Source organism: Xanthomonas translucens pv. cerealis, assembly GCF_006838285.1.
Taxonomy (GTDB): Bacteria; Pseudomonadota; Gammaproteobacteria; order Xanthomonadales; family Xanthomonadaceae; genus Xanthomonas_A; species Xanthomonas_A cerealis.
This window is the reverse complement of sequence record NZ_CP038228.1, coordinates 3,941,195-3,998,865: the sequence shown is the minus strand read 5'-3', so window position 1 is coordinate 3,998,865 and position 57,671 is coordinate 3,941,195. Positions and strand designations below refer to the sequence as shown.

Genomic DNA, 57,671 nt, shown 5'->3' with positions numbered 1-57,671 from the left:
CGAATGCACTACGGTTGGACGTAAGCACACCATTTGCCATCAGTTCGGCCGTTTCACACTGTGCTTGGCCGATCCCTTCACTGATGCAGAAGGACGCCACCCATGTCTCGTTCACCATCTTGCCTGGGCGCGCTGCGCCTGGCATTGCTGCTTTGCCTGCTCGCCATGCTGCCTCAGCTGCACGCACAAACCGTGCTGAAATTCGCCGGGGTCAATCTGTCCGGCGCGGAAATCAGCTCCAGCAAAAAGCCCGGCGTGCTCAACGTCGACTACTTCTATCCGAGCGATGCCGACTACGCCTATTTCGCCGGCAAGGGCATGAACATCGTGCGCCTGCCGGTGTTGTGGGAACGCCTGCAGCCCAAGCCGCAGGGCCGGCTGGACAGCGTGCAGTTGGCGTTGATCAAGGCGGCGGCCTTGCAGGCAAGGGCGCATCACATGCGCCTGATCCTGGATATCCACAACTACGCCAGCTACTACGACCGCAAGATCGGCAGCGCGGCCGTGCCGATTAAGACCTTCAGCGACCTGTGGCAACGTCTGGCCTGGGAGTTCAAGGACGACGACAACGTGGTCTTCGGACTGATGAACGAGCCCCACGACATCTCGCCCGGACTGTGGGCTGCAGCCGCGCAGTCCGCAGTGGACACGATCCGCGCCGCCGGTGCGCGCAATCTGATCATGGTGCCGGGTGCACTGTGGAGCGGCGCGCACAGCTGGTACTCGACCGTCGACGGCGAATCCAATGCCACCGCGCTGGCCTCGCTGTACGACCCGCTCCAGCGCACCGCCATCGAAGTGCATCAGTATCTGGACCCCGATTCCAGCGGGACCAGCGTCGCCTGCGTGAGTCCCAGCGCCGCGACAAAACGCCTGGTCGGCTTCACCAACTGGTTGCTCAAGACCAGGCACATCGGCTTCCTAGGCGAATTCGGCGCTAGCCACAATTCTGTTTGCCAGCAAGCGCTGGACGACATGATCGGCTACATCGAACAGCACAGCAGGCTGTGGTGGGGTTGGACCGCCTGGGCCGGCGGCGCCTGGTGGAACCCGCACTATGCGTTCAACCTGCAGCCCGATGCGGATGGGCGCGACAAGCCGCAGTTGTCGATCCTGTCGGCCAGGGCGAAGCGCATCACGCGCTGACGCCGCCTTCGCTGCACGCGCGCCGCCGATCGTGGCGCGCACCATGGCGCGCCGCAGCGTCTGTCCACACAGCTGCGCCATACACGTACCACCTCGGGAGAGGAGCGGCGGCCGCACTGGCATGCCGATTGCAACTGATCAGGAGGACCGCCGCCACACATTGCGGCGGCCACGTCCGTTCGTTCTTCTCCATGAGGCAATCCCATGCGACGCATTTCCTCTTCCATTGCATCCCCGCGCTGGCTGCTGCGCGGGGCGCTGTGCATAGCGCTGGCCGCCTGCGCATCCACCGCCATCGCGCAGGATCCAGTGCGCTACGCCGGCGTCAACCTGGCCGGCGCGGAATTCAATTCGGCCAGGAAGCCGGGCGTGGTCTTCAAGGACTATCTGTATCCCAGCGACAGCGACTACGCCCAAGTCGCCGCGCAGGGCATGAACATCGTGCGCCTGCCGTTCCTGTGGGAACGCCTGCAACCCACCGCCAACGGCGTGCTGGACGCCGCCCAGCTCGGCTATCTGCGCACCGCGGTGAGCCGCGCCAAAAGCCACAACCTGCGCGTGATCCTGGACCTGCACAACTACGCCAAGTACAAGGGCACGCGGATCGGCAGCGACGGCATGCCAGCCAGCGTGCTGGCCGACCTGTGGCGGCGCTTGGCGATCGAGTTCGGCAACGACGACACGGTGATCTTCGGGCTGATGAACGAACCCAACGGCATTTCCTCCGGCGACTGGGCCGCCGCGGCGCAACGGGCGATCGATGCGATCCGCAGCGCCGGCGCCTATAACCTGATCATGGTGCCGGGTACCGCATTCACCGGCGCGCATAGCTGGAACAGCAGCTGGTACGGCGTGCCCAACGCGCAATCGATGATGTCGATCGAGGATCCGGTCGAAAACCTGGTGTTCGAAGTCCACCAGTACTTGGACCAGGACTACAGCGGCACCAGCGCCAATTGCGTCAGCGCCAGCATCGGCTCGGAAAAGCTGCGCGGCTTCACCAAGTGGCTGCGCGAGAACGGCCACCAGGGCTTCCTCGGCGAATTCGGTGCCAGCAGCAATGCCACCTGCATGGCCGCGCTGGACGACATGCTCGGCTATGTGCAAGACAACGCCGACGTGTGGATGGGCTGGACCGCGTGGGCGGCCGGCGCCTGGTGGAAGATCGACTACGCGTTCGGCCTTCGACCCAACCCGGACGGCACCGACAAGCCGCAGATGCGCGTGCTGTCGACGCGGGCGAAACAGATGCTCGATTAGCCGCGATTGGAGATTGGAAGAACATGTTGCGATGGGTGGCTGCTCCCTTCTGGCCTGGGGCGATAGCGATAGCCGACGATTGAGCCCGTACCGCGATCCGGCGCAGACTGTCGTTCCTTCTCCGCACGGATCGACGTATGCGCCTGGGCTTGGCCGCCAACCGACTGCACCACCAGGGCAAGGACGCCGCCCTGTTCCGCTGGCTGCGCGCCTGCGAGGCCGGCATCCGCGAACTGCGGCTCGGCCTGCACGCGGTCGGCCGCACCCATGAAGCGATCGCGCGCGCCGGCTGGCTGTCGGGCTACACGGAACTCAAGCACTATCCGTTCGGTCGCGAAGGCGGGCTGATGAAGCTGGTCGCCGAAGTGGTGGGCCTGGAAGGCGCCGAGCGCAGCCTCGACGGGGCGATCTACTTCATCGATCCGGTCGATCCCTCGTCGATCTTTCCCGAGGCGATCGCGCTCAAGCGCCAATGTGTGATCCATGGCAAGCCCTTCATCTCCACCGTGGCCAGCGCCCGCGACTGGATTGAGATGGAGCGCGTGCACGCAGGGCTGGCGGCCGACGCCGGCGCCGACGATCTGCACGCGCTGGAGCAGCACACCCTGGCGCTGATCGCGCACGATGCGATGAAGCCGCAGATGTTGGCCTTCGCCAGCGAGCATTTCGACCTGCTGTCGCGCTTCGACCAGCGCATGGCGACCGGCACCACCGGCCTGCGTCTCAACGAACTGGCCTGGAGCCGCGGCTGGCCGCAGGGCCAGGACTGGGTGCACCGTTACCAGAGCGGGCCGATGGGCGGCGACGCGCAGATCGCCGACCGCGTGCTGGAACGGCGCTGCCAACGCGCGATCTTCTTCGAGGATCCGCATGTGGCGCGCCAGCACGAGGCGGACATCCAGCTGCTGGAGCGCGCGGTGACCACGGTCACCGACAGTGCGGTCTGCATCACCTCGCCGCTGATCGCCGCACGCTGGGCGCAGGCGGCGGCGAAGCGGGCGCTGCCGCCGGCCTGAACGATGCGGCGAGCGGTTTCTCTGCGCCATTCGCACCGTGCGGGACCTCAGTCGCGACGCGCATTAACGAGAATGCCCGTGCATCTTTGGCACGACGCCATCCGCAGTGGCTTCCACTGGTGTCGTCTTCAAATCGAAATGCTCCCGACGGCGTTCGGACGTCGCCAGGCTCCGGGTCGGGCACCCGGCTACAGGAAGGGACCATCTGTGCCGCGCTGGGTTCTGCCGTTCGCATTGACCTAATCCCAGTGCTTTTTTTATCACACTGACTTGGACGCTTCTTCGAGCCGCCTCGCTTCGCTCTCGAACACACGCGATAGCAGCAGGCTGCGCGAACTCGATGACACCTCTGCATATCCCCGTGACTCGCTAGGCCACCGCAGCCAGTAGCGTCAGTCCTGACCGCGAAAAGATACGCACGCGCGATCGCCACACTTCATATGCCCCGCACACATCGCGTGACCGCGCTCACAGTCACTGCCATGTCACGCCTGTCGCCAACACTGCCGCCTGTCAAGATCCTGGGGGGATCCGATGTCGCGTTTCATCTTGCACCTGCTGTTGCTGGGTGCCGCAGTGCTGTGCTCCATCCCACCCGCCGCCGCGCAGCAGCCCGAACGCCTGCGCGTGCATGGCTCCAACAGCGTCGGCGCACAGCTGATGCCGGCACTGGTCGAATCCTGGTTGCACAGCATCGGCTATCGGCAGATCCAGCGCCGCCGTGTCGATGCGGCGACGCTGGAAATCTCCGCGCTGCGCGACGACGCACCACTGGTGGTGGAAATCGGCAACGCCGGTTCGGCCGCCGGCTTCGCCGATCTGGTTCGCGGCGATGCCGAACTGGCAATGCTGGCGCGGGTCCCCGACGCGCGCGAACACGATGCCGCCTGGCAGCTTGGCGACCTGTCCTCGCCGGACCAGAACTTCGTCCTCGCCCTGGACGGTGCGCGCGTGCTGGTCGCCGCCGACAATCCGCTGGCCTCGCTCAGCGTCGCGCAACTGCACGACATCCTCAGCGGGCGGCTGACTCGCTGGTCGCAACTCGGCGGTGCCGACCTGCCGATCGAAGTGCAGCGCAACGCCGAGCGCAGCGGATTAGGCGATTTTCTGCGCGAACGCCTGTCGCTGCCCGCCAGCGCACAACCCGCCGCGCAACGCCTGCATGCCAACCTGGTCGAGACGGCGCAGGCCGCGGCCGGGCACCCGGCTGCGCTGGCGATCGTCGCGCTGACCACGCCGCTCCCGGCAGGCACCCGTGCGCTCGCCATCACCGACGGCGGCATCGCCGTGTTGCCCAGGCCGGCCAGCATCCGTGGCGAGGACTATCCCCTGGTGCAGCGCTACAGCCTGTATGGAGGGCAGATGATGTCGGCACTCGGCCGCAGCCTGGCCCTGTATTCGGTCGGCGCGCAGGCGCAGCAGGTCGTGCGCCGGATCGGGCTGATCCCGATGAGCATCGCACCCGATCCGACGCAGCCGCCGCGCGCGCGCGGCGACGCGCGCAAGGCAGATGCGTACTTGCAGACCGGCGCCGGCGCGCAACGTCTGACCACCACCTTGCGTTTCAACCTGCAGTCGCTGAACTCGATGTTCGAGGCGCGCAGCGCGCAGGATCTGGACCGGTTGATCGCCTTCATGCAGCAGCAGGCAATGCGCGGCCGTGCCTTGGCGGTCATCGGCTTCGCCACACCGGATACGGCCAACCGCCTGTATCCGACCATCGCCAGCAACGACCGCGCCGACGTGGTCGCCGCCTATCTGTCCCAGCGCGGCATCGTGGTCAAGCGCGCGCGTGGACTGGGCGCGGCGCGCCCTCTGCTGGGTGGCGAAGATATGCCGGCCAAGGTGCGCAACGAGCGCGTCGAGATCTGGCTGCTGGACGCCGGGCACTGAACCCTGCGGCAAAAGCTGAATTTGAAGCTGACGCGAGTGTATCCACTCCTTGCAAAACCCTGCGTCGGGAGCATAGCCATTCTGCTCAAACGGAGAGCGCCATGAACGACCTCAGCACGATCCGGTCCAGGCCGCTGCTGGCGGTATCGCTCGCGCTCGCGCTGGCCTTCTTGGTAGCGCCTACGCGCAATCGCCTGCTCCAGCTGCGCCACTGACCCAGGCACAGGTGAAGGCGCTACTGAGCGAGCAGGGTTACAGCAAGCTGGACAAGCTGAAGTTCGAAGATGGGCTATCGAAGACCGAAGCTACGAGCGGCGACGGCAAGCGCGGCGATGTGCGGGTCGGGCCGCGCGGTGGCCGTATCTAACGGTGGGGACGCCGTCCAAGCTGAGCGAAGCGCAAGTGCGTGCGTCGCTGCTGGCATCGAGCTACTCGCATTAGCACGATCTGGCAGAGGAGGGTGTTTTTTGGATTTATCGCGCAAAAAAAATCCCCGTCCTTTTGGGATGGGGATTAGGGGTAAAGGCCCTGGCGATGACCTACTCTCGCATGGCTTGAGCCACACTACCATCGGCGCAGCTGCGTTTCACTTCCGAGTTCGGGATGGGATCGGGTGGTTCCACAGCGCTAATTTCACCAGGGAGACGGTTGGAGTGTCGCCTGGTTGTGTCTTCTGACAAGGCACGGAAGTGCGGATTGTCTGGAAGACGGCAACTGGCGCCAGCCTCTCATAGGGTGTGACGTAGCGAGCGTTTGGATAGCTATCGACGTGTGTCGTGCTAAGGGATGCTTGGAAGCACCTTGAGGTTATATGGTCAAGCCGCACGGATCATTAGTATCAGTTAGCTCAATGCATTGCTGCACTTACACACCTGACCTATCAACCACGTAGTCTACATGGTTCCTTAAGGGGGCTTGTGCCCCGGGAAGTCTCATCTTGAGGCGCGCTTCCCGCTTAGATGCTTTCAGCGGTTATCGCTTCCGAACATAGCTACCCGGCAATGCCACTGGCGTGACAACCGGAACACCAGAGGTTCGTCCACTCCGGTCCTCTCGTACTAGGAGCAGCCCCTCTCAAACTTCCAACGCCCATGGCAGATAGGGACCGAACTGTCTCACGACGTTCTGAACCCAGCTCGCGTACCACTTTAAATGGCGAACAGCCATACCCTTGGGACCGACTACAGCCCCAGGATGTGATGAGCCGACATCGAGGTGCCAAACACCGCCGTCGATATGAACTCTTGGGCGGTATCAGCCTGTTATCCCCGGAGTACCTTTTATCCGTTGAGCGATGGCCCTTCCATACAGAACCACCGGATCACTAAGACCTACTTTCGTACCTGCTTGATCCGTCGATCTTGCAGTCAAGCACGCTTATGCCTTTGCACACAGTGCGCGATGTCCGACCGCGCTGAGCGTACCTTCGTGCTCCTCCGTTACTCTTTAGGAGGAGACCGCCCCAGTCAAACTACCCACCATACACGGTCCCCGATCCGGATAACGGACCTAGGTTAGAACGTCAAGCACGACAGGGTGGTATTTCAAGGTTGGCTCCACCACAGCTAGCGCCATGGTTTCGTAGCCTCCCACCTATCCTACACAGACGAACTCAACGTTCAGTGTAAAGCTATAGTAAAGGTTCACGGGGTCTTTCCGTCTTGCCACGGGAACGCTGCATCTTCACAGCGATTTCAATTTCACTGAGTCTCGGGTGGAGACAGCGCCGCTGTCGTTACGCCATTCGTGCAGGTCGGAACTTACCCGACAAGGAATTTCGCTACCTTAGGACCGTTATAGTTACGGCCGCCGTTTACTGGGGCTTCGATCAAGAGCTTCGCCTTGCGGCTGACCCCATCAATTAACCTTCCAGCACCGGGCAGGCGTCACACCCTATACGTCCACTTTCGTGTTTGCAGAGTGCTGTGTTTTTGATAAACAGTCGCAGCGGCCTGGTTTCTGCGACCCTCTTCAGCTATAGCTCGCATGAGCCACCAAAAAGGGTGCACCTTCTCCCGAAGTTACGGTGCCATGTTGCCTAGTTCCTTCACCCGAGTTCTCTCAAGCGCCTGAGAATTCTCATCCTACCCACCTGTGTCGGTTTACGGTACGGTCTGCGTAAGCTGAAGCTTAGGAGCTTTTCCTGGAAGCGTGGTATCAGTGACTTCGTCTAAAAGACTCGTCTCGGTGCTCGGTCTTAAAGGATCCCGGATTTGCCAAAGATCCAAACCTACCGCCTTTCCCCGGGACAACCAACGCCCGGTACACCTAACCTTCTCCGTCCCTCCATCGCACTTACGCGAGGTGCAGGAATATTAACCTGCTTCCCATCGACTACGGCTTTCGCCCTCGCCTTAGGGGCCGACTCACCCTGCGCCGATTAACGTTGCGCAAGGAAACCTTGGGCTTTCGGCGTGCGGGTTTTTCACCCGCATTATCGTTACTCATGTCAGCATTCGCACTTCCGATACCTCCAGCGGACTTCTCAATCCACCTTCAACGGCTTACGGAACGCTCCTCTACCGCGCATCGCTTATCGCGATGCACCCCAAGCTTCGGTTCACTGCTTAGCCCCGTTAAATCTTCCGCGCAGACCGACTCGACCAGTGAGCTATTACGCTTTCTTTAAAGGGTGGCTGCTTCTAAGCCAACCTCCTGGCTGTCTGTGCCTTTCCACATCGTTTTCCACTTAGCAGTGAATTTGGGACCTTAGCTGTGGGTCTGGGTTGTTTCCCTTTTCACGACGGACGTTAGCACCCGCCGTGTGTCTCCCGGATAGTACGTACTGGTATTCGGAGTTTGCAATGGTTTGGTAAGTCGCGATGACCCCCTAGCCATAACAGTGCTCTACCCCCAGCAGTATTCGTCCGAGGCGCTACCTAAATAGCTTTCGAGGAGAACCAGCTATCTCCGGGTTCGATTAGCTTTTCACTCCTAATCACACCTCATCCCCTACCTTTGCAACGGGAGTGGGTTCGGGCCTCCAGTCAGTGTTACCTGACCTTCACCCTGGGCATGACTAGATCACCCGGTTTCGGGTCTACTGCCCGCGACTATGCGCCCTTATCAGACTCGGTTTCCCTTCGCCTCCCCTATACGGTTAAGCTTGCCACGAACAGTAAGTCGCTGACCCATTATACAAAAGGTACGCAGTCACTCTTGCGAGCTCCTACTGCTTGTACGCACACGGTTTCAGGATCTATTTCACTCCCCTCTCCGGGGTTCTTTTCGCCTTTCCCTCACGGTACTGGTTCACTATCGGTCGGTCAGGAGTATTTAGCCTTGGAGGATGGTCCCCCCATATTCAGACAGGGTTTCACGTGCCCCGCCCTACTCGTCTTCACTGGAATGGCCCTTTTAAATACAGGGCTATCACCTTCTATGGCCAACCTTTCCAGGTTGTTTTTCTAGAACCATACCAGCTTAAGGGCTAGTCCCCGTTCGCTCGTCACTACTTAGGGAATCTCGGTTGATTTCTTTTCCTCCGGTTACTTAGATATTTCAGTTCACCGGGTTCGCTTCCAGCAGCTATGTATTCACTGCAGGATACTGCCGAAGCAGTGGGTTTCCCCATTCGGACATTGCCGGATCAAAGCTTGTTGCCAGCTCCCCGACACTTTTCGCAGGCTGCCACGTCCTTCATCGCCTCTGACCGCCAAGGCATCCACCGTGTGCGCTTATTCGCTTGACCATATAACCTCAAGTTGCCTCAAGGTCATGCTGAGTCCGGGGGTACAAAACCCGGACGCGAACTATAACGACTCAATTTCTAGGGACTCGAAGTCCCCGCCTTAGCCACAACGACACGTCAAGATAGTTTGATCTCAAACGCTCGCTACGTCACAAATTTTAAAAGAACATACTCCAGCCTCACTGCTGGCGCATCTTAAATTCTTAGTGTGCTTCTTACATTCAGAGTGGTGGGTCTGGGAGGACTCGAACCACCGACCTCACCCTTATCAGGGGTGCGCTCTAACCACCTGAGCTACAGACCCAAAGTCTTTGCTCTCGCAGGTCCCTTAGACTGTCCGCACACGCAGGTACGGGCGTTTGCAGAGGGATCTGCAATCTGGTGGAGCCAGTCGGGATCGAACCGACGACCCCCTGCTTGCAAAGCAGGTGCTCTCCCAGCTGAGCTATGGCCCCGAAATCGGGGTGCTCCGCCCTGTGGCGGAACTCTCTGAATGCAGGTTACTTGTGAGGACGCCTGTAGGCGTAGTTGTCATGCTCAAAAGGAGGTGATCCAGCCGCACCTTCCGATACGGCTACCTTGTTACGACTTCACCCCAGTCATCGGCCACACCGTGGCAAGCGCCCTCCCGAAGGTTAAGCTACCTGCTTCTGGTGCAACAAACTCCCATGGTGTGACGGGCGGTGTGTACAAGGCCCGGGAACGTATTCACCGCAGCAATGCTGATCTGCGATTACTAGCGATTCCGACTTCATGGAGTCGAGTTGCAGACTCCAATCCGGACTGAGATGAGGTTTCTGGGATTGGCTTACTCTCGCGAGCTTGCAGCCCTCTGTCCTCACCATTGTAGTACGTGTGTAGCCCTGGTCGTAAGGGCCATGATGACTTGACGTCATCCCCACCTTCCTCCGGTTTGTCACCGGCGGTCTCCTTAGAGTTCCCACCATTACGTGCTGGCAACTAAGGACAAGGGTTGCGCTCGTTGCGGGACTTAACCCAACATCTCACGACACGAGCTGACGACAGCCATGCAGCACCTGTCTCACGGTTCCCGAAGGCACCAATCCATCTCTGGAAAGTTCCGTGGATGTCAAGACCAGGTAAGGTTCTTCGCGTTGCATCGAATTAAACCACATACTCCACCGCTTGTGCGGGCCCCCGTCAATTCCTTTGAGTTTCAGTCTTGCGACCGTACTCCCCAGGCGGCGAACTTAACGCGTTAGCTTCGATACTGCGTGCCAAGTTGCACCCAACATCCAGTTCGCATCGTTTAGGGCGTGGACTACCAGGGTATCTAATCCTGTTTGCTCCCCACGCTTTCGTGCCTCAGTGTCAGTGTTGGTCCAGATGGCCGCCTTCGCCACAGATGTTCCTCCCGATCTCTACGCATTTCACTGCTACACCGGGAATTCCGCCATCCTCTACCACACTCTAGTTGCCCAGTATCCACTGCAATTCCCAGGTTGAGCCCAGGGCTTTCACAACGGACTTAAACAACCACCTACGCACGCTTTACGCCCAGTAATTCCGAGTAACGCTTGCACCCTTCGTATTACCGCGGCTGCTGGCACGAAGTTAGCCGGTGCTTATTCTTTGGGTACCGTCAGAACAATCGGGTATTAACCGACTGCTTTTCTTTCCCAACAAAAGGGCTTTACAACCCGAAGGCCTTCTTCACCCACGCGGCATGGCTGGATCAGGCTTGCGCCCATTGTCCAATATTCCCCACTGCTGCCTCCCGTAGGAGTCTGGACCGTGTCTCAGTTCCAGTGTGGCTGATCATCCTCTCAGACCAGCTACGGATCGTCGCCTTGGTGGGCCTTTACCCCGCCAACTAGCTAATCCGACATCGGCTCATCTATCCGCGCGAAGCCCGAAGGTCCTCCGCTTTCACCCTAAGGTCGTATGCGGTATTAGCGTAAGTTTCCCTACGTTATCCCCCACGAAAAGGTAGATTCCGATGTATTCCTCACCCGTCCGCCACTCGCCACCCATGGTATTGCTACCACTGTGCTGCCGTTCGACTTGCATGTGTTAGGCCTGCCGCCAGCGTTCACTCTGAGCCAGGATCAAACTCTTCACTTAAAATTACAGACCCGAAGGCCAATACTTTGATATGCAGAGTTCAAACCAAGCTTACGTATCGCTTGCTTAGCAATTGATTTGTTGCTCTTGATTCGAACGTCTGCAAGATGGACATACTTCCACCTGCAGGCGCCCTCACAAGTTACCTGCGCACACTGTCAAAGAACTTGGGGGCCGGCCTCAGCGCCTTTCCCGTTCCGCCGCGACGTTTCCGTCGTAGCGAGCCGCCCATTATAGCGGGCTTTTTCTTGCCGTCAACACCTCGTTTCGGAGGGCTTGACGCCGATTCAACTCAAACCCCGAAGGCTTTTCGCTGAACCGAGCCGCACATCATAACGGCTTTTTTGTTGCCGTCAATACCCTGATTTATCAGGAGGTTGACGCCGCTTCTTGATGAGGACCCGGAGGTCTTTTCGTTGAAGCGAGCCGGCCATATTAGCCGTTTTTTTCACGCCGTCAACACCCGATGTTCGCTAGGTGGTTCCGGCCCCGTTGTGCCTCCGTCGAACCGAAGATCCGGCAGCTGCGTAGCGGGCCGCGCAGTCTACCGGGCCAGGAAAAAACGTCAACCGCTTTCTTGCAGTCGGCATGCATCAAGGCTGGCGGCTGTTTCGTGGTGGCGAGCAGCATAGAAAGTTAGCGCGCGTCGCGCGCGAGGACACCGCTGATCCACGCCGCTGCTGCCGTTGGCGGCCGCCTCGCCGAGAATGCGGTTAACCTCCTGCAGGACCTCGCAATGCACTCCACTGCCGGACGCTCTTTATGCCGCGACGCCTCGCTGGCGGCGCTGGTCGCCGGCTTCGTCACTGTATTGGTCGGCTTCGCCAGTTCGGCGGTGATCGTGTTCCAGGCCGCGCGCACGCTGGGCGCCTCGCAGGCGCAGATCGCGTCGTGGATGTGGGCGCTGGCGCTGGCGATGTTCGCGGTCTATCTGCTGGGGCGCCGCGCGTTCCCGCGCTATGCGGTGATTGCGACGTTTGCGGTGGGGATCGCGATCGACGCCGGCAGCGGCATGCTGCATCTGGAGACCGCGCAGCTGCGTCTGGCGCGGCCAGTGTTGGTGTGGCCGATGCTGTCGTGGCAGGCGCTGCTCGGCATCGCGCTACCGCTGTTGATGGTGACGATGGCCTCGCAGAACCTGCCCGGGGTGGCGGTGATCCGCGCTTCCGGCTACGCGGTGCCGATCTCGCCGACGATCGGCTGGATCGGCGTGGTCAACACGCTGCTGGCGCCGTCCGGGGCCTATGGGCTGAACCTGGCGGCGATCACCGCAGCGATCTGTATGGGCCGCGAGGCGCAGGAAGATCCGCAGCGGCGCTATATGGCGTCGGTGTTCGCCGGCCTGTTCTACCTGCTGATCGGCCTGTTCGGGGCGAGCGTGGCGGCGCTGTTCGCTGCGTTCCCGAAGGAACTGGTGATGGCGATCGCCGGAATCGCGCTGTTCGGGACCATCGGCAACAGCCTGGCGATGGCGCTGAAGGACGAGGGCGAACGCGAGCCGGCGCTGATCACCTTCCTTGTGACTGCCTCGGGGCTGTCGCTGTTCGGCATCGGCACCGCGTCCTGCGGCCTGCTGGCCGGTGCGGCGACGTCGCTGCTGTGGCGGCGCACGCGCTGAGCGCGCGCCGCCACAGCCTGTCTCAGCGCGGGTCGCGCAACTGCAGCAGCCAGTGCGTGGAGACGCCGGACGGGCTGGGCAAGGGTTCGAAATCGAACTGGCGATACACCGCGATTGCGGCGTCGATGCGCAGCGGCAAGGTCACGTAGGCGGCGCGTCCCTGGCGCAGCAAGGTGGCGATGCGCTGGGTTTCGGCGGGTGCGGCATCGCTGGCGTACAACTGGTCCAGTTCGCAGCCGATCAGCTCGGCGCTCTCGCGCTGGTACAGCGCCGCGAAGGCATCGTTGACGAATGCCAGCCGGCTGGCCCGCCCGTCGCTGCCGCGCTCGATGATCGCCACCGGTTCGCGCAGTCGCGACAACGAGGCTTCCAGCAGCGCGAAATCCTGTTGGAAGCGCTTGCGCTCCATCAGCTCGATCAGTACCCGCAGGCTGCGCGCCGACTCCAGGCTCAGCGGCGACCACGGCCGCGCACGGCCGCGCACGGTTTCCTGCCACAGGTCGAAGCTCTTACGCGGCGACAGACGCGCGTTGGGAATGTCCTGCAATTTGGACAGCTGCGGGTTGCCTGCCCAGTTGACCGTGCGTACCTGCTCGCGCCGCGTCCACAGCAGTGCGCTGCGCGCCTGCGGCATCAGCGGTACGAAGATGAAGCCGGCGGCTGTAGAAGCCAGGTCGGCCAGTTCCGGGAAGGTCGCGCCGATCTGGTCGGTATGCAGCGCGCCGACCGCGTCGTGGCGCAGCGCCTCGTGGTGGCTGGCCTCGATCTGCTCGCGGATCCGGGCAAGTTCGGCGGCGCTCGGCACGGTGCCGTGGCGGGTGACGTGGTCGCCATGGAACACCGCCACGCCGTCGGCATCGACCACGTCGAGCAGGTCCGAGGCCATGTCGTCGAGCATGTCGCCGGTCAGGTTTTCGGCTTCGTTGAAGTTGGTGATCAGCTTCTCGCGCACGGTCAGAAGCACCGATTCCACGCGCGCGCGCGCCACCGCGGTCAGCGCGCCGATGCGCCCGGCCAGGGCGCGGCTGACCGCGTCGGTGACGTCGCGCATCTCGTGGTTGCAGAAGTACGGGCGGTAGTGGTGGCAGGCGATCAGGCCCCACAGCGCATCGTTGACCACGATCGAGGCCACCAAGGTGGCGGTGACGCCCATGTTGGCCAGGTATTCCAGGTGCACCGGGGAGACGCTGCGCAGGCTGACGTCGCTCAGGTCCACCGGTGCGCGCAGCCGCGGATGCAGGGTCGGCTGGATCGGCGAGGGGATATAGCCGACGTCGGCGATCTGGCGCACGCGGTTGCGCAGGTACAGCGTGCGCGCCTGCACCGGGATATCGGTGGCCGGATAGTGCAGGCCGAGATAGGACTCCAGCTCGGGCGTGCGCGCCTCGGCCACGACATCGCCGTTCCACTCGTCGTCGAAGCGGTAGATCATCACCCGGTCGTAGCCGATCAGCGTGCGCAGGTTCTTGGCCGCACGCTGGCAGGCCTCGTCGAGGCTGCTGTCGCTCTCGAGCCGGCGCAGCAACGGCAAGGCCTCGCGCAAGGTGGCGTCGGCGAGCGGCGCATCGCGCGGCTCCAGTTCCAGCAGCCATTGCTCGGGGTACAGATGCCAGGCGCCGACCCAGCGCTGGCGCGGAGCGGTGGCGCGGCGCGGGAAGTGGACATCGCTGTAGCCGAGCTGGGCGCGCTCGGCGGCGTCCGCCGGCATGCGCGGTGCCTGCAGCGTCAGCAGCGCGTCGTAGCGCTGTCCGAGCAGGTCCGCCGGCGGCACGTCGAGCAGCTCGGCGGCGTTAGCGCTGGCCTGCACGATGCGACCGTCGCCCGGTTCGATCACCAGCAGCACGCCGTGCGGCTGGATCGATCCGGGAATATGGATCGGCTCGCGCGCGCAAGCGTCCATGTCCAAGGGCGCGACGGTCTCGCTCATGCGGCGGTCTCCAGGGCGAAGTGGGTGTGGAAGTGCGCGAACATCGCGCGTGCGCCATCGACCGCGGCCTGCCGCGATTGCGGCGTCGGCAAGGCCTGCTCCAGGCGTTGCTGGAACCGCCGCCAACAGGCCGGATCGGCATGGCCGAGTTCGAAGTAGGCCAACGCTGGCGCGGCAGCGGCCAGCGTCTGCCGCAGTCGCCGGGCGATCAGGCGCCCGCCCAGGCGCGAGCCTTCGACCACGTACAGCATGCCCCAGCGGTTGCCGGCGTCGGCCGCTGACGGCGCTGGCGCCGGCAGCGGCGGGGTCGCCCGCAGCACGGCCAGATCCTGCTCCAGCAGCGGACTGCGCGGCTGGTAGCGCCAGTCGGCATCGCCGTTGACGTGCAGCCAGGCCGACTCGCGTTGCTCCCAGCCGGCCAGCGCGGCGTGATGGCGGCGCAGCACCTGGACGTAGTCGGGCACGGACAGGGAATCGCGCATCAGCGCTCGCATCGCTGGCAATTGTTCGACGGCCAGGTGCTGTTGCGCGGTGGCGTCGCGCAACAGGCGCGAAGCGGTGAGGTGCGCGGCGAAACCGTCGGGGGGCGACATCATGGAGGGCGGGCGGTCTACCGCAGCCGGACCGGCCGCGACGGCGGAGATGCCGCACAGCGTAGCATCGTGGACGCATCGCACCGTGCGACAAAGCGGCGCCACGCGCGGCTGCGCGCCGGTTCAGGCTGAGCAATTCATCCACCGCCAGCGGCACCACGCCGGCCATGCGGGCAACGGTCCGCCGCAGCGCGGTCCGGCGTGCTAAGCGGTGGCGCTGTCGGGCAGGCGCGCACGGCGCCAGGCCACGATCCAGCCGGCGGCCAGCAACAGCGCGGCCAGCAGCCACGGCGCGCCGGGCAGATGCGCCGGTGCGTGCTTGCCGATGAACAGCGCAAACACCCAGGTGTACAGCAGCGGCCCGCCGATGCCGGCCAGGCTGACCAGGCTCATCAGCGCCCCCTGCACGCGGCCCTGCGCATCGGCGCCGACGTGGCGGGTGACGATGGCCTGCGCGGACGGCGACGCCACCGCCCACAGCGCGCTGACCGGTACCCCGAGCAGGAACATCGCGCCGCTGCCGGCGACGCTGTAGATGGCGAAGCCGACCACCCCGCAGCCCAGCCCGAACAGCAGCGCGCCGCGCTCGCCGAGCCGGCGCACCACGCGCGCGACCAGCAGCGCGTTGACCACGATGCTGCACACCCCGACCAGGGCCAGCACCCAGCTGACCTGCTTCGGTCCCCACTGGTACTGGTATTCGGCGAACAGCACGAAGATGCTCGGGTAGACGTAGTGTGCCAGGTTGGCCAGGAAGATCACCGCGGCCAGCGCGAACACCTGCGGGTAGCTGCGCAGCAGCCGCAGCGCGCCGAACGGATTGGCGTGCTTCCAGTCCAGGCGCGGGGTGCGCCGTTGCGGTGCCAGCGATTCGGGCAGCACCCACAGGCCGTAGAGGAAATTGAGCAGCGCCAGCGCCGCGGCGAACCAGAACGGCGCGCGCAGGTGGTAGCTGCCGAGCCAGCCGCCGAGCAGCGGCCCGATCACGAAGCCGAGCCCGAACGCGGCGCCGATCATGCCGTAGGCCTGGGCGCGCTTGTCCGGCGTGGTGATGTCGGCGATGTAGGCGTTGGCGGTGGTGAAGCTGGCCGAGAACACGCCCGACACCACCCGCGCCAGCAGCAGCAACGGCAGGCTCTGCGCCAGCGCCATCACCACGAAATCCACGCCCAGCCCCAGGCACGAGGCCAGGATCACCGGGCGCCGGCCGTAGCGGTCGGACAGCGCGCCCTGCAGCGGCGAACTGACGAACTGCAGCGCGGCGAACAGGAAGCCGAACCAGCCGACCCACTTCGCCGCCGCGGCGAAATCGCCGCCGGTGAAGCCGCGCACCAGCCCCGGCAGCACCGGAATGATGACGCCGAAAGCCAGCACGTCGATCAGCAGGGTGATGAAGATGAAGACCAGCGCGGCACGGCGCGTGCGCGCGGCAGGGAGCAAGGAAGGCAAGGCAGGGTCTCCCGAAGGACGCGGCAGTGTAATCGGCAGGCGTGGGGTTTCGGAGTGGGGCTGGACTTGTGGTTGCGCCAATGGCGGCGGTGCGACCGGGAGGCGGGCGAGAATGCGATTGCTGCGGGAGGGTTCGGTCCCGGCGCCTTGTCCAGCGCCGTGTCGGTAGACCGCGTCGGGACTGAAGTCCCTCCCACAGGGAAGCCGGTCGGCCTGGGGCCGGTCGATGCCTAATGGGGACGGTCGATGATGCGACTGCGGCTGATGGCCTGAGGCCACCGCCGCCACCGCCTATCCGGCGCGAGCGCTCGCGGCAGCGCGCGCCGTCACAACGGGGCGACCGCGATGGTCTGCTGCAGCACGTGCTGTGCGCCTGCGGCCAGTTCGATCACCTCGGGGCCGGCATTGGCCGCTTCCAGGCACACGAACTGGCGCCAGTGGGCGCCGACGTCGGCCATCTTCTGCGCGCCGGCTTCGCCCGGGTTCCAGGCCACCAGGGTGCGGCTGCCGGCGGTGGCGATCTCGATGCGGCGCTGCAGGCCCGGGTCGAGCAGGGTGTAGCGGCCGCCGGCGCCGGTGTAGATGCGGTCGCTGCGGCCCGGATCGCGCGGGTCCTGCAGGCTCCAGTCGCCGTGCTGGCGGTGCGGCGTGGCGTAGTTTTCGAACTTGTCCAGGTAGTCGAGCCCGTCCAGACCCTGCACCCGCACCTGGGTGGCGTCGGCGACGTGGAAATAGTTGTGCAGCGCCTGGGTGAAGCGCGTCGGCGCCTGGCCGACGTTGTCGGTGATCAGGCGCTGCTGCAGGGTCGCGCCGATGCGCAGCTGCATGCGCAGGCGCAGCGGCAGGTCGTCGAAGTCCGGCGGCGCCAGGGTCAGCAGCATGCTGCCGTCGGCCTCGCGGCGCGCGTCCTGCAGCTGCCACGGCACGGTGCGCACGAAGCCGTGCGCCGGCACGTCGGCACGCTGGTCCTGGCGGCCGAAGTACGGCCAGCACACCGGGGTGCCGCCGCGGATCGGGGTGGGCGTGGGCTGCGCGCTCGGCGACAGCCACATCACCTCGGTGACGCCCTTGGGCACGAACGACAGCAGCTGGCCGCCGAACAGGCTGATCGCGGCGGTGGAGTGCGGGGTCTCCACCAGCAGCGAGGGATAGCCGTGGAAATCGCCTGTGCTCAGGCCGGGGATCTCGGACATGGGGGTGATGCTCCGTGGCGCGGGGGTTTGGACGAAGGCCGGTTAGCGCGCCGGCACGCGGAAGGCGCTGATAGGCTTGCCGCCGAATGGCGTGGATGGCGGTACAGGCGCTGGCGGCGTGACGGGTGCGGTGGCCGGGGCGCCGGACGCCTCGCGGCGCAGCGCGTCGAGGATGCGCTGCCCGGCGCGGCCGTCGGCCGGCTGCAGGCCCAGGCGCTGCTGCTCGGCCTGGATCGCGTGGCGGCTGGCGCTGCCGATCATGCCGTCGGCCTGGCCGATGTCGTGGCCGCGCGCCAGCAGCAGGGTCTGCAATTCGCGCCGCTCCGGACGGCCCAGGCCGGGATCGTCGGTGGGCCAGGCGGTGGCCAGGCCGGGCTTGCCGCGCAACTGGTCGGACAGCAGCGCGATCGCTAGCGCATAGCTTTCGGCGGCGTTGTAGGCGTAGATCGCGTCGTAGTTGCGGAACACCAGGAACGCCGGGCTTTGCGTGCCGGCCGGGATCAGCACCGCGGCCGGGGTCTGCGGCGCCAGCGTGGGCAGCTCCAGCGCGCTGCCGTCGATAGCGGTCAGGCCGCGCGTGCGCCAGTCGGACAACGGCCGGCGCTGGGTGCGCCCGGCCAGGGCGGGGTCGAACCCGGCAGGCAGCTTCACCTCCATGCCCCACGGCTGCCCGCTCTGCCAGCCGGCCAGCTTCAGATAGTTGGCGGTGGAGGCCAGCGCGTCGGGAATGCTGGCGACCAGGTCGCGGCGGCCGTCGCCATCGCCGTCCACGGCGACGCGGGCATAGGTGCTGGGCATGAACTGGGTATGCCCGAACGCGCCGGCCCAGGAGCCGCTCAGGCCGTCGGGCCGCAGGTCACCGGCCTGCAGCAGTTTCAGCAGCGCGAACAGTTCGCCGCGGAAGAACGGCTGGCGGCGGCCGTTGCACGACAGCGTCAGCAGCGATACCAGCAGCGGGCGCTTGCCGGAGACCCGGCCGAAGTCGCTCTCCACGCCCCATACCGCGACCACGGTCGCCGCATCCACGCCGTATTGCTGCACCACCTTGGCGAGCAGATCGCGGTGGGTGGCCAGCATCGCGCGGCCGTCGGCGACGCGTTGCGTGTCCACCAGCCCGGCCAGGTAGTCCCAGATCGGCGTGGTGAATTCGGGCTGCGCGTCGAGTAGCGGCAGCACGCTCATGTCCGGCTGCACGCCGGCGGTGAAGCGGTCGAACGCCGTGCTGCTCACGCCGGTCTTGGCGGCGGCCATGCGCAGCGTGGACAGGCAGCCGGCGAAGACGGGATCGGGCGCGGCGGGCGGCGCGGGCAGGATCTGCGCGGCGGCGCAGGGCGCGGCCAGCAACAAGGCCCAGGCGAAACGCATCATCGGAACTTCCTCGCCAACAGCAGGCCGGACATCATAAACAACCGTGGGCAATGGGGCTGCTCACGGGCAGCGGCGGGGGGCTTGGGAATACGGGGTTTTGTTGGAACGGCGTCAGCAGCGACAGGCTCCTGTCGCGGCTGAAACCCTACACGGCCTGCGGATCGCCTGCTGGGTGCACTGCCGCGACAACTTCCGAAGCCGGAGGGCCCGCTGCTGCGCTCGTCGCGACTGAAGTCGTTCCCACAAGCATTCCAACGGCGCCGCGCAGCTGCGAGACCTCTTGTGGGAGGGACTTCAGTCCCGACTGCATGCCAAGTCGGAAAATCCGCTTCGCTGGTCGCAGCTGAAGCCGCTCATACAAGGTTGCTGGCGGCTGTTGCGCCGGCTCAGTACACGGCGAACACGCGGTTGCGGCCGCCGCTCTTGGCCACGTACAGCACTTCGTAGACGCGCTGCACCACGCCGTTGGCGTCGTCGCCGGGGCGCAGCTGGACCACGCCGATGCTCAGCGTCGGCTGCAGCTCGGGGGAGGCGAGTGCGGCCAGCGCCGCGCGAAGCGGATGCCACACCTGAGCATGGGTTCAATCCAACGCGTCCAGGTAGTACCAGCGGCCATCCTCGCGTACGAAACGGCTGTGCTCGGTCATGCGCACGGCGCTGCCGCCGCCGATGCGGTAGCGCGCCAGGAACGCGACCTCGGCACGATCGGCGGCGCTGGCGACAACCCGCTGCACGGTTAGACCGAGCCAGGTGGTGTGCGTATCCAGCTCCAGTTGCGCCGGGCGTGTGGACGGGTGCCAGCTGGCGCGCAGGTAGTCGGCGTCGCGGCGCACGTAGGCGCTGTAACGCGAACGCATCAACGTCTCGGCATCGGGCGCGGCGGCGCCGGCGTGGTAGAGTCCGCAGCACTGCGCGTAGTCGCGCGGGCGGCCGCAGGGGCAAGGATCGGCGAGGCGCGGGGCGGATGGAGGCATGCGTCGATTGTGCCGGCTGCGGAGGCGCGGCGCACGCCTGCGCGGCCCCGGGCGGCGACCCAGGCTATGCTTGCGCCCCCATCGCGCGGAGCGCCGCCTTGCTGGAGCTGATCCCGCCCGAACTGCCGTGGCTGCTGTGCATCGCCTTCGTCGCCGGGCTGGTGGATGCGGCGGTGGGCGGCGGCGGCCTGATCCAGTTGCCGGGGCTGTTCGCGACCCTGCCGCAGCAGGCGCCGGCGGTGCTGCTGGGCACCAACAAGTTCAGCGCGATGGCCGGCACCGGCGCGTCGGCCTGGCGCTATGCGCGCAACGTGCGCTTCCCGTGGCGGCCGGTGCTGTACGCCACTGCGGCGGCGTTCGCGTTCTCCTTCCTCGGCGCCAGCGCGGTCAGCCTGCTACCGAAACAGGCGGTGCGGCCGCTGATCCTGGCGCTGCTGATCGCGATGCTGGCCTACACGCTGGTCAAGAAGGACTTCGGCGCGCTGCACCGGCCGCGCCACATCGGCCGCCGCGAACTGGCCATCGCGCTGGCGATGGGCGCGGCGATCGGCTTCTACGACGGCTTCTTCGGCCCCGGCACCGGCAGCTTCCTGATCTTCCTGTTCATCCGCTTCTTCGGGCTGGACTTCCTGCGCGCCTCGGCCGCCTCCAAGGTGGTGAACCTGGCCACCAACCTGGCCGCGCTGTGCTTCTTCGTACCCAGCGGGCAGGTGCTGCTGGCGGTGGCGGTGCCGATGGCCGTGGCCAATATCGCCGGCGCGGTGGCCGGCACGCGGCTGGCGCTGCGCGGCGGCACGCCGTTGATCCGGCAGCTGTTCCTGGTGCTGGTGGTGGTGCTGATCGGCAAGATGGGCTGGGATCTGCTGCGCTGAGGCGCGGCCGAATCAGCTGACGATCGCGCACAGTTCGTCGCGCTCTCCGGCCAGCGCAGCGCGGATGCGCGGCCATGCGTAGTCCCAGGCGATGCGCTCCTGCTCCAGGCGCGGCGCGGGGCCGAAGCGGCCGCTGCGCAGGCCGGTGTACAAGGCCTGCTCGGCGGTGCTGAGCGCGTCCAGCCGCTGCGCGCGATGCTGGCGGCGCTCGTGTCCCCACAGCTCGGATGGCGTAGCGCGCAAGGTGGTTTCGTCCATCAACAGCGCGACCGTCCGTGGCGCATGCCGGCGCAGGCGATGCAGGATCGCCAGGCCGTGGGTGTCGATGTCGCCCCAGTAGTACAGCGGCACTGCCTGCAGCCAGTCGATGGCGCGCACGTAGTCCACCGCGTAGCCACGCGCCAGCAGCAGCAGCGTGCCGGGAAGGTCCTCGCAGGCCAGGCCGGTCTCGCGGTTCTCCACGATCAGCACCTGCCGCACCGGCAGCTGCAGCGCGGCGATCTGCGCGATCGGCGCCTGGATGTCGTCCAGCCCGCCGAGCCGCGCGCGCAGGTCCGGATCGAGCAGGCGCAGGCGCACCCGGTCGGGCGCGCGGCGTAGTCCGGACAGGCTGTCGAAGCTGCGCGGTTCGGCGCTGCCGCGCAGCCCGGCCAGCCAGTCGGCGATGACCCCGCGGCGCGGCTCGATCCATTTGCTGTCGATGCCGGCGATCGGCAACTGGCGCAGGAACAGGCCGCTGTGCGGATGTGCATGCAGCCAATCGACCACCGCAAGCAAGCGCTCGAAATCCGCTTCCGGCGCATCGGCAAGCAGATCGAACTGCCGGCGCAGGCGCGCGGCAAACCCCAGTGCCTGCGGCCAGCGCGCGACGAGCGCTGCGCTGCGCTGGCGTGCGCGCTGCCAGCGCGCGTGTTCGCCCAGCGCCAGCGCGGCCTCATCGGCGTTCGGCTGCCAGGCGTGCGGCAGGCATTGCGCGCCGAGCTGCGGCCATTTCACATCGCGCCATTCCACATGCCCCGGCAACGGCGTGGTGCGCCAGGCGCGCAGCCAGGCGCCGAACGCATCGAATCCGGCGCTGGCATGGGCCTGGGTCGGCATGCGCAGCGAGATCGGTTGCGGCGCGGCCTCGCCGAGCAGCCAGGCGCCGCGGTGCAGCCGCCATTGCCCGCGCAAGGCGGCGAGCACGGCATCGGGAAGCAGCATGGCGTTGGCGCGCGCCATCCCGGTCAGGCCCTCGGCGGCTTGCTCGGCTCGGCCGGGGGACGCGGCGTGCGTGACGTGCGCGCTGTGGCCGACGTGGCGCTGGCGGAAACCGTAAGGTCACCGGCATCGCCGGCCGCAAGGCGGCTCGACGCGGCGCCGGCTTGTTCCGCTTCCGGCGCTGGCACCGCATCGCTTGGCGTGGCCGTGCCGCGCGTGCGTTCGGGCAGCTTGAGCCGGCGTGCCTCCTCGTCGTACTCGATCAACAGCACGCCCGAATCGTGGCGGCCGCTGATCTCGACGAAACAGGCGCCGCCGATGAACGGCTCCAGCGTCATCACCGACTTCAGCGGCGTGGCCACCACCATCTGGAAGCCGAAATTCTCGAAGATGTTCATTGCCAGCGCGGTGAACTCGTTGTCGGCCTTGTCGAAGGCTTCGTCCAGCACCACCGCGCAGTAACGCGGCAGTTCGCCGTCCTCGCCACCGAGCTGGTAGCGCAACGCGGCGGCCAGGCAAGTGGTGGCCAGCTTCTGCCGCTGGCCGCCGGACTTGCCGGCGCCGCTGCGGTAGATCTCCACCTGCTGGCGGGTGGCGGCATTGAGCTCGACGCCGACGAACTCCACGTGCAGGCGCACGTCCAGCACCAGCTCGCGCCAACGCTTGTCCTCGCCGTCCTGCGAACCGAGCCGGCGCACCAGTTCGCGCAGCACCGCAAACTGCTGTTCGGCCAGTTCGCGCTGCTCGGTCTGGTGGTGGCCGAGCACGTCGCGCAGGCGCTGGTGGAACTCGATCACTTCCGGCAGGCGGCGGTCGCCCAGTTCGATGGTCAGCAAGGTGCCGCGGTTGAACGGCACCTGTTCCAGGCTGGCGTTGACCTCGTCCAGGCGCTGGGCGATGGACTTGCGCGCCTCCGCGGTATGCCGTTGCAAGGCCAGCAGGTTGTTCTTGCTCTGGCTCTGCAGCAGCTCGAAGAAGCGCGCCTCGTGCTGCGGCAGGCCGTCGCGTTCCAGGCGCTGCAGGCGCGCGAGGAAGTCCTCCGCGCTGCTCAGGCTGACGGTGAAATCGCCGCTGTCTTCAGGCCATTGCTGGCAGTAGCGGCGGAAGCAGCCGAGCAGCAGTTGCTCCAGGCGGTTGTGTTCCTTGTCGCTGGCGCTGGTCTGCTCGACGATGGCATTGCCGATCTGGCGAAAATGCGCCTCGAGATTGTCCAGGCTCAGCACGCCCAGGCCAGCGAGGCGCGCGTCCAGCCCCTGCCGCTGCAGCGGCGTGACCACGCGCGCCTCCGCGTCGGCGCAGGACAGCCGCTGCTTTTCCAACCGCGACCGTTCGACGCCGAGGGCGATCCGCTCTTCGCGCACGCCATCGAAAGTGCGCTCGGCCTGCTTGATGTCCGCGCGCGCATGGTCGATCGCCTCGCCCAGCGCACGCAGGTTCGCATCGCCCTCGCGTAACTGGCGCAGCGCCGTGGCGATGTCGTCCAGGCGCTGCAACGGCGCGGCTACGTCGATCTCGTCCCAGGCCAGGTTGGCCAGGGTGTGCTGGGCCAAGCGCCGCGTGCCGTCGCGTTCGCGGCGCACGCGCAGCGCGGCCACGTCGGCGTCGCAGGCGGCGATGCGCTGCGCCAGCGCCAAGCCCTCCTCTTCGAACAAAGCCAGCTTGTCGCGGTTGTCGAAGCCCAGCAGCCAGCGCCGGCGATCGTTCACCGCATGGCGGTCGTCCTTCTCGTAGCGCTCGCCCGGATGCTTGACCTGGCCTTCGCGGGTGATCGCGCGCTCGGCATGGCGCAGCGCCGTGGCGCTGTCCACGCAGTCGTAGTCGAAGCGCTTGCCCAGCTCGCGGCGCAGCCAGCCGGCGAAGGCGTGCTCGCGCAGTTCCAGCTTGTGCAGCAACGAGCCGGCGGCCGGCGCGCGCCCAGGCAGGGCGTGCTCGTTGTCGCGCACCCGGTAATAGACCAGGCGGATGCCCAGATGGGTGCGGTTGACCCAGTCGGCCACGTCGGCGTAGTGGCGTTCGTCCACCAGCAGCGATTGCGCGAAGCCGTGCAGCACGCGCTCGATGGCGCCGCGCCAGTCGGCGTCCTCGCTGCGCACCTGCAGCAGCTCGCCGACGAACGGCAAAGCGGCCTCGGGTACGCCGGTGTCGGCGCTCAGGCGCGCGCGCAGCGCCTGCATCGGCGCAGGAATATTGGATGGAGTGCGCTTGAGCGCGTCGATCTCGGCGCGCACTTCGGCAAAGCGCCTGGCGTCCTCGGCCTTGCCGGCGATGCGCTGGCCGATCGCCTCGTCGAGTTCGGCGGCCGCGCGCGTGCCGTCCTCCAGCGCCGCGCGCGCCTGTGCGGCCTGCTCGGCGAAGCCCTGCGCGCTGCCGGCCAGCACCTGTTCCAGCTGGCGGCAGGCCTGCTCGGCCTGGGTGCGCTTGGCGGCGCGGCGGTCGCGCTCGGTTTCCTGCTGGCCGCGCTCGCGTTCCAGCGCATCGATGCGCTCGCCGCCCTGCGCGCGGCGCTGCGCTTCCAGGTCGTCCAGGCGCCGCTGATGGTTCTCCAGCACGGCGCGGCGTTGCCCTTCCTCGCCGGCCAGGCCGCGGTCCTGGGTATCCAGTTCCTGCAGCCGTGCATCCAGCAACGCCAAGCGGCGCTGCTCGCGGTAGCTGTCGATGCCGAGCTTGAGTTCGTCCAGTTCGCTGCGCTGGCGGCGCACCGCCATCAGCTCGGCGTGGTGCGCGCGCGCCGGCAGCAGGGTCTCGACCTGGCGGCGCGCGGTCACCACCGCCTGATGCGCGCCGTCGAGTTCGGCGAAGTCGCCGACCAGGCGCTCGGCGGCGTCGAAGGTCTTCGGTTCCTCGAGCATGAAGCCGCGCAGGAAGGCGTTGAGGTCGCCCAGGTTCTTCGCCGACTGGGTCTTGTGCAGCAGCCGCAGCGCCATCTCGTTGCCGATGCCGAGCTGGTGGCGGAAGCGTTCGGCATAGCCGGCGAAGCTGTCGAAATGGTGCACGTCGTGCAGGCGCTGCTTGAGCTTGCGCAGGTCCAGGTCGAAACCGTCCAGGTCGGCGGCGATGTCGAACGCGCGCTCGGCCACCATGTAGTGCTTGCGCACGTCGGCCGCGGCGGTGCCGTTGCCGGCGATCCAGAACAGCCGCACCAGGCTGACCACGCGGTCTTCGCCATTGCGGTATTCCAGCACCAGCGCGGTCCAGGTGGCGCCCTTGCGCAGGTACTGGGTGGCGATCTCGCCCGATTCGCTGTCCTGCTGGTCGGCCCAGGCGCCGCGCACGTAGGAGACCAGGTTGCGGTCGCGGCCGCTGCGCTCGGCCTCGCGCGCGGCGGCGTTGAAATCGACGATGCTCGGCGGCGTCAGCAAGGCCGACATCGCATCGAGCAAGGTGGACTTGCCCGAGCCGGAGCGGCCGACGAACAGGAAACCGCGCGCGGCGATCGGGATCTCGGTCAGGCCGGAAAACGTGCCCCAGTTGTGCACCTGCAGGCGGCGCATGCGGAACTGCTGGAGGCGCGGATCGGGCTGATCGCCGGCGAACAGGCCAAGCGTGGAAGCGGAGGATTTCATCGGCACAGTCTAGGGACGCGGACGCACGGAACCAAGCCGGGGCGGGCGCTTTCGCGGCAGTCCGCGCCGGCCAACGCGCAGCCTAGGCGTCCTGTGCAGCCTCGGTGGCATCCTCGCCGCTGCCCGGGCCTTCGCGCAGCTGGCGGTACACCTGCGCCAGCGCAGCCACGTCCTCGGCCGAGAACAGCAGCTTCAGCGCCGGCGAGACTTCGTAGCGTTCGTCTTCGCCGCGCAGGCGGGTCAGGATGTGGTTGTCCTTCATCTTCTGCACGGCATTGCCGACCCGGCGCAGGAAACCGGCGCGGTCGGTGGACAGGTTCTTCTCGTACACCGCCAGCGCTTCGCCCAGCTGCGCGTCCTCCACCACCGCGCGCAGGCCGCGCGCATCGGCTTCGGCCAGTTGCTGGCGCAGGTACAGCAGCAGCACCGAATCGATGAAGGTCAGCGGCGAGGAGCGCAGCAGCACCGGCGCTTCCAGTTCGCCGGTGTCGGCCTGGCGGGTGAAGGCGATGCCGGCTTCGCGGTCCAGCACCAGTTCCAGGAACAGGTCGGCCAGGGCGCTACGGATCGCTGCCTCGCTGCGCAGCAGCGCCGGCCACAGCTTGCTGTGGCGCTGTGCGTCCACGCTAGGGCCGCTGAGCAGCTGGCACAGCGCGCGCCGCGCTTCCACCGGCAGGCGCCCGCTGTCGCCGGGGAACAGGCCGGTGCCGGCGTCGGGCGCCGCGTTGTCGGCCGCGTCCGGCAGGCGTTCCTGCTCGGCATCCAATTCGTGGTCATGCCAGTTCATGGCGTTTCTCCTGGGTAAACCACACCAACGGAATGCGCGCGCGGCGCCACTGGCCGTCGCCGCCGCGCCATTGCGCGATCTCGTGCTGGCCGGAGGCGACCACGCCATGGCGGGTACCCAGCGACAGGTAACCGATCACGCTGCCCAGGCCCTGGCTGGCCTCGCGCTGCGTCAGCACCTGGGCGATGGACAGTTGCGGCTGCTCGGCGAGCAGGTCGAACAGATCGCGGCGCAGGCTGCGGAAGTCGATTTCCGACTGCGCTACCAGGTCGCCGACGCTGTCCAGCGAAATCGCCGCCGCCTCGTTGCGCTGGATGCCGCCCTCGACCTGCTGCTGGCGCGGGTCGTGCAGCCGCCATTGCGCCAGCGAGCGCAGGCGGCCGGTGGTGAGGTTGAGATCGCGGCCGATGCCGCGCTGTGCGGGAAAGTGATCGCGCAACGCCAAGGCCTCTGCCTGCGCCTGCTTGAGCAACTGGTTGAGCCGGCGCTGCTCCAGGTAGCCGCGGCTCTGCACGAAGCCGCGCAGGCTACGCGCGAAATGCTGCATCACGTCGTGGACCTGGCCGCCGCGCTCGAGCATGGTGCCGGTGAGCCCGCGCAGGAAGCCGCGCTCGCGGCGGTCGAGCTTGCGCGCGAACGAGCGCGCCAGCACCGTCTCCAGCGCCGCGTCGAGCTGCGCGCTCTGCTCGGCATCGTTGAGCAAGGCCCAGAACGCCTGGAAACTGCGCCCGGCATCGCTGTCGCCGATCACGTCCACGCCTTCGAACAGCTTGCCCAGGATCTCGCCGCGCTCGCCCTCGTCGTCGATGATGCGCTCGCGGAAGTCGCGGTTGAGCTGCTCGAAATCGTCACGCACGCGGCGGAAATCCTCGGTCAACTCGTCGGCCAGCGCGATCACCTGGCGCGCGCGTTCCAGCGCGCGCTTACCGTCCAGCGCCGCGACCTTGCCCTTGGAGACCCGCGCGATCTCCGCATCGATGCGGTCGCGCTCGTCGCGCAATGCCGACAGGCGCGCGTCCGGATTGGTCTCGGTCAGCGCCGCCAGCTGCGCCAGCTGCTGCATCACCAATGCCAAACGGCTCTCGGTGGCCGCGCCGCGCGCATGCTCCAGGCCATCGGCGAAGCGGATCGCCTGCGTGGCCTGGGTGGACAGTTCGTATTCTTCCTGCTGCGCGCCGTCCGGCAGCCGCCGCTCCAGCCAGCCCTGCGCCAGCCAGTGCGCCACATACGCCTGCGCGGTGCGCGGCAGCTCGCGCGACAGCTGCTCGGCATTGAGTTCGTCGAGCATGCGCTGCAGGCGTTCGTGCAGCACCGCCGCCGGCAGCCGGCGTTCGCTGTCCAGCAACAGGGACTGCAGCAGTCCGATGACTTCCGGCGCCTGGTCGGCGGCGAGCAGCTTCCACAGCGGCTGTTCGCGCAGGGTGCGGTAGCGGGCGATGCGGGCGCGGTGTTTCATGGCGCGGCGGCGTAACCCATCTGCGTCGCCAAGCGGCGAACTCCGCTGACGAAGGCGAGGAAACTTGGCGAGCCGTTTCGATCGTCCCGCAAGTGATCCGCCATGAGTCGCGCACCACTTCGCTTCTGGAACTCAGGAATCAGTCGTTCCAGTTCCACCGAAGGCTTTCGCCATGCATCAGGCTGTGCGAATCGTTTGCGCAATGCCGGGGTGTCAAGCTTGCGCTCGGGAAATGCCAAGGCCAACGCCTTCAGATCTGCGATATACCAGCCCTCCAGTTCCTGGCAAACCAGTCGCACCAGCGTATCGGGGCGCCCATGCTGCGCGCACAGCTGAACGAGACGCGCCTTGATGTCGATGCAATCGGCGCCATCATTGTCACGCACCACGACGAAACGGTCGCCCGGCACCCGCCATTCGCGTAGCTTTATCCGCAAGCTGCGCTCGAGATCGCTTTTCCCATCATGCGGCAGACACTGGAAATCCCGGTCTTTTTCCCATCCCGGAAGCAGACGAGGCAGCAAACCATCCAGTAACACCTTCATCGAAGGCTCTTCCAGCAAGAAAATGATACGTCCCTGCATTAGGCCACGTCCCGATTCAGACCCTCGAACAGTCCCTGCTTCCAAAGATAGCCAGGCAAATCCCCTGCTTCGAACAACGCACGTAGATTCTCCGAGTCACTGGCACGGGTGATGGTGGTGAATCCACCCTCCTTGCGCAGGCAATAGATCTCGTCCAACGTCAACGCATTCAGGAAATCCGGTGAATGCGTGGAAATGAAGACTTGCCCGCCGCGCCTGGCATATTCACGGAACTCTTCGGCCAGATCCGGCAGAAGCTCCGGATAGAGCTGGTTCTCCGGCTCTTCGACGGCCAGCAACGGGTAGGGCTTGGGGTCGTTCAGCAGGACTAGATACGCGAACATCTTGATTGTGCCGTCAGAGACGTAACGGCCAATAAAAGGATCCTTGAAGCTTCCATCCTGGAAGCGCAACACGAGGCGGCCATCCACGGTCTGTTGCGGCTGCACCACCGACACACCAGGAACGCGCCGGCTCATCGCCTGCAATACCCGATCGAATCGATCGCGATGGTTTTCGTAGAGGTAGTTGGCAACCAGCGGGAGGTTGTCCCCGCGGGTCGACAAATGCTCTGCAAAACCATCCTCTTGGCTCGGCCTGGCTTCGGAGACGTGGAAATCGGAGACATGCCAGTTCTCGATCATCAAGCGAAACGCACTGGCCGCCTTGAATCGCTCGAACTGACCCAGACCCTTGATAGCCAGAATGTCGGGAGAATCCAACTCCTGCTCTTCCCGGGTGAGTTCTTCGTCCTTCTTGGAGAACTCTTCTTCATTGGTGATCGCGTACCCCTTGCCATGCGCGAAATCCAGGAAGCGGAACGGTGCACCATAGCTGCCACGTTTATAACGCAACACCTCACGCTCGATTTCCACGCGCGACCCGATACCAGGCGCGATTTTCAGCACATATGTCACCAGCCGCTCTTTACCGGTGATCTCCAGTCGGAACTGAAGGGTGAATTCGATTGGCTCGTTTGCGAAACCGCGGCTGGCAACCTCTCGATAGCCACCACGCTTCGCGATCGCCTTACCCACGTTCATGGATAGGGAGTCTTTCAGGAAAGAGAACACGTCGAACAATGTCGATTTCCCGGTGCCATTGGCGCCTACAAGAACGCAAAGCCGTGGCACATGGGTCAGCTTGGTGTCACGGAACAGCCTGTAGTTCTTGATTTCTATGGATTCGATCTGCATGCCGCTGCTCGCGTTGGCCGCCGTCGACCTATGGATACATCAATCTATCAGCCATCGCCACTGCGCGGCGCGCTCAGCGCACCCCGGCGTCGATGAAGCGCAGGAACTCGGCGCGGGTGCGCGCGTCCTCGCGGAAGGCGCCTAGCATCTTCGAGGTGACCATGCTGACGCCGCGCTTGTGGATGCCGCGGGTGGTCATGCACTCGTGCGCGCCTTCCACCACCACGCCCACGCCCAGCGGCTGCAGCACGTCCTGGATGCATTGCGCGATCTGCGCGGTCATCTTCTCCTGCACCTGGAAGCGCCGCGCGTAGACATCGACCACGCGCGCCAGCTTGCTGATGCCCACCACCTTGCCGCGCGGCAGGTAGCCCACATGCACCTTGCCGATGATCGGCGCCATGTGGTGCTCGCAATGGCTTTCGTATTCGATGTCGCGCAGCACGATCATTTCGTCGTAATCGGCCACTTCTTCGAACGTGCGCAGCAGGTACTGGCGCGGGTCGGCCTGGTAACCGCTGAACCAGTCGCCATAGGCCTCGGCCACGCGCCGCGGCGTGTCCAGCAGGCCCTCGCGGTCCGGGTCCTCGCCGGCCCAGCGCAGCAAGGTGCGCACGGCGGCTTCGGCCTGGTCCTGGGTAACGGGGGTGTCAGGGGTCTTCTTGGAATCGGCCATGAGCGAGAACGCCCGTGAGGGGGGCTGCATGGTACCCGAGTCGCACGCATGCCGCCGAAACTGCGACGGCGGCCCCTGTCGGCGGGATTGCGGTGCGCCGCTGCACGGGCGCGGCCAGACCACGCCCGTGCAGACGTTGCCGGCCTCAGCCGCGCTGGGCCGCCGCCTTCGCGGCTCGGCGCTCGCGCATCGCACGCTCGTCGTCGAGCCAGTTCGCGCCCTTGTTGCTCAGGAAGACCATGTACACCACCAGCGACACCGCGATCACCGCCGTGGCATACCAGACGAACGTGGTCACGTGGCCGGTCTTCAGCGAGGCCTGGTACAGCAGCGGCGCAGTGCCGCCGAAGGCCGAGTTGGCCAGCGCGTAGCCCAGGCCCACACCCAGCGCGCGGATGTGCGTGGGGAACAGCTCGGCCTTGACCACCGCGTTGATCGAGGTATAGCCGGTCAAGATCACAAAGCCGCCGGTCAGGATCGCGAACGCGGTCAGCCAGTCGCTCTGCCTGGGCAGTTGCAGCACCAGGAACCAGGTGTAGAGCACGCCGCCGATGCCGAAGAACACCAGCAGCGTCTTGCGCCCGACAATGTCCGACAGCCAGCCGCCGACCGGCTGCATCAGCATCAGCACGGTCAGCGCCACCAGGTTGATGAGGGTGCCGGCCATCACGTCGTCGCCGGCGAACGCGGTCTGGATCATTTTCGGCCCGGTGACCGAATACGTGTAGAAGGCGATGGTGCCGCCCGCAGTCACCAGGAAGCACAGCAGCAGCGGCCGCCACTGGTGCACGAACAGCTCGTGCAGCGAACCGGCCGAACGCGCCCCGCCCTTCTTGGCCTCGGCAATGGCGTCCGAGCCCAGCGACTCATCCATCGTGCGGCGCAGCCAGAACACCACCAGCGCGCCGACGCCGCCCAGGCAGAACGCCAGGCGCCAGCCCCATTCGGACACCCAGCCCTTGTCGGCGAAATGCAGCATCAGCAGCAGCGTGGTTTGCGCCAGCACATGGCCGCCGACCAGGGTCACGTAGTGGAACGAGGACAGGAAGCCGCGCCGGCCGGGGATCGCCGCCTCGGACATGTAAGTGGCGCTGGTGCCGTACTCGCCACCGGTCGCAAAACCCTGCAGCAGCCGCGCCAGCAACAGCACGATCGGCGCGGCGACGCCGATCGTGGCCACCGTAGGCGTCACCGCGATCGCGAACGAACACAGCGCCATCAGCGACACCGAGATAGTCAGCGCCAGGCGCCGGCCGTAGCGGTCGGCGAAACGGCCGAAATACCACGCGCCGATCGGCCGCATCAGGAAGGTCATCGCGAAGATCGCCCACACGAACATCGTGGCGTTCTTGTCTTCCTTGGAAAAGAACTGCGATTCGAAATAGACGGCGAACACCGAATAGACGTAGACGTCGTACCACTCGACCAGGTTGCCGGCCGAACCCTTGAGCGTATTGGAGACCGAGCGACGAAGGCTGCCCGGCGCGGCGCTGGCATTGGACCGAGAAGGCGCGTGCATGCGCAAGACCTGTTGATGGACACCGGGCGAGTATAGGCAGACGCAGGCGATGGCATTGTCGTGACCGCCGTCACGGATGCCATGCACCCCAGCGGCGCGGCCCATGGGCCGCGCGTCCGTGGCGCTTCAGTTCGCCCGTGCGACGCCGCTACTGCGGGGTTACCCCAACGTAGGCGCCGCGCGGGTGCCGCAACCCTATTGCCCGCCGGCCGCCACCCACCATCGATTCCTCCCCTTCACCCAGCTCCTCGCCCTCCCATGCACCTCTTCTCGAATCTGCGCATCGGCCAGCGCCTCGCGCTCGGTTTCCTCGCCATCATCGTGCTGATGATCCTGCTCACCGTCGTCGGCATCCAGCGCGTGCACAGCATCGACCAGCGCCTGACCGCCATCAACCAGGTCAACAGCGTCAAGCAGCGCTATGCGATCAATTTCCGCGGCAGCGTGCACGACCGCGCCATCGCCCTGCGCGACGTGGTGCTGCTGGACGACCCGGCGAGCCGGCAGGCGACCGAGCACGCGATCGACGCGCTCGCTGCCGACTACGCGCGCGCGGCGCAACCGCTGGACGGCCTGCTCGGCGCCTCCGCCGACCCGCAGGAACAGGCCATCCTGCGACGGATCCAGGAGATCGAACGGCGCACGATGCCGCTGATCGCGCAGGTGCGCAGCCTGCGCGAGGCCGGCGCCAGGGAGCGAGCGCAAACGCTGCTGCTGCAACAGGCGCGCCCGGCCTTCGTCGACTGGCTGGCCAGCATCAACGCCTTCATCGATCTGCAGGAAGCCAAGAACCGCCAGGCCGCCAAGGACGCAATGGCCATGGCGCGCGGCTTCGCCGTGCTGATGATCGGCTGCACCGTGCTGGCCTTGCTGCTGGGCGCGACGATCGCCCTGCTGCTCACCCGCCGCGTGGTGCGGCCGTTATTGCAGTCGCTGCGCATGGCCGAGCGCATCGGCGCCGGCGACCTGAGCAGCCCGGACACCTCCACCGCCAACGACGAGTCAGGGCAGTTGCTGCGGGCGATGCAGCAGATGCAGCGACGCCTGCACGACGTGATCTCCGCGCAGCGCGAGATGGCCGCCCGCCACGATGTCGGCGCCATCAGCTACCGCATGGACGCACAGCGGTTCCCCGGCGAATACGGGCGCATGGTCGCCGACACCAACGCCCTGGTCGATGGCCACGTGCAGACCCAGTTGCGCATCACCGACATCATGGGCCGCTACGCCATCGGCGACCTGCGCCAGGACATCGCGCACTATCCCGGCGAGAAGGCCGCGATCAGCGCCGCGATGCAACAGGTGAAACAGAACCTGCACGCGATCAACGTGCAGATCCAGACGCTGGCCGAAGCCGCCTGCGCCGGCGACTTCGCCCACCGCGGCCAGCCGGCCAGGTTCGAATACGCCTTTCGCGCCATGGTCGAGAACCTCGACACCATGATGGCCACCGCCGACGACAACCTGGCCAGATTCTCCGCCCTGTTGCGCGGCATCGCCGAGGGCGACCTGACGGTGCGCATGGCCGGCAACTTCCACGGCGTGTTCGCCACCATGCGCGACAACGCCAACAGCACCGTGCACCGGCTCACCGACATCGTCGCCCAGATCCAGCGCACCACCAACAGCATCGGCTTCGCCGCCGAGGACATCGCCCGCGGCAACCAGGAACTGGCCCAGCGCAGCGAACAGCAGGCGGCCAGCCTGGAGCAGACCGTTGCCTCGATGGAAGCGCTGACCTCCACCGTGAAGCAAAACGCCGAACACGCCCAGCGCGCCAACCACCTGGCGCTGGGCGCGGCCAGCGTGGCCACGGAAGGGCGCGACGTGGTCGGCCAGGCGGTGGAGACCATGCATGGCATCGAGGCGGCGTCCAAGCGCATCGCCGACATCATCGCGGTCATCGACAGCATCGCCTTCCAGACCAACATCCTCGCCCTCAACGCCGCGGTGGAAGCCGCGCGCGCCGGCGAGCAGGGCAAAGGCTTCGCGGTGGTGGCCGCGGAAGTGGGTACGCTCGCCCACCGCGCGTCCAGCGCGGCGAAAGAGATCAAGACCCTGATCGACGATTCGGTGCAGCGCGTGAGCCACGGCGCCGCGCTGGTGCACAAGGCCGGCACCACCATGGACCAGGTCGTGTCCAGCGTGCAGCACGTCACCGACATCATGGGGCACATTTCCGCAGCATCGCGCGAGCAGGCCAACGGCATCGCGCAGGTCAACCAGACCATCGCCAGGATGGACGAGACCACCCAGCAGAACCTGGCGCTGGTGGAAGAGGCCAGCACCGCGGGGCGCGCGCTGGAGGACCAGTCGGCGCAGCTCACCCTGGCAGTGGACGTGTTCAGGGTCGCTGCCCACGCCTGAGCGCAGAGCGCAACCGCTGCTCGCGCCTTCATCGATCCAGCCGCGCCCATCCGGCGCCAGCGTGGCCGGCCACGGCTGGCCGGCAAACGTGCCTTCCACGCTGACCATGCGCTGCGGCGGCCGCTGGCGGGCAGGGCAACGTCGCGGCCTTGCTAGGGACGGCTGCAGCCGCGCGTCTTTAAGCGGGTGGCGGGCGTTGCCCGTGGATATCGCAGCCAAGACGAAGACAGCGCCGCGCCGGCCTGTCGCCGCGGAAGCGGACCCCTGCGCGTGGAACCGGCCATTACGCCGGATCGGACGCCTGGCCATGCCGGCAGCGCCAACAGCAGTTAAGCGCGCTGCAGCCCGACAAACGAGCGGAGCCTCGCACGCGTTACGATGGCGCCCCACCGGCCGCACCCTGCAGACACCCATGAAGGCCCGCATTCCCGACGCAGCCGCGGCGGCATGAGCAACGCGTCGCATCGCGCGGCTCCCCGGGCAACCTCCTGGGTCGAACGCCTGGACCCCTGGATTGCCGCCATCGTCAGCGCCGTGCTGCACCTGCTGATGTTGCTGCTGTTGTTGCTGGCCGACCCGCCCACCATGAACACCCCGCAAGGCGCGGCCAGCGGCGGCCGCACCAAGGTGGACTTCATCGGCGCCACGCGCCAGCCCGTGCCACCGGTCAAGACGCCGCTCAGCCCGCAGCCCAAGCACAAACCCGCACCGGTCAAGGCGCGGCCGGCAACCTCGCCGGTGCAGTCCACCCTGGTCGCGCAGGCCGACGACCCGGTACCGCCGCCCGCTCCGGTCGCCGCCGCCAGCGCGCCCGCTCTGCCAGCGCCCACGCCGGCAGAGCAGCCAGCACCGCCGCAACCGGACCCGGCCGCGCAGCAACAGACCCAGGCCGCCGCCAGCGAACCCGAACCGACCCGGCGCCGCGAGACCTGGACCGGGCGCCCGCCGGGCGCGATCGACCAGGACCTCGGCCCCAACGAGGCCGGCCTGGTGCGCGACGGCGGCGGTCGTGGCGGCCGCCGCGGCGACCTCAGCGACGCCGGCCCCAGCATGGAACTGGGCGGCTACCTGGTCTATTACGACCTGCGCAGCGAAACCCTGCTGCGCGCCTGGATGGACCAAGGCATGAAGGAATTCTTCATCCTGCTGCCCGGCACCCAATACCGCATGGCCTGCCCCCTGGAAATCGCGATGAAGCGCGGCTCCGGCAAATGCCGCGCGCTGCCGCCAGACTCCCCGGAACTGAAGGCCATCGGCGACGCCCGCGAGGTCATCACCATGCTGCAGGTCTACAAGCAGGGCGAACTGGTCTGGCGCGGCCCGGGACCGTACAAATAGCCCCTTTCCCACCGGCAGAGGGGTTGGGTGAGGGTCCGGCGCGAAAGCGTCTCGCGGAATTGAGCCTGTCGCCGTGCCACCTGCGTGCCTGCCGCTACTGTGCAAGCGCCTTTTCGCCGCCCGCACCGCTCAGCACATGCAACGTGAATGGACATGCCGTGCAGCACGCGCCATCACGCGGCTTTTGCAATTCCCCATCGGTCCGATTGCTAGAGTATCGGCCCGTCCACGGCGGCGGCCCACCTGCGCAGCACGGCCGACCGCGACGCTTGGAGCAATCCATTCAATAGCCGGCGCCTCGACGCCGACGCGCCGGCCGTGTTCTACGGCAGGCTCGGCGTGTTCGCCTGGAACCCCGACGTGAAGGCCGGCTCCACGGTGATCGTCAAACAGGTCGGCAGCATGACCCGCAATGCGGAATACCCCACCGAGACCCTGGTGTGGAACGCAAAGGGCACCGCGCTCACGCGCCAGACCGTCCCCACGTTCGAACCGAAGCCAGGCGCGGCGGTGCTGTACAAGGTGCGGTAACCCCGTTGGTCCGGCCTGCGCGGCGGCGCAGTCCGCCACCCGGCAGGCGCGCGCTCGAGGGGACCCGCCCGCCGCACGCGGTTCGCGTCGCCTCCGACAGCCACGCTGCATGCGCACGCGCCTTCCACGTCCACGTTCACGCCGGGCAGTGGCGTGGCATGCGCGACCAACGTCATCGGCGATGCGAAACCAGGCAGCCATCCGCGCGACCGGCGACGTTGCCACCTTGTGACTCCGTCGCTGCCCGACCGACATAACCGCTCGATAGCGGCGCACAACGGATGCCGCATTATCCAGCGGCACACCGCGGCTATCTTTAAATCCATGATTATATATTTATGAAATATTTGATCATGGCAAACCGCCGATCCGGCGTTATTTCGCGACCCGGCCTGAATTAGGCAAAAACCTGGCAGAAAAATGCGGATTTTCCTCAAATCGCCGTGCCGATGTGGCGTTGCGCACTCAACGCCGCCGACGCGCCGCAAGTTTCGTCGGCGGCGTGCGTCCCGATAATTTGCTAATTACTGCGCGAATCAATACCGCAGATAAATCCCGCCCTGGTTGTCGCAAAAATAACCAAGCTGCCGTAGTAGCGTTTGCTCCCTACTCTCCCGGCAATCGGGATTCAACTGCGAGGATGTTGTCCATGGCCCTACTGTGCAACCGGCTGACGCTGCGCGCTCTTTCCATGATTGGCGTTGCGGCGGCCGCACTGCCCCTGGCCGCGTCGGCGGCACCGGCGCGCGGCACACTGCTCAAGAGCAGTGTCCTGACCAGCTACACCCACCAAGCGATCGGCGCCATCCTGGCCGATGAGCAATCCACCGACCAGGCAACGTGCGACGTCCGCCTCACCGAGTTCACCTACGCCACGATCGGCGTCAACGGCGAACCCGCTACGGCCTCCGGGGCGCTGCTGGTGCCGGGCGGTAGCCAGTGCGCCGGCCCCTTCCCGCTGGTGAGCTACAGCCAGGGCACCGAGTCGCTGCGCCACGCCGAACAGGCCAAGGGCATCCGCGACGCCAAGGGCAACGACATCCTGGTCACCCACTTCGCCACCCAGGGCTACGCGGTGGTCAGCAGCGATTACCTGGGCATCGGCCAGTCGAACTATCGGTTCCACCCCTACCTGCACGCCGCATCCGAAGCCAGCGCCAGCATCGACGCACTGCGCGCCGCGCGCCAGCTCCTGCAGCGGCTCAATACTCCCCTGTCGGGCAAGGTCATGGTGACCGGCTACTCGCAGGGCGGGCATTCCGCCATGGCCACCCAGCGCGAGATCGAAGCGCACCTGTCCAACGAGTTCCACCTGGTCGCCAGCGCGCCGATCTCCGGCCCGTATGCGCTCAGCCAGACCTTCCGCGACAGCTGGAGCGGCCACAATGCCGTGGGTGAGAACACCTTCGGCATCGTACTGAGCAGCTACGCCGTGATCGGCATGCAGCGCACGTACCACAACATCTACCTCGCCCCGTCGCAGGTGTTCCAGGACCCGTGGTCCAGCAAGGTGGAAGCGCTGTTCCCAGGCACGCAGAGCCTGACCGACCTGGCGCTAGGCGATACCTTGCCAGGCATCGACAAGGTGCGCAGCTACTACCAGCCGGGCTTCTACAACGACTTCGCCAGCAACCCCAACAACCCGTTCCTGCGCGACCTGGAGCGCAACGACCTGCTGTCCTGGACGCCGCGTACCCCGACCCTGCTGTGCGGCTCGGATAACGACGCCACCGTCCCGCTGAAGAACGCCACCACTGCCATCGCCGCGTTCAAAGCCCGCGGCAGCAATCAGGTGTCCATGCTCGACCTCGGTTCCGGCGATCCCAACGACAACAGCGCGCTCGAGCACCTGCTGACCAAGGAAGCCTGCACCATCGCCGTGCGCCAGCAATTGTTCGACAAGTACCGCTGAAGTCGCGGCAGGATCGCAGGCGCGCCCCTCCCCCCGCGCCTGCATCCTGCCGCGCATGACCGCTGTCGCGCCTCACCATAGGCGCGGCAGCGCGTGCTAGACATGCAGGCAACACCTGGTGTCGTTGCCGCCGTCCGGAGGCGACGATCCCCCGGCGCCCGCCGCCTGGTGAAAGAAGGATGGACAGCAGCAGCGTGTCGTTACCGCCGCTGTGTAGCGACCTGTCCAACCCCCATCGCATGTACCGATGCCTCCCGATGCCGCAAGTTCGGCGGCACAAGGTCGCCAGCGTTGCACGCAGCATCCCGCGGGCGTCGCAGCATCGCCACACGGATCACGGCGAACGAAACGGCTATTCCAGGGACAGCGCGTCGGCAACGCCGAACACCACACCAGCGCGACCGGCGAACGAAACAAGGGCGATACGGCGGCGCGCACTGCAGGCGGCGATGGGGCGCTTCGCCAATTGCAGTTCGACATCGGCATCGACCTGGGCCGGCGCGCGGCCTCCGGCCCTGACGCGCCTTGCTTGGCTTTATAACATCGGCAGTTGGGGGTTCTTCTTGATGAGATTCTTCAGCGCATTTACCAAATCGGTGGCGTTCTCATTGTTTTCCTTGGCCGTGATCACAGCCACGATATTTACGTCCTTACCTTGGCGGATCGCCTCGAGAAAATTTCCAACCTTGGTATTCAGCACATTTTTTTCGTCTTCCATCGATTTAGACGTCTGATCATCCACTTTCACCATGCGCAAGGCGGCCTTCATGACCTCCTCCTTGATCTGGGCATGCGATCCAGGCCGCGTCACCGATGCCGTTTTCGGCACAAATGCGGGGGCGGATAACCAATTCGAGCGAACTAGCGCAGCTGAGTGAACGGGCGCATTCGCCGCAAGCAACCCAGGCGGCAATGTCGGCCGCAATGTCGGCCGAGGCTTGCCCGGGTTGCGGGTGAAGTAGTCGTCAACCTTTTTCTCAAGGTCGCTAACGGTCTTCTCCAGTTCGTCGCCGCCTTCGATCTTCTCCCCCCACTCATGGATGAGCACCCCTCGGCTGCGCTTCTCCAGCTGGTTCTGCAAGTCCAACGCTGTTGCGTACTCTGGAAAATTTCCATTTTCGAGATCCTTGCACTCTTCCACAAGATCGTTGATCTTCGGCAGCAAGTGCATCTTGATCCGGCAACGTATGTCGCGTTCTGCAGAGGGCAGATCACCTTCTGGCACGCCGTGCATGTAAGGCCGTGTTCGTTTCTCGGCGAGCGCCTCAAGCCGCGGGTCGCCGGATGCGGCGCGTACATGCCAGCGATCGCTGCCTTGCTCGGCATCGCGCTGGATCAGAGGGCAACTGGGAGAAGTAGGAGAAGTAGGAGAAGTGGGAGAAGTGAAAGAACTGGAACACGTCAATATTTTTTTCAATGTTTGCATTGCGACGCCACTTTGCTTGAACAAGGCAGACGAATAAACCGCCAGATGCCGTCTGCTTGATCGTGGCAACCGAAGAAGTGATGCAATGAACGAACTGCTCGCCGGCGCGATTGGCCGGAACACGCTCGCGCGGTGGACAGCGAAAAAAGATGGGATAGAGCGCACTTCATGGCAGCACGTCGCCAGCATTACGGCTGGAGCGGTGCGCCGTCGAAACAAGGCGACCGGCAATGCGCATGACGGCCGATTCCGGCACCAGGTTTGAATCTGGGATGGGGATCGCATGGGACACAAACGCAGACCCATCGGATCGACCAGGGCCTGATGCTGTGCCCCGACCGCCGCCTCGACGCCGAGGCGACGGCGGCGTTCTACGGCAGGCTCGGCATGTTCGCCTCGACCCCGGAAGCACCCGATGCCGGCCTGCCGCGTCAGCACGCTTCGGCCACGCGCACCACCAGTTCGCCGGCGCGCACCTCGATGCGCAGCGTGCTGCCGATGGTAAAGCCCAGCTGTTCCAGCCAGCGCCCGCGCAGGCGCAGCGCCGGCACCAGCTGGTTGCTGGCCGGGTAATAGCCGTAACCCATCTTGCACCGCTGCGGCGGGCGCGTGCGGCGCGGTGCGCGCGGCGCGCGGGCCTGCTCAGCGGCAAGTTCGGCGGCGATCTGCTCGGGCGTCAGCATCGGCGTGAGCGTCGGCTCCACGATGGTCCAGTCGCGAAATTGCGCTGGCTGGTGCGGCGCACGCTTGCGCGGTGTGGCGGCGGGTCGGGAAGGCGGCTTACGCATGGCGCGGCTCCCCCTGCGACAGCGGCGCCAGGCCATCGCCACCCAGCCGTTGTGCGTGGATCTCGTCCACGATCCCGCGCACCGCGCGGGCGGCAGTGAAGCTGCTCTCGCCCAGGATCGACACGCTCTTGTCGTCCAGCGGCGCCCCGCTGCACACCGCCACCATGTCGCTCTGCGCGGTGATGGTGCGCAACAGCGCGTGGAACTGGTCGAGCTGCTGCAGGGTGACGCCGAAGGTGAAGTGTTTCTCCTGCGTGGCTGTGGCTGCTGGCGCGGCGTACGGCGGCGCGGAGGTGATGCGAGCTTTCGAAGTCTTCATGGCATCCGTCCTCGACGTGGCGGACGGGGTGTCCGCACGGCCACCGTAGCGCGTGCTTCTGGATATCCAAAAATCAGATATTCGCTGCGAGGTTCAGCTGCGCAATGGCCCTTACGGTAATCACCTCAAGCCAATCTCGTGGGTTGCTCCCCTGCCTTGAAGCACCTGATGTCTCGATTCGTAGACGGCGCAATCGCTACACGGACAGTCATTGATTATGGCGCTATGGTTGGTCATGGGACGAGGGTGGCATGGGACGCAAACGGGGAAACACCGGTTTTGACGCGCTGGCAGCATTGCCGTGGCCGCTTGGACTAGCGGCCGGCATCGCTGGCTTTCTTGTTGTGCGCTATGGGCTCGCATGGTGGCTCTCCCAACATGGCGGCATGTTGGCGCAAGGCATCGCGCAACAATCGGACAGCACGCTCGCGCCGCTTGCTTGGATCGTGCTGCTCGTCTGCTGGATGGCTGCGCTGTTCTCCTTCCTAAGCGCACGCCATCGCCGCCGCTTGCTGGACACCCGCACCACCCTGGAAAGCCTCGCCGCCGGCGGCTGGCGCCAATTCGAACTACTTGTCGGCGAAGCCTTCCGCCGGCAAGGCTACAGCGTGGAAGAGACCGGCCTGGGCGGCGCCGACGGCGGCATCGACTTGATCCTGCGCAAGGACGGTCACCGCACGCTGGTGCAGTGCAAGCAATGGAAGCGGCAGCAGGTCGGCGTTAGCGTCGTGCGCGAGATGTATGGACTGCTGGCGCATCACCAGGCACAGGCGGTGAAGATCGTTTGTATCGGCAGCTATACGAAAGATGCGGCACGGTTTGCACAGGCCAAACCGATCGAGCTGATCGGTGGCGAGCGCTTGTTAGAGATGATCCAGGCGGCACAACGCGGCGGCGCCGCGGTGACATCCTCCAAACCCCGTATCGAACCGGCACTCGCTCCAGCAATCGACGCTGCCGCTCAATCGCCCACATGCCGACAGTGTGGGAACGCTCTAGTACAGAGGACTAACAATCGTACGGGTGAAGCCTTTCTTGGCTGCAGCCAGTTTCCGCGATGCCGAGGAACCGGATAAGTAAACCTGACCCCGTTACTTTAGTTCGAGGTGCCATTTAGTCGCAGCCTGCAGGAATAATGGGGCCAGAGGAAATATCTGTTTGAAAGGCATATTTCTTTTAACCCTGTATCTGTGCCTCTTGCACTGCATCTAGGATATGAATCTCGCGTGGGCATGCTGGCATAGCGCTCGCCGCACATCCAGGATTTAGGCGATTCACCCACCCAGCTTTGGCGCTCAATCCCCATGTGCTAATGTGGGTTTGTGCATTTTTGGAGGCCTCTATGAGCCGGTTGACCATCGATCTCAGCGATCAGCAGCACCAGAGCCTCAAGGCGCTGGCCGCGTTGCAGGGCAAGACCATCAAGCAATACGCGCTCGAACGCTTGTTCCCCGGCGATGTGGACGCCGATCGGACGTGGCAGGAATTGAAAGCCGTGTTGGGAGCGCGCATCGACGAGGGACTTGCGGGCAAGGTGTCCGCCAAGAGCGTCGGCGACATTCTCGATGAGGAACTGGCCGAGGGCCGCCGCGTTTGACCAAGCGCTACGTCCTCACCGAGGCGGCTGAGGCCCTGGTCGGCGTTGGAGCAGGCCCTTTCGGCGCGCCTATCGGCTGATCCGTCGCGCGGTGGCCGGCCGGCCCTGCCGATCCGGTTGATGGCTGGGCTGCTCTACCTCAAGCACACCTACGCCCTGTCCGACGAGGCGGTGTGTGCGCGTTGGCTGGAGAACCCGTACTGGCAGTTATTCACCGGGGAGGTGTTCTTTCAGACGCGCTTGCCCTGCGACCCCAGTTCGCTCACGCGCCGGCGCCAGCGCCTGGGCGAGGCCGGGGTGGAGAAACTGCTGGCGCAGACGATCAACGCGGCCAAGGCGATGAAGGCGCCGGAAGTGGAGTGCATCGGCAAGGGCAAGGCACGCAGGCCGTATGAGTTCGGAGTGAAGGTCGGCATTGCGGTGACGGCGAAGAAAGGCTTGATCGTGGGCGCACGTCGCCTCCCGGGTCATCCCTACGACGGCGACACGCTGTCCAGGCAGCTCGAGCAGGCGAGCGCGCTGATGCAGGACGTGGCCGCAAGACCGCAGGTGGCCATCGTGGACCTGGGCGACCGGGGGCGGGAGGTGGCTGGCGTACGGATACTGCACCGAGGCAAGGCCAAGTCGCTCACACGCAGGCAGTGGCGCTGGATCAAGCGCCGTCAGGCGGTGGAACCGGTGATCGGGCATCTGAAGCAGGAGCACCGGCTGGACCGCTGCTGCCTCAAGGGTGCGCAAGGCGATGCGCTGAACGCCATCGATGCGGCTGCCGGCTACAACCTGCGCTGGCTGATGCGTTGGATCGCGTTTTTGCGTGCTTGGCTCCAAGCCAGCGTGCTCGCGCCGATGGCGAAATCCACCGCAGTCGTTGCGGCGGTCATATGCTGGCGGGGATTCTTCAGAGCCGACTATTTGCTCAACTCCACTGTATCATCCTTAATTGAAAATCGAACCTGTCATTTAACCCCAATTGGGCGTTTATCCAGAAATGGAGCAACCCCATGTTTTGCTATATAGATCTTTTCGATAGCCTCATTCAGACGTAGCGCCTCTGCTTCACCCAGCATCCTTTGCTCATTTGAAAGCGGCTTGGTTATCATCAAATCCCTTGTTATTCCAGCCCGTGTGTCACCTCGCATTTCCGTGACGCGCGACAAAGCGTACGCCGCCACAGGATCTCCACCACTGCTTCCACCTTGATAAGAGGCGAGCATGGTCAACGCAAACAAATTTCCTTCAGCGCCCGCTTCAATAAGGCGCTGTTGAGCTTGCTTATCGACGGGAAGCAACCTTGCATCAAGCATTGCTTGAGCAGCTATGTCACCGGCTTCAGCCGCCTGCTTCAAAAGTAAATCTGGGGCAAGCATATAGGCTTCCCATTGCTTTTCATTGGGATAACCATGACGATCCAACCACTGCTGCTCCGCTTTACTTTCCGCAAAGGACGGATCATCCTTAAAGCTCAACCCTTCTCGTGTTCGAGGGACTTCTGGAAAAGGATGCCTGACTGATTTTTTTTTCGGAGCGTCGTTAGATAAAACAGCTTTGGAGCTTGGAATGGGGTCGGTAGAATGCGAAACATCGGAGGATACAGCCGGGGCAGCGTTCCCACTATTCGCTTCTACACCTTCATCCTTCCCGATACGCTGCATCCACACAAGGCCCACGACGATGGCTATCGCCAGAACGCCTAGTCCGACAGTTTTTTGATTCATAGCTATTTAGCTCTTTTCGCAATTTACGTTATAATAAATATTACAGATGATAGTTTTATTGGCACCTTAATGTAAAGACACGGCACAAATGATACATCAGCCGGCAAAGCACTTTTCTGCTATCGATATATCGTTGGTTAGTAGCCTCTTTGCTGGCCGCCTTCGGCTGCGAAGGCATCTCCACGCGCCAACATAACGGGCCGGCCGGCAATCAGGATGTGTGGCACTACCCTGTGCACGTGTTCCCGCGCTACGCGAATGACCGGCTGTATGGGGGGCAGAAAGTGCGCTACGCCACGGAGGAGCGGATTGCGCTGGCTGCCCGTCTTCGGGCTGCTTTGCCGTAGCGTGCCGGTGAGGAACTGCCCGCATCCCCCTGTCTGCCTGTCGCCCCGCCTGCTCTGCATCGAGGCGCCGAGACTGAGCGACCGGGCGCCTGCATAGTCAATAAAAATGACTCAGGCCGAACTCGCCGCCCGGGTGGGCGTGAGCGTGCCCACGGTAGGCAAACTCGAGCGCGGCGATCCTGCCCTCAGCCTGTCCACCATGCTGCGCGTGCTGACCGCGCTGGGCCTGGACAAGGACATCGACCTGCTGGCCCGCCACGACGAGGTGGGCCGCCAGTTGCAGGACAGCCAGTTGCGGCGCACGAACGCGAAGCGGGAGTCCACGCCGTGAGCTGCGCTGCCGATGAGGTGCAGGACCTCAACCAGGTCGAGGTCTGGCTGGACGACGCCGCACTCGGCGGCCGCGCGCTGGTCGGCCACCTGACCCGCCGGCCCAGCCGCACGGGCGACACGCTCCAGTTCCACTATGCCGACGGTTGGGTGGACCAGGCAGCGCCGATCCGCGCCTTTGCGCTGGATCCGCAGTTGCCGCTGCACCGCGGCCCGTTGGTCGCGCGCGACGGCGCCAGTGCGTTGACCGGCGCGTTCGTGGACTGCTCGCCCGACCGCTGGGGCAAGCACCTGATGGACCGGCGCGAGGTAATCGATGCGCGCGAGCACCATCGCCGGGTGCGCGCGCTGCGCCCGTGGGATTACTTGATTGGCGTCAACGATGCGTCCCGGATGGGCGCGCTGCGCCTGCGCTCGCGCGACGGGCGTTATCTGGACGACCACGCGCCGAGCGCGCCGCCGATGACCGAGTTGCGCGCGCTGGAGGCCATTGCGGTGCGCGTGGAACGCGGCGACAGCGACGACAGCGACGACAGCGACCATGACATCCGATGGATCAAGCCATTGGTGGCGCCCGGCGCATCGTTGGGCGGCGCCAGACCCAAGGCCAGCGTGCGCGACGCCGATGGCACGCTGTGGCTGGCCAAGTTCCCTTCCAGCGACGACCGCCACGACGTGGGTCTGTGGGAATTCGTGACCTACCGGCTGTCGCTGGCGGCGGGGATCGCCATGCCTGCCGCACGCCAGCTCGCCCTGTCCGCGCTTGGCACCACGTACGCGGTACAGCGCTTCGACCGGGCCAGCACCGCGCGCCGTGCCTACGCGTCCGCCTTCACCCTGCTGGACGTGGACGACAGCGAGGGCAGCAGCTACGTCGAGCTTGCCCATGCCATCGAGAACCACGGCGTGGCCGCGGCGATCGCCGACGACTTGCGGCAGTTGTTCCGCCGCGTGGCGTTCAATGTGCTGGTCGGCAACCGCGACGACCACCTGCGCAACCACGGGTTCCTGCGCGAGCCCGGCGGCTGGCGGCTGTCGCCGGCGTTCGACGTGAATCCCAATCCAGACAAGGACGCCCACGTGCTGGCCATCGGCCTGGACGATCCCACCCCCGACATGCGGCTGCTGCTGGACACCTGCGCGTACTACCGCCTGCGCAAGACGCAGGCGGGCGAGATCATCGAGCAGGTCCGCGCGGCCGTGCGCGGCTGGAAAGAGCAGGCCCGGCGCTGCGGCGCGCGCGGCGCCGAGATCGCGGTGATGGACGCGGTCATCGACGCGGAGCGCTGAGATGCCATGCAAGCACACGCTTCCGCCCTGCCTCGCCGGTTCAGCCGTCGCCGATGATCTCCACGCGCGCTGGCTGAACCGCAAGGCGCTCGCCCACGTCTGGAATCTTGACCTGCCATACAGCCACAACGCCGCATCCTTGCGCCGATTTCAACACCGGAGAGCTGGACATGACGAAGTGGATGGGTGCCGCGCTGGCCGCGGCGATGCTGATGACCGGCTGCGCCTGGGTGGAAGGCGAGAAGTACGTCGGCCACTGGGTCAACGTGCAAACGCAGGACGAGGTGATGGATATCGAGCGCAACGGCGAGTCCTTCATGGTGCGCAACACCACGCCGCGGTTCTTCAGCCGCAAGCCCAAAACCGAGAGCTACCCGGCCGTCTATAAGGATGGCGTGTTGCAGGTCTCCAACGACGGCGAAACGGTGAACTTCGCCATCGACCAGGCCAATGGGCACCTGCGCACCGGCAGCGACGAGTACCAGCGCGTTCCAGCCAAGTAAGCGCGCGCGAACAGGACGCAGGCAATTACTCCGCCTGCGCTCCCCCCAGGGAGCCGAGGATGAAAGAGAACGGGCGTTAGGTGCACGTGCCCGCCGGCCGCCATCATCCTCCGGGCCACAGCCTTGCGAAGTCGAACGACAGCTGCCGGTGATACCGGATGGAGAGCAAGTACACCGTGGCGGTGGTGGAGGCGGACGCCTCCACCACCGTGTAGAGCATCAGGTAGTCGCCATGCGGGTAATTGCGTAATGCATCGGGCGCGCCCACCGGCAACGCGGCCAACTGCGCCAATGCCTCGGCCGACTGCGGCGGGTTGTCCAGGTAGCGCCGGCCTATGCGTGGGAAACGCCGCAGGTTGGGGATGACCGTGGTGCGCAACTCGGCGAGCAGATCATCGAAGGCGGCACCGGCATCGGCTTCCAGCAAGAACGCCTCGATGGCGTTCAGGCACGCAAGGAAGCTCGCGGTCAGTTCGACCCGGTACAACGGTCAGCTGCGCTTCTTGGCCGCGCGCTTGCCAGCGCTTGCCGCACTGCACGCGGCACGTCGCTGCTGCAGCTGGCCGATGGCCGCGTCCGCTTCGACCGTGTGGCCGGCGGCGATGTCGGCCAGTCCGCGCTTGGCATCGTCGATCAGCAGCAGATGGATGCGCTCGCGTTCCAGCCGGTGGTAGTAGTCCAGCCGGTCGGCGTCGATCAGCGCAACGTAGCTCTCGCCGTTCTTGGTGATGATCTTCTCGGCGCCGGCCTTCGCCTGGTCGGCCAACTCGGAGAGGTTGGCGCGTGCAAGGGTGAAAGGCACTATATCGCTGGCGGAAAAGCCCATGGTCGACTCCTGAAACCCGGATGACAGAATTCTGTACAGTCCATCTTGCCATCGCACCCGCAGGCCAGCAAGGCGAATTTTTCGCCACCGATGCCTCGCGTGCCGGCGATGTCGCGCAACCAGGCTTTCTTTGCCCACGCTGCTATCCGGCCCGCCGCGGAACCGCGATAGGCAAAACTGCCGTCCTGCCGTAGGTGATCCTGCCATCGCTCCGTTCCGCCTCCATTAGAACAACGCACCCTGCACGGGCGTGTCCGTGGATGTTTCCACCACTTGCGTGGCGGGTGCCGCCTCTTGCTCCCCACCCAAGCGCCACGCCAACCCCGAGATCCGCGCGGCATGCCTTGCCAGCGCGGCGCGCAACACGGCTTCGCTGGCGGCCAGGTGCAGGCGCTGGCGTGCGCGGGTGAGGCCGGTGTAGACCAGTTCGCGGCTGAGCACGCGCGCGTCGCGGCTGGGCAATTGCAGCCAGACGTCGTCGAACTCGCTGCCTTGCGCCTTGTGCACGGTCATGGCGAAGGCGCTTTCGTGCGCGGGCAGCGCGGCGGGGTGGAAGCCGCGGACCTGGCCGTCGCCCTCGCCTTCGAACCAGGCCACCAGGGCGCCCTGCGCGTCGCGTAGGCAGATGCCGACGTCGCCGTTGAACAGGCCGTGGCGGTAGCTGTTCTCGGTGACCAGCAGCAGGCGGCCATGGAACCAGGGCGAGGCGGCGCCGAGGCGGCGGGCGCCGGCGCCGCTGTCGGCCAGCAGGTGTTCGATGCGGGTGTTGAGGCCGCGGGCGCCTTGCGCGCCGGCGCGCACGGCGGTGAGCAGGCGCAGGCGGGCGGCGTCGCGCAGGGCGGTAGCAGGGTCTTCGGCGTCGGCCAGGGCGCGCCAGTGCGCGAGCAGGGCATCGCGGCGGGCGGCGAGCGGGTCCTCGCTGTCTTCGTGGAAGTGCACGCCGGCCAGTTCGCCGCTGCGCAGCAGGGCCAGGGCGGTGTCGGCGTCGCCAGCGCGCACGGCATCGGCCAGTGGGGCGAGTTCGAAACCCTGCGCCTGACGGTAACCGCGCAGCAGGTGCACGCGGTGGCCGGCCAGGCCGCCGCTGTGGGTATCGCTGCGGGTGTGGCCGAGCAGCGGGTGCAGCGCTTGCGCGTCGTCCGCTTGCAGGGCATCGCCGGGGCCGGCGGCCTGCAGGATCGCGGCGAGCACGTCGCCGGCTTCCACCGAGGGCAGCTGGTCGGCGTCGCCGAGCAGGATCAATTGGGTGCCGTCGGCGACGGCTTCGACCAGTTTGCACATCAGCGGCAGGTCGACCATGGAGGCTTCGTCGACCACGATCAGGTCGAACGGCAGCGGGTTGTCGGCATCAAAGCGGAAGCGCGGCACGTCGGGGATGACGCCGAGCAGGCGGTGCAGGGTGCTGGCGCCAGCGGGTAGCGCGGCGGCCAGGGCCGGGTCGATGCCGTGATCGAGCGCGCGCGCTACCGCTGCGCGCAGGCTTTCGGCCATGCGTTCGGCGGCGCGGCCGGTGGGGGCGGCCAGGGCGATGCGCGGGGCGGCGGTCGCGGTGGCCTGTGCTTGCGCGATGCGCAGCAGCAGCAGGCGCGCGATGGTGGTGGTCTTGCCGGTGCCGGGGCCGCCGGTGACCAGCAACAGGGCGCGGCGCAGGGCGAGTGCGGCGGCTTGGGCTTGGTGGTCGTTGGGGGGGGCGGTGATGCCCGTACCCTCACCCGCGCTTCGGGCGCCCTCACCCGAGGGGAGAAGGGAAGCGGCTGCGTTCGGGAACAACGTCGCGAACAGCGGTGCCAGAGTAGTGACGGCGAAGGGCGGCAGCGGTTGCGCGGCGAGGCGGCGCAGTCCCTGCGCGAGGCGGCGCTCGTATTCGCGGTAGCGGCGCAGGTAGAGCAGGCCGTGTTCCAGCACCAACGGGCAGTCGGCGGCCGCCGGTTCTTCGGGGGCGGGCTGGGCGATCCAGCGCGAGGCGGACAGGGCGCGTTGCCAGTCGGCGGGGTCCGGGAGGTGCGGCGGCGGGCCGTCGCGCGGGTCGAGCAGGACGTTGGCGCGGGCGGGGTCCAGGCCGGCGTGGCCGCTGGCGACGGCGAGCGAGGCCAGGGCGGCGGCGGACAGGACCAGGTCGGGGGTGGTTGGGTCCAGGCGGCTCAGGGTCTGGGCGAAGGCGTGGTCGAGCGTGCGCAGGGTGCCGCTGCGGTGCAAGGCGGCTAGCAGGTTGGGTTGATTCACGGGGTGGGGGCTCCGTGGTCGGACGTACCCTCACCCCAACCCCTCTCCTGGTGGGAAAGGGGCTCTAGAGCGGTGCCGGCAAAGAGGGCGTCCAGGGACTCGACCAGCTCGGGGTCGAAGCGCCAGGCGTGGACGCCCGGCGAGGGGTCGCGGGTGGCGTCGAGGCCACGGCAGAACAGGTAGCGCACGCCGCCGAAGTCGCGGGCGTAGGCGTATGTTTCGCCCAGGCGGAAACGCAGCCAGCGGTGCAGCGCGACGGTGTAGATCAGCGCCTGCAGTGCGTATTCGCTGTGCGCCATCGCCCGCGCCAACGCGTCGGGGTCGTAGCTGGGCAGGCGGTTGGATTTGTAGTCGAGCACGTACCAGCGCCCGTCGTGCTGGTAGGTGAGATCGATCAGGCCGGTCATCAGCCCTTCCAGGCGCTGGCGCGCGCCGAAGGCCTGGCGCTCGCCGACCACGCCGAAGCGGTGCAGCAGCGCCAGCAGCGCATCGACGCGGGTAGGCCGCATGGCGAAGTGGAATTCCATTTCGTTGCGGCGCTGCGGTGCGGGCACCGCGGCCAGGCGGGTGCCTTCGGGCAAGGCGACGGTCAGGGTGTGGCCGACCAGGGCGGTGAGCATGGCGGCGCCGTCGTCCAGTTCGTCCTGGGCGTAGCCGCCGCGCTGCAGGGATTCGACGATCGCCGCGGTCTGCCCGTCGGGTGCCGGTTGGCCGGGCACCCAATCGCGCCAGGCGGCGAAGTCGCAACGTTCGAACACGTCGTGCATGGCCACGCCGAAGCGGTTGCCGGTGAAGCGGCGGTCGAACGTTTCCACGTCCAGCGTCGTGGCGACCGCTTCGCTGGTGGAGGGCTCGTCGCTGCCGCCGCTGCCGACCACGGTGGCGCTGGCCATCGGGTCGGCGGCGGCGCCGGCATCGGCATTGGCGAGCTGGGTGAAGCTGTACACCCACCACTCCGGCACGACATGCCGCTGCGCCACGCGCGCCGGCGGCACCTGGATGGCGTCGGCCAACGGCAGGCGCGGCGGGGTGGTTGGCGGCGGGGTGGTGTCGATGGCGATGGCGGCGGCGCCGGCGGCGGCCTGCAACGCGTCCAGGTCGCCGACCATCGCCGCCAGCGCGGTGCGCTCGTGCTGGTGGAACGGACCGGTGGCGATCCACAGTGCGTGCTCGGCACGGGTCAAGCCGACGTAGAGCAGGCGCGCGTCCTCGGCGCGCTGTTCCTGCTTCCACGCCGCCTCGGCGGCGCTCCAGGCCGGGTCGTCCTTGCCTGTGTTCCAGTGCAGTTGGCGGCCGAGCGGCGGCGCGTGCACGACGCAGTGGCGGCCGGCGCCGCGCTCGCTGCGGCCGATGCCGACGTAGGGCAGGAACACCAGCGGATACTCCAGGCCCTTGCTCTTGTGCAGGGTCACGATCTGCACACGGCGCGCGTCCGATTCCAGGCGCAGCTGCTGGGTCTCGTCGTTGTCGTCGGCATTGGCGATGCGCCGCGACAGCCAATCGACCAGTCCGTGCGCACCGAGCGCGCGGGTGTCGGCTTCCTGCAGTGTTTCGGCCAGCTGCAGGTAGTTGGTCAGGCGGCGCTCGCCGTCGGCCAGCGCCAGCAGGCGCTGCGCGTGCGCGGCGCCGAGGTCGCCGATCAAGGCCAGTGGCCCGCCGCGCTGCCAGCGCTCGCGCCAGTCCAGCGCATGTTGCTGCCAACTGCGGTGACGGTCGCCGTTGTGTTCGAGCGCGGCGATCGCGGCGGCGTCCTCGCCGATCAGCACGGTGGCCAGCGCCGCGCGCAGGCGGCTGTCGTCGCCCGGGTCTAGCAGCGCCTGCAGCAGGGTCAGCAGTTCCAGTGCTTCGTCGGTGGCGAACAGGCTCTGCCTGCCGGCGGCCACCGCGGGTATGCCGACCGCGCCGAGTGCCTGCTGGATGCGGGTGGCCTCGCCATGGCTGCGCACCAGCACCGCGATGTCGCCGGCCTGCACCGCGCGGCCGCCAAGCGTCGCGGTGCCGGTGCGGCCGCCGGCCAGCCAGCCGCGAATCGCGGCGACGCAGGCGGCGGTGCACAGCGCGCGCGCGCGGCCGGCGCTCCAGGGTTTGGGCTTGCCTGCGGATGTGTTTTTGGCCGCAGACGCGGCCGGCGGCGGCGGCTCCGGCGCGCACCACACGGTCAGCGCCGGGGCGGTGGCGCCGTCGCGCTGCAGCTCGGCATCGTGGCGCTTGCTGCCGGGCTGCACCGGATGGAAGGCGATGCCGTCTGTCAGGAACGCCTGCGCATAGCCGGCCTGTGCGTACAGCGCGTCGATCGCCGCCAGCAACGCGGGGCGCGAGCGGAAGTTGTGGCCAAGCGGCGGCGCCAGCTCGGCATCGGCGGCCGCGGCCAGATAGGTCTGCACGTCGCCGCCGCGGAAGCCGTAGATCGCCTGCTTGGGATCGCCGATCACGAACAGCGCCGGTTCCAGCGCCGCCTCGCGCGCCAACTCGCCTTCGCCGAACACGTTGGAGAAGATCGACCACTGGCGATCATCGGTGTCCTGGAATTCGTCCACCAGGGCGATGGCGTATTGTGCGCGCAGCCGCCGCGCCAGCGCTTCGGCCTGCGGACCGTCGGGCTGCAACGCGTGCGCGACACCATCGACCAGGTCGTCGTAGGTCTGCACGCGGCGCTGGCGCTTGAGCAGGGCCAGCCGTGCGACCGCGTCGCCGCGCAGCGCGTGCAGCAGGCGGATGCGGCGCCTGGCGCGCGCTTCCTCCAACCGCGCCAGCGCGGCCAGGTAGCCGTCGACTTCGTGACTCATCGGCGAGGCCGGCGTGCGCCCGACGAATTTCTTGTTGGTGCCGGACTCCAGTTCCGTAGCGGTGAGCTTGATCAGCTTGGCGTGCGGCGCAAGGCCGGCCGCAGGCGCGGCGGCGAAGCCGTCGCACCAATGCCAGAGCGACGCCAGCCATTCCGGCTTGTAGCTGACCTTGCTCAGCACGCCGTCTTCGATGGCGGCGGCGATCGCTTCGAACAATGCGGTGCCGTGCGCGTGGAACGCGGCGGCCAGCGCGGCGGCCGCGTCCTGCACCTGCTGCGTGGCCGCAGCGACATCGTCGACCAAGACCGGTGCCGCCGGCAGCAGCTGCGGATGCCGCACCAGTTGGCGCAGGTCGCTGGCCAGCGCGTCGGGGCCACCCGGCCACAGCGCGACCAGGTCGTCGGCCATCGCCGTGTCGGCGGCGCGCTGGCGCCACAGGTCGGCGGCGACTTCGCCGAGCAGGTCGCGGTCGTTGGCCAGCAGTTCCGGCGCGGCGAAGGTCTGGCCGCTCTCCAGCGCATGCTCGCGCAGCACCCGGGCACAGAAACCGTGGATGGTGAAGATGGCGGCGAGGTCGATGTCCTCCACCGCTTGTTGCAGGCGGCGACGCAGCGCGGCGGGGGTTTCGTCGCTGGCAGCCAGGTGCGCGCCGAGGATGGCGCGGGTGAGTGCGGCGTCGGGCGCGTCCTGTAGGAGCGGCTTTAACCCCGACAGGTCGTTGGCGATCTCGGTCGGCGACAGGTCGTTCGCGCTCTCTGTCGCGGCTGAAGCCGCTCCTACAGAAGCAGCCGTAGGCACCAGCGTCGCTGCGAGCGCCAGGCGCTCGCGGATGCGCCGGCGCAGTTCCTGGGTGGCGGCCTCGGTGAAGGTGACCGCCAGGATCTGGCCGATGCGCAGGCCGCGCTCGACCACCAGCCGGGTGAATAGCGTAGCCAGGGTGAAGGTCTTGCCGGTGCCGGCGCTGGCCTGGATCAGGCGCACGCCGTGCAGCGGCAGGGTCAGGTACGGGTCGGGGGCGGGGGCGCTCATTCGGCATCCTCCTGCGCGCCGCGCCACTGCCGCCAGCTTTCGGCCAGCCGTGCCGGATCGAGCGCGCCGTCGGCGCTGCCGCGTTCGAGCAGGGAATACAGCGTGTGGCTGGTGGCAGCGAATTCGGCGAAGCGCTGCGCATCGGCGAACGGGTCGTGGCCGCGATGCACCAGGCGCAGTTCCGGCGTGTCCGCTTCGCTCCAGCCGAAGCTGGCTTGCCATTGCGCGGCGGCGTCCTTGATCGCCTTGTCGAGGTCGCCGTTGCGCGCGGCTTGGTGGTATTTCCAGCCGCTGTACGGGGCGAACGCCAGCGGCGCCTGCAGGCCATGCCGATACAGCCGCAGCAGGTCGGCCAGCGCCGCCTGCGCCTGCGCCTGCGACAGCGGTTCGGCCGCTTCCCCCTGCATGGGATGCGGGCCGAGGCCGTCGTCGTCTTCGAAGAAGCGCACGAACGGCACGCGTTCGCCAGCGGCACGCAGCAGCAGCCATTCCAGGCCGTGGCGGATCGTCGCGCGGCCGCTGAGTGCGCCGACCTGCACCCGCCCTACCCCGCTCGCGTACCAGTCGGGCAGGCGGCCATGCAGCTCGATGCCGTCGATCCGCACCTGCAACCGTTGCGACTGCGCCGGTGCGTCACCGCGCCACTGCGCGAACGCCTGCGCGTACGGGCGCAGCTGGCGCAGGCGTTCGTCGAGCAGGCGCCGGCCCAACGGCCCGGACGGCAGCAGCGCGCGGGCGCGCAGGCGTGCGTACAGCCCATCGGTGTTGTCGGTCAGCGCGGCCTCCAGCACCTGTTGCTGCAAGCCGTACTGGTCCAGGCCGCTGCCAGGCGCCAGCAACGGCTCCAGGTCGCTGTCCTCGCCGGCCGGGTCGGGCAGGCGCATGCCCAAGCGATGGCGCAGGAACTGCCCGGCCGGATCGGCGAACAGGCGGCGCAGGTCGTCGATCGAAATGCTCGTTGGCTGCGCCATATCGTCGGCGGGCAACGCAGCGGCCACCCACGGCGGCAGCGCCTGGCGCTGCCCGGCCAGGCTGTCCACCGCCGGCCGCCATTGCCGGCGATAGCTGAAGCGGCGCGGATCGGCGCCGTCTTCGCCAAGCGCACCGAACGCGGCGGCGGCGAACGGTTGCAGCGGGTGGCGCACGACCAGCGTGTCGATGGCCCGGGGATCGGCGTGGTAGTGCGCCGCGCTCGCCAGCAGTTCGCTGACCAGCACCGACGGCTCGCGCACGCTGCCGTCGCGCGCGTCGGCGCCGAGATAGCTGAGGTAGAACACGTCCTGCGCCGAGGCGAACAGCTGCAGGAACAGGAAGCGGTCGTCCTCGCGGGTGGAACGGTCGCCGTGGCGGCGGCGTGCGCTGCCGAGTTCGGCGGTGAGGCGGTTGAGGCCGGCGGCCGGGTCGCGGCGCGGGAAGTCGCCGTCGTTCATGCCGAGCAGGCAAATGACGCGGAACGGCAGCAGGCGCATCGGCACCATGCGGCCGAAGCTGATGCCGCCGGTGAGCAGCGGCGCGCGGGTGTCCGATTCGCCCAGCACCGCAGCGAAATGCGCGCGCACCACTTCGGCCGAGACCTTGCCGGCGTACTCGGCGCGCGCGGCGTCGCGGGCGAACTGGTCGATCAGGCTGCGCAACCGTTCCAACGCGCGTTGCGCGCGCGGCGCCGAAGGTGCCTGCGGGATCAGCGCATCGAGCAGGCCGAGCAGGCATTCGCGCCAGTCGGCCGGGGCCATCGGCTCGGCCAGCATGGCCTGGTGGCGGTCGAGCACGCGCAACAGCCGCAGCAACGTGTCCAGCGCGGCCAGGGCGCTGCCTTCCAGCTGCGGCCACGGCGCCACCCCGGCGATGTCGTCCTCGGCGCCGCTGGCGTGGCCGAGCAGCAGCCGGTCCAGCGCGAAACGCCAGGTGTAGGCGTCGTCGGTAGGCGCCTGGTGCTGGTGCCGATGCGCGGCATCCAGGCCCCAGCGCACGCCGGCGGCGTGCAGCCAGCCGCGCAGGCGTTCCAGCCCGGTTTCGTCCAGCCCGGCGGCCTCGGCGAGCGGCGCGCTGGCCAGCAGGTCGAGGATCTCGTACAGGCCGAAGCGCGACAGCGGCAGTCCGAGCAGGCTCAGGAACACTTCGGCCAGCGGCTCGCTGGCCAGCGGGCTGGCGTCGGCCAGCGCGTAGGGCAGCGCGTCGTCGCGGCCGTGGCCGCCGAACACCGCGTCCAGGTACGGCACGTACGGGTCGATGTCCGGCGACAGCACCGCGATCTCGCGCGGCTGCAGCGGCGGATCGAAACGCGGGTCGTCGAGCAGCGCGCGCAGCTGGTCGTGCAGCACCTGCAGTTCGCGCAGGCGGGTATGGCAGGCGTGCAGTTGCAGGCTGGGATCGACCAGATCCACCTGCGGCAACGGCGGCGGCACGGCCGGCGCGCGGCGCTGGAACAGATCGCTCTGCATGCGCCGCAGCAGGCTGTCGCCGAGGCCGCCGGCGGCGAGCGGGCGCTGGCCGGAGGCCAGCGGATCGGCGTAGACCGCGATCTCGGCCAGCGGATGCACCACTTCGTAGTCGCCGACCAGCGCCATGAAGTCGCGCCCGGCCGCGCCCCAGGCCTGCAGCAGCGGGTTTTCCTGCACCTGCGCGGCGAACAGGTCGACCGCGCCATCCTCGCGACGGCGCTGCCACAGCGTCTGCAGGTCGCCCCAGTAGCCCTGGGTCGGTGTGGGCAGGTAGAAGTGCAGCGTGCCCACGCGCGCCTGAGTGGCGAGGACGCGCAGCACGTCGGGCGAGATGTTGAGGATGGCGAAGGCGAACAGCCGCGTCGGCAGGCCTTGCGGCAGCGGGCCGTCGGGCTGCGCGTAGCGGTCCAGATACTGGCCGATGCGGCGCGCGCGGTACTGGCGGCCGCTGGCGATCCGGCGCCACAGCCGCGCCTGCGGATCGTCGGCATCGGCGCCGCTTTCCCAGCGCAGCAGCCAGTCGCGGCGCCAGGCCTGGTATTTCTCGAACACGTTGCCCAGCTCGCCGGCCAGCGCCCAGGGTTTGAGCGCGTCGCCATCGGCCAGGTAGCCGGCCAGCGGTGCCAGCGCCGCATCGCTGCCGAGATCGGCCTGCAGCGCAGCGTACAGCCGCCACTGGGTGGTGGCCATGTCCAGATCGTCGGCGGCCGGGCCGAGGTTGGCGTCCAACGCGCGCGCGACGAATTCGCCGGGCGTCAGAAATTCCAGGTTGGCGGCGACGCCGTGCGCGGCCGCCAGCGTGGACTGCAGCCAGCGCCGCATCGCCACCTGCGGGATCAGCACCACCTCCGGCGCCAGCAACGGCTGCTCCGGCACCGGCCGGCGCAGTTCCTCGGCGAGCAGGGCGGCCAGGGTATCCAGCGCGTTGGACGGGTACAGGCGGAAATCGGGCGCGGAAGGGGCGTGCATGCGTGCGGCATTGTGCCGGATGCGCAGGTGGGGCGTCGTTGCGCGATGGTGGGGTCGGCGGCGGTTCCTTCTCCCGGCGGGACCATGGCCCCCTTTCCGGGGGAAGGTGCCCCGCAGGGGCGGATGAGGGTCCGGGCGCAGTCTCGCGCACCCAATTCCGCGAGACGCTTTCGCGCCGCACCCTCACCCCAACCCCTCTCCCGGGGGAGAGGGGCTAGCGGCTTCACGAAGGGGATCTTGGCTTCGTTCAACTCCCTGCGACGGTCTCGGTTCACGCTTCCGGCGATGTCGCGGCACGTGCGCGGCCTTGGAAAACCTGCCGAGCCCGGCGTGGAAACTGCCAGCCCAGGCCCAATACACGCTTTTGCATGTACGGTATCCGCGGACCATGCGCACGCAGACGTCACGGATGCGACAATACTGCACGGCCCAGTTCGGTTAAGTTCAGCGGACTGGTTCAATCCTGTGTTGATTTTTCGTTAAAGGCCGCGATGGCGTCTTCCGAATCCAATGTGGTGCAGTTGTCGGGCGTGCGCATCGACCGTGGCGGCCGCGCGATCCTGCGCGATGTCTCGCTGGCCGTGCCGCGCGGCAGCATCACCGCCGTGCTCGGCCCGTCGGGCAGCGGCAAATCGACCCTGCTGGCGGCGCTGACCGGCGAGCTGGTGCCGGTCGCCGGTTCGGTCGAGGTGTTCGGCCAGGCGCTGCCGCGCGGCAGCCGCGCGCTGCGCGAAACCCGCAAGAGCATTGGCGTGCTACTGCAGGGCAACGGCCTGCTCACCGACCTGAGCGTGGCCGAGAACGTGGCGCTGCCGCTGCGCGCCCATACCCGCCTGCCCGAGCCGGTGCTGCAACGGCTGGTGGCGCT

40 protein-coding genes, 2 tRNA genes, 3 rRNA genes and 3 pseudogenes (1 of these 48 cut by a window edge) are annotated in these 57,671 nt (G+C 66.8%); 19 read left to right on the top strand and 29 right to left on the bottom strand.

The features are described 5' to 3' along the window. The first annotated feature begins 102 nt into the window (after window positions 1–102). The 5 genes from E4A48_RS17670 (at window position 103) to E4A48_RS21310 (ending at window position 5,682) form a co-directional block, all read left to right on the top strand. Complete coding sequence (locus E4A48_RS17670; RefSeq protein WP_142742875.1) at window positions 103–1,146, top strand: glycoside hydrolase family 5 protein; 1,044 nt, start codon at window positions 103–105, stop codon at window positions 1,144–1,146. A gap of 204 nt (window positions 1,147–1,350) precedes the next feature. After that, window positions 1,351–2,406: a glycoside hydrolase family 5 protein gene (locus tag E4A48_RS17665; protein WP_142742874.1), complete on the top strand. Its 1,056-nt coding sequence runs from the start codon at window positions 1,351–1,353 to the stop codon at window positions 2,404–2,406. Between the two features lie 137 nt (window positions 2,407–2,543). Continuing rightward, window positions 2,544–3,422 carry a methylglyoxal synthase gene (locus E4A48_RS17660; RefSeq protein WP_142742873.1) on the top strand — a complete coding sequence of 293 codons (879 nt, stop codon included), beginning with the start codon at window positions 2,544–2,546 and terminating at the stop codon, window positions 3,420–3,422. A 534-nt stretch (window positions 3,423–3,956) separates the two neighbouring features. Continuing rightward, window positions 3,957–5,315: a substrate-binding domain-containing protein gene (locus E4A48_RS17655; protein ID WP_039006523.1), complete on the top strand. Its 1,359-nt coding sequence runs from the start codon at window positions 3,957–3,959 to the stop codon at window positions 5,313–5,315. Between the two features lie 226 nt (window positions 5,316–5,541). Continuing rightward, window positions 5,542–5,682 carry a hypothetical protein gene (locus E4A48_RS21310; RefSeq protein WP_230812698.1) on the top strand — a complete coding sequence of 47 codons (141 nt, stop codon included), beginning with the start codon at window positions 5,542–5,544 and terminating at the stop codon, window positions 5,680–5,682. A gap of 159 nt (window positions 5,683–5,841) precedes the next feature. On the opposite strand, the gene rrf is transcribed toward E4A48_RS21310, so the two are convergent. The 5 genes from rrf to E4A48_RS17625 all read right to left on the bottom strand — a co-directional run bounded on the left by rrf (window position 5,842) and on the right by E4A48_RS17625 (window position 11,091). Beyond that, window positions 5,842–5,956: ribosomal RNA gene (rrf, locus tag E4A48_RS17645) — 5S ribosomal RNA — on the bottom strand. Window positions 5,957–6,126: 170 nt separating this feature from the next. Next, window positions 6,127–9,006, bottom strand: a 23S ribosomal RNA gene (locus E4A48_RS17640). 227 nt (window positions 9,007–9,233) lie between these two features. Beyond that, window positions 9,234–9,310: transfer RNA gene (locus E4A48_RS17635), tRNA-Ile, on the bottom strand. A 75-nt stretch (window positions 9,311–9,385) separates the two neighbouring features. Further along, window positions 9,386–9,461 (bottom strand) — tRNA-Ala (locus E4A48_RS17630). Window positions 9,462–9,546: 85 nt separating this feature from the next. Next, a 16S ribosomal RNA gene (locus E4A48_RS17625) occupies window positions 9,547–11,091 on the bottom strand. Together the 16S, 23S and 5S rRNA genes with 2 tRNA genes alongside form the textbook arrangement of a ribosomal RNA operon. A 736-nt stretch (window positions 11,092–11,827) precedes the next feature. Between E4A48_RS17625 and E4A48_RS17620 the strand changes: the two genes are divergently transcribed. Then, entirely contained in the window at window positions 11,828–12,709 is an 882-nt protein-coding gene (locus E4A48_RS17620; RefSeq protein ID WP_142742872.1) for a benzoate/H(+) symporter BenE family transporter, read from the top strand. 22 nt (window positions 12,710–12,731) lie between these two features. On the opposite strand, the gene bphP is transcribed toward E4A48_RS17620, so the two are convergent. The 6 genes and pseudogenes from bphP to E4A48_RS17585 form a co-directional block, all read right to left on the bottom strand. Then, entirely contained in the window at window positions 12,732–14,636 is a 1,905-nt protein-coding gene (gene bphP / locus E4A48_RS17615) for a bacteriophytochrome BphP (protein WP_039004848.1), read from the bottom strand. Further along, window positions 14,633–15,232, bottom strand: coding sequence for a biliverdin-producing heme oxygenase (locus E4A48_RS17610; protein WP_039004847.1), 600 nt, complete (start codon window positions 15,230–15,232; stop codon window positions 14,633–14,635). The genes bphP and E4A48_RS17610 overlap by 4 nt, the downstream gene beginning before the upstream one ends. Before the next feature lie 201 nt (window positions 15,233–15,433). Then, entirely contained in the window at window positions 15,434–16,678 is a 1,245-nt protein-coding gene (locus E4A48_RS17605; RefSeq protein WP_039004846.1) for a TCR/Tet family MFS transporter, read from the bottom strand. A gap of 326 nt (window positions 16,679–17,004) precedes the next feature. Next, window positions 17,005–19,236: pseudogene (locus E4A48_RS21465) on the bottom strand (lytic murein transglycosylase). A gap of 389 nt (window positions 19,237–19,625) precedes the next feature. Beyond that, window positions 19,626–19,808 carry a hypothetical protein gene (locus E4A48_RS17590; RefSeq protein ID WP_142742871.1) on the bottom strand — a complete coding sequence of 61 codons (183 nt, stop codon included), beginning with the start codon at window positions 19,806–19,808 and terminating at the stop codon, window positions 19,626–19,628. Window positions 19,809–19,820: 12 nt separating this feature from the next. Beyond that, complete coding sequence (locus tag E4A48_RS17585) at window positions 19,821–20,213, bottom strand: YchJ family metal-binding protein (protein ID WP_039004844.1); 393 nt, start codon at window positions 20,211–20,213, stop codon at window positions 19,821–19,823. Window positions 20,214–20,311: 98 nt separating this feature from the next. Between E4A48_RS17585 and E4A48_RS17580 the strand changes: the two genes are divergently transcribed. After that, a complete protein-coding gene (locus E4A48_RS17580; RefSeq protein WP_058196484.1) occupies window positions 20,312–21,085 on the top strand; it encodes a sulfite exporter TauE/SafE family protein in 774 nt (257 codons plus the stop codon). Between the two features lie 12 nt (window positions 21,086–21,097). Here E4A48_RS17580 and E4A48_RS17575 read toward each other — a convergent pair whose 3' ends face one another. The 8 genes from E4A48_RS17575 to E4A48_RS17540 form a co-directional block, all read right to left on the bottom strand. Then, window positions 21,098–22,306: a Wadjet anti-phage system protein JetD domain-containing protein gene (locus tag E4A48_RS17575; RefSeq protein WP_039004842.1), complete on the bottom strand. Its 1,209-nt coding sequence runs from the start codon at window positions 22,304–22,306 to the stop codon at window positions 21,098–21,100. A gap of 5 nt (window positions 22,307–22,311) precedes the next feature. Beyond that, window positions 22,312–25,848 carry an ATP-binding protein gene (locus E4A48_RS17570; RefSeq protein WP_260607988.1) on the bottom strand — a complete coding sequence of 1,179 codons (3,537 nt, stop codon included), beginning with the start codon at window positions 25,846–25,848 and terminating at the stop codon, window positions 22,312–22,314. An 82-nt stretch (window positions 25,849–25,930) separates the two neighbouring features. Beyond that, window positions 25,931–26,635, bottom strand: coding sequence for a DUF4194 domain-containing protein (locus tag E4A48_RS17565; protein WP_039004841.1), 705 nt, complete (start codon window positions 26,633–26,635; stop codon window positions 25,931–25,933). Continuing rightward, window positions 26,622–28,091, bottom strand: a complete 1,470-nt coding sequence (locus E4A48_RS17560; protein WP_039004840.1) for a DUF3375 domain-containing protein — start codon at window positions 28,089–28,091, stop codon at window positions 26,622–26,624. Before E4A48_RS17560 ends, E4A48_RS17565 begins: the two co-directional genes overlap by 14 nt. After that, a complete protein-coding gene (locus E4A48_RS17555) occupies window positions 28,088–28,675 on the bottom strand; it encodes a DUF4276 family protein (protein ID WP_081044671.1) in 588 nt (195 codons plus the stop codon). The genes E4A48_RS17560 and E4A48_RS17555 overlap by 4 nt, the downstream gene beginning before the upstream one ends. Beyond that, window positions 28,675–29,871, bottom strand: coding sequence for an AAA family ATPase (locus E4A48_RS17550; protein ID WP_039004838.1), 1,197 nt, complete (start codon window positions 29,869–29,871; stop codon window positions 28,675–28,677). Before E4A48_RS17550 ends, E4A48_RS17555 begins: the two co-directional genes overlap by 1 nt. 73 nt (window positions 29,872–29,944) lie before the next feature. Continuing rightward, on the bottom strand, window positions 29,945–30,547 hold the full coding sequence (folE, locus tag E4A48_RS17545) for a GTP cyclohydrolase I FolE (RefSeq protein ID WP_039004837.1): 603 nt from the start codon (window positions 30,545–30,547) through the stop codon (window positions 29,945–29,947). Window positions 30,548–30,692: 145 nt separating this feature from the next. Then, the gene (locus E4A48_RS17540; RefSeq protein WP_039004836.1) at window positions 30,693–32,066 is read right to left on the bottom strand and encodes an MFS transporter; all 1,374 of its coding nucleotides are present in this window, start codon (window positions 32,064–32,066) and stop codon (window positions 30,693–30,695) included. A gap of 258 nt (window positions 32,067–32,324) precedes the next feature. Between E4A48_RS17540 and E4A48_RS17535 the strand changes: the two genes are divergently transcribed. From E4A48_RS17535 to E4A48_RS17520, 4 genes and pseudogenes are all read left to right on the top strand, one after another. After that, window positions 32,325–34,433, top strand: coding sequence for a methyl-accepting chemotaxis protein (locus E4A48_RS17535; RefSeq protein WP_058196490.1), 2,109 nt, complete (start codon window positions 32,325–32,327; stop codon window positions 34,431–34,433). A 447-nt stretch (window positions 34,434–34,880) separates the two neighbouring features. Beyond that, complete coding sequence (locus E4A48_RS21460; protein ID WP_142742870.1) at window positions 34,881–35,771, top strand: type II toxin-antitoxin system RelE/ParE family toxin; 891 nt, start codon at window positions 34,881–34,883, stop codon at window positions 35,769–35,771. A gap of 291 nt (window positions 35,772–36,062) precedes the next feature. Then, a pseudogene (locus E4A48_RS17525) lies at window positions 36,063–36,302 on the top strand (hypothetical protein); the annotation flags it as partial. Window positions 36,303–36,951: 649 nt separating this feature from the next. After that, entirely contained in the window at window positions 36,952–38,214 is a 1,263-nt protein-coding gene (locus E4A48_RS17520; protein ID WP_039004833.1) for an alpha/beta hydrolase family protein, read from the top strand. A 535-nt stretch (window positions 38,215–38,749) separates the two neighbouring features. On the opposite strand, the gene E4A48_RS21300 is transcribed toward E4A48_RS17520, so the two are convergent. Beyond that, window positions 38,750–39,640, bottom strand: a complete 891-nt coding sequence (locus E4A48_RS21300) for a hypothetical protein (protein ID WP_260607987.1) — start codon at window positions 39,638–39,640, stop codon at window positions 38,750–38,752. Window positions 39,641–39,725: 85 nt separating this feature from the next. Between E4A48_RS21300 and E4A48_RS17510 the strand changes: the two genes are divergently transcribed. Next, window positions 39,726–39,905, top strand: a complete 180-nt coding sequence (locus E4A48_RS17510) for a hypothetical protein (RefSeq protein WP_142742869.1) — start codon at window positions 39,726–39,728, stop codon at window positions 39,903–39,905. 166 nt (window positions 39,906–40,071) lie between these two features. Here the strand turns inward: E4A48_RS17510 and E4A48_RS17505 are convergent, their stop codons facing one another. Continuing rightward, a complete protein-coding gene (locus E4A48_RS17505) occupies window positions 40,072–40,428 on the bottom strand; it encodes a SymE family type I addiction module toxin (protein WP_142742868.1) in 357 nt (118 codons plus the stop codon). Continuing rightward, window positions 40,421–40,747, bottom strand: a complete 327-nt coding sequence (locus E4A48_RS17500) for a hypothetical protein (RefSeq protein ID WP_260607986.1) — start codon at window positions 40,745–40,747, stop codon at window positions 40,421–40,423. The genes E4A48_RS17505 and E4A48_RS17500 overlap by 8 nt, the downstream gene beginning before the upstream one ends. 251 nt (window positions 40,748–40,998) lie before the next feature. On the opposite strand from E4A48_RS17500, the gene E4A48_RS17495 reads away from it, so the two are divergent. From E4A48_RS17495 to E4A48_RS17485, 3 genes and pseudogenes are all read left to right on the top strand, one after another. Beyond that, the gene (locus E4A48_RS17495; protein WP_142742867.1) at window positions 40,999–41,823 is read left to right on the top strand and encodes a restriction endonuclease; all 825 of its coding nucleotides are present in this window, start codon (window positions 40,999–41,001) and stop codon (window positions 41,821–41,823) included. Between the two features lie 266 nt (window positions 41,824–42,089). After that, entirely contained in the window at window positions 42,090–42,344 is a 255-nt protein-coding gene (locus tag E4A48_RS17490) for an antitoxin (RefSeq protein ID WP_039008653.1), read from the top strand. A gap of 33 nt (window positions 42,345–42,377) precedes the next feature. Continuing rightward, window positions 42,378–43,175 (top strand): annotated as a pseudogene (locus E4A48_RS17485) (transposase); the annotation flags it as partial. Between the two features lie 125 nt (window positions 43,176–43,300). Here the strand turns inward: E4A48_RS17485 and E4A48_RS17480 are convergent. After that, window positions 43,301–44,059 (bottom strand): hypothetical protein, encoded by a 759-nt coding sequence (locus tag E4A48_RS17480; protein WP_260607985.1) that lies wholly within the window; start codon window positions 44,057–44,059, stop codon window positions 43,301–43,303. 453 nt (window positions 44,060–44,512) lie between these two features. Here E4A48_RS17480 and E4A48_RS17470 point away from each other — a divergent pair, with 453 nt between their 5' ends. Together E4A48_RS17470 and E4A48_RS17465 are read left to right on the top strand one after the other, a co-directional pair. Further along, entirely contained in the window at window positions 44,513–44,737 is a 225-nt protein-coding gene (locus E4A48_RS17470) for a helix-turn-helix transcriptional regulator (RefSeq protein WP_068830466.1), read from the top strand. Then, a complete protein-coding gene (locus tag E4A48_RS17465) occupies window positions 44,734–46,026 on the top strand; it encodes a type II toxin-antitoxin system HipA family toxin (RefSeq protein ID WP_221887386.1) in 1,293 nt (430 codons plus the stop codon). The genes E4A48_RS17470 and E4A48_RS17465 overlap by 4 nt, the downstream gene beginning before the upstream one ends. Before the next feature lie 40 nt (window positions 46,027–46,066). Here E4A48_RS17465 and E4A48_RS21295 read toward each other — a convergent pair whose 3' ends face one another. Further along, on the bottom strand, window positions 46,067–46,198 hold the full coding sequence (locus E4A48_RS21295; protein WP_256058226.1) for a hypothetical protein: 132 nt from the start codon (window positions 46,196–46,198) through the stop codon (window positions 46,067–46,069). On the opposite strand from E4A48_RS21295, the gene E4A48_RS17460 reads away from it, so the two are divergent. Further along, entirely contained in the window at window positions 46,197–46,529 is a 333-nt protein-coding gene (locus tag E4A48_RS17460; protein WP_142742866.1) for a hypothetical protein, read from the top strand. The two genes, E4A48_RS21295 and E4A48_RS17460, sit on opposite strands and share 2 nt — an antisense overlap. Window positions 46,530–46,632: 103 nt before the next feature. On the opposite strand, the gene E4A48_RS17455 is transcribed toward E4A48_RS17460, so the two are convergent. The 5 genes from E4A48_RS17455 to recC form a co-directional block, all read right to left on the bottom strand. Continuing rightward, the gene (locus E4A48_RS17455; protein WP_142742865.1) at window positions 46,633–47,016 is read right to left on the bottom strand and encodes a type II toxin-antitoxin system RelE/ParE family toxin; all 384 of its coding nucleotides are present in this window, start codon (window positions 47,014–47,016) and stop codon (window positions 46,633–46,635) included. Between the two features lie 3 nt (window positions 47,017–47,019). Then, window positions 47,020–47,355, bottom strand: a complete 336-nt coding sequence (locus E4A48_RS17450; RefSeq protein WP_039004827.1) for a type II toxin-antitoxin system Phd/YefM family antitoxin — start codon at window positions 47,353–47,355, stop codon at window positions 47,020–47,022. Between the two features lie 225 nt (window positions 47,356–47,580). Then, window positions 47,581–49,578 (bottom strand): exodeoxyribonuclease V subunit alpha, encoded by a 1,998-nt coding sequence (gene recD / locus E4A48_RS17445; RefSeq protein WP_142742864.1) that lies wholly within the window; start codon window positions 49,576–49,578, stop codon window positions 47,581–47,583. After that, window positions 49,575–53,393 carry an exodeoxyribonuclease V subunit beta gene (gene recB / locus E4A48_RS17440; protein ID WP_142742863.1) on the bottom strand — a complete coding sequence of 1,273 codons (3,819 nt, stop codon included), beginning with the start codon at window positions 53,391–53,393 and terminating at the stop codon, window positions 49,575–49,577. Before recB ends, recD begins: the two co-directional genes overlap by 4 nt. After that, entirely contained in the window at window positions 53,390–56,803 is a 3,414-nt protein-coding gene (recC, locus tag E4A48_RS17435; RefSeq protein WP_142742862.1) for an exodeoxyribonuclease V subunit gamma, read from the bottom strand. Before recC ends, recB begins: the two co-directional genes overlap by 4 nt. 491 nt (window positions 56,804–57,294) lie before the next feature. Between recC and E4A48_RS17430 the strand changes: the two genes are divergently transcribed. Further along, a protein-coding gene (locus E4A48_RS17430; RefSeq protein ID WP_003466285.1) for an ABC transporter ATP-binding protein crosses the window boundary here: on the top strand, window positions 57,295–57,671 show its beginning. 415 nt of this gene lie beyond the right edge of the window; the window shows 377 of its 792 coding nt (coding positions 1–377); it begins with the start codon at window positions 57,295–57,297; its stop codon lies beyond the right edge, outside the window.

Bases quoted from the DNA above. Each gene is read 5' to 3' on its own strand.
- E4A48_RS17585 (WP_039004844.1), bottom strand. From the start codon at position 20,213: ATGCCTCCATCCGCCCCGCGCCTCGCCGATCCTTGCCCCTGCGGCCGC.
- E4A48_RS17480 (WP_260607985.1), bottom strand. From the start codon at position 44,059: ATGAATCAAAAAACTGTCGGACTAGGCGTTCTGGCGATAGCCATCGTC.
- E4A48_RS17565 (WP_039004841.1), bottom strand. From the start codon at position 26,635: ATGAACTGGCATGACCACGAATTGGATGCCGAGCAGGAACGCCTGCCG.
- E4A48_RS17510 (WP_142742869.1), top strand. From the start codon at position 39,726: ATGAACGAACTGCTCGCCGGCGCGATTGGCCGGAACACGCTCGCGCGG.
- E4A48_RS17560 (WP_039004840.1), bottom strand. From the start codon at position 28,091: ATGAAACACCGCGCCCGCATCGCCCGCTACCGCACCCTGCGCGAACAG.
- bphP (WP_039004848.1), bottom strand. From the start codon at position 14,636: ATGAGCGAGACCGTCGCGCCCTTGGACATGGACGCTTGCGCGCGCGAG.
- E4A48_RS17570 (WP_260607988.1), bottom strand. From the start codon at position 25,848: ATGAAATCCTCCGCTTCCACGCTTGGCCTGTTCGCCGGCGATCAGCCC.
- E4A48_RS17540 (WP_039004836.1), bottom strand. From the start codon at position 32,066: ATGCACGCGCCTTCTCGGTCCAATGCCAGCGCCGCGCCGGGCAGCCTT.
- E4A48_RS17665 (WP_142742874.1), top strand. From the start codon at position 1,351: ATGCGACGCATTTCCTCTTCCATTGCATCCCCGCGCTGGCTGCTGCGC.
- E4A48_RS17575 (WP_039004842.1), bottom strand. From the start codon at position 22,306: ATGGCGCGCGCCAACGCCATGCTGCTTCCCGATGCCGTGCTCGCCGCC.
- E4A48_RS17450 (WP_039004827.1), bottom strand. From the start codon at position 47,355: ATGGGCTTTTCCGCCAGCGATATAGTGCCTTTCACCCTTGCACGCGCC.
- folE (WP_039004837.1), bottom strand. From the start codon at position 30,547: ATGGCCGATTCCAAGAAGACCCCTGACACCCCCGTTACCCAGGACCAG.
- E4A48_RS17495 (WP_142742867.1), top strand. From the start codon at position 40,999: ATGGGACGCAAACGGGGAAACACCGGTTTTGACGCGCTGGCAGCATTG.
- E4A48_RS17670 (WP_142742875.1), top strand. From the start codon at position 103: ATGTCTCGTTCACCATCTTGCCTGGGCGCGCTGCGCCTGGCATTGCTG.
- E4A48_RS17470 (WP_068830466.1), top strand. From the start codon at position 44,513: ATGACTCAGGCCGAACTCGCCGCCCGGGTGGGCGTGAGCGTGCCCACG.
- E4A48_RS17520 (WP_039004833.1), top strand. From the start codon at position 36,952: ATGGCCCTACTGTGCAACCGGCTGACGCTGCGCGCTCTTTCCATGATT.
- E4A48_RS17655 (WP_039006523.1), top strand. From the start codon at position 3,957: ATGTCGCGTTTCATCTTGCACCTGCTGTTGCTGGGTGCCGCAGTGCTG.
- E4A48_RS17620 (WP_142742872.1), top strand. From the start codon at position 11,828: ATGCACTCCACTGCCGGACGCTCTTTATGCCGCGACGCCTCGCTGGCG.
- recB (WP_142742863.1), bottom strand. From the start codon at position 53,393: ATGAGCGCCCCCGCCCCCGACCCGTACCTGACCCTGCCGCTGCACGGC.
- E4A48_RS17490 (WP_039008653.1), top strand. From the start codon at position 42,090: ATGAGCCGGTTGACCATCGATCTCAGCGATCAGCAGCACCAGAGCCTC.
- E4A48_RS17500 (WP_260607986.1), bottom strand. From the start codon at position 40,747: ATGAAGACTTCGAAAGCTCGCATCACCTCCGCGCCGCCGTACGCCGCG.
- E4A48_RS21295 (WP_256058226.1), bottom strand. From the start codon at position 46,198: ATGTCCAGCTCTCCGGTGTTGAAATCGGCGCAAGGATGCGGCGTTGTG.
- E4A48_RS21460 (WP_142742870.1), top strand. From the start codon at position 34,881: ATGAGCAACGCGTCGCATCGCGCGGCTCCCCGGGCAACCTCCTGGGTC.
- E4A48_RS17550 (WP_039004838.1), bottom strand. From the start codon at position 29,871: ATGCAGATCGAATCCATAGAAATCAAGAACTACAGGCTGTTCCGTGAC.
- E4A48_RS17555 (WP_081044671.1), bottom strand. From the start codon at position 28,675: ATGCAGGGACGTATCATTTTCTTGCTGGAAGAGCCTTCGATGAAGGTG.
- recC (WP_142742862.1), bottom strand. From the start codon at position 56,803: ATGCACGCCCCTTCCGCGCCCGATTTCCGCCTGTACCCGTCCAACGCG.
- E4A48_RS17460 (WP_142742866.1), top strand. From the start codon at position 46,197: ATGACGAAGTGGATGGGTGCCGCGCTGGCCGCGGCGATGCTGATGACC.
- E4A48_RS17660 (WP_142742873.1), top strand. From the start codon at position 2,544: ATGCGCCTGGGCTTGGCCGCCAACCGACTGCACCACCAGGGCAAGGAC.
- E4A48_RS17535 (WP_058196490.1), top strand. From the start codon at position 32,325: ATGCACCTCTTCTCGAATCTGCGCATCGGCCAGCGCCTCGCGCTCGGT.
- E4A48_RS21300 (WP_260607987.1), bottom strand. From the start codon at position 39,640: ATGCAAACATTGAAAAAAATATTGACGTGTTCCAGTTCTTTCACTTCT.
- E4A48_RS17610 (WP_039004847.1), bottom strand. From the start codon at position 15,232: ATGATGTCGCCCCCCGACGGTTTCGCCGCGCACCTCACCGCTTCGCGC.
- E4A48_RS17505 (WP_142742868.1), bottom strand. From the start codon at position 40,428: ATGCGTAAGCCGCCTTCCCGACCCGCCGCCACACCGCGCAAGCGTGCG.